The following is a 56,753-nucleotide window of genomic DNA, read 5'->3' as shown; positions in this document are numbered from 1 at the left end:
GCCCGCCGGGCCGCCGTCTCGGGGTTCCTCGGCAGCACGCTGGAGTACTACGACTTCTTCATCTACGGGTCCGCGGCCGCGCTGGTCTTTCCGCGAATCTTCTTCCCGGGCGGAGGAGCCACGGCGACCCTGCTGTCGATCGGCACGCTCGGTGTCGCGTATATCGCGCGTCCGCTCGGCGCAGTGCTGTGGGGACATCTCGGGGATCGATACGGGCGCAAGAATTCGCTGCTGGCGTGCCTCCTGCTCATGGGTATCGCGACCGTGGTCGTCGGGTGCCTGCCCACATACGACCAGATCGGCATCGCCGCACCCGTCATCCTGGTGTTCCTGCGATTGCTGCAGGGCCTGTCGGCAGGCGGCGAATCGCCGGGATCCTCCGCGTTGACGCTCGAGCACGCACCGGACAACCGTCGCTCGTTCTACACCTCGTTCACCATGAGCGGCATCATGTTCGGCATCGTGCTCTCGAGCCTGGTGTTCATTCCCGTGGCCGCGCTGCCGGATGACGCGCTCTACTCGTGGGGCTGGCGTGTGCCCTTCCTCCTCAGCATCGTCGTGACGGGTGTAGCGGTGTGGCTGCGTCGCAAGCTCGACGAGCCGGAGGTCTTCGAAGAGTTGAAGGAACACGACGACACCGCGGGCATTCCTGTGGTCGAGATGTTCCGCTCGCACTGGCGCACCGTGATCCGCATCAGCCTCAGCGCGACGTTCGCGATGATCAACACCATCGTCAACGTCTTCGCGTTGGCGTACGCGGTGCAGGTCGCCGGGCTCGAACGCTCCACGATGCTGTGGGCCATCGCCGTCGCCAACTTCGTCGCGGTCCTCACCCAGCCGCTGTTCGGAATGCTCGCCGACCGGATCGGCCGCAAACCGGTGTTCGTGACGGGCGCCGTCGGTGCCGCGGGCATGGTGTTCGTGTTCTTCCACGCGATCGGAACGGGCAGCGCGCCGATGGTATTCGCGGCCGGCATCGTTCTGATCGGCCTGTTCTACGCGATGCCCAACGGCGTGTACCCGGCGTACTTCCCCGAGCAGTTCCCCGCTAAGGTCCGGTACACCGGAATGGCCGTAAGTCTCATGCTGGGACTGTTGGTCGCCGGCTTCACCCCAGCCATCGCGCAGTGGCTGTCGGCGGGTGACACCGCGAACTGGGCCCCAGTCGCCTGGATGTGTCTGGGCTTCGCGCTGCTGTCGTCGGTCGCCGCGCTCACCGGTCCCGAAACGTACCGCACACCCACCGAGCAGCTCGGCGAACCCGGTACGACGACGGCCGGCACGCGGCACCAGGCGCTCGTCCGCACCGACGCCTGACCGGACCTTCACCACTGCAGGAGATTTTCATGCACCCCGTATCCACCCGGCACCGGATCCACCTCGTCGGGGCAGGGATCGCCACGTCCCTGTCGCCGGCGCTGCACGAACACGAGGCCGCCGCCCTCGGCCTGACCGACTACCGCTACGACCTGCTCGACGTCGCGGCGGAGGGCATTCCCGTCGACCGTTCCGGCGAAGCGCTGCGGCAGGCCGTCGCAGCGGGTTGCACCGGACTCAACGTCACCCATCCGTGCAAGCAGGTGGTCGTCGACTCCCTCGACGAATTGTCCGGCAACGCGCAACTTCTCGGTGCCGTCAATACCGTCGTCGTCCGTGACGGGCGGCTGATCGGTCACAACACCGACCACAGCGGATTCCTCGCAGCGCTGCGCAGGGGGCTGCCCGATGCCACGCTCGGCCGCGTCGTCCTCGCCGGTGCGGGCGGTGCCGGTTCGGCCGTCGCCTACGCGCTCGCCGCCGCCGGAGTGACGGACCTGCGGGTCGCCGACCTCGACCCGGCCCGTGCGGCGGACGTCTGCGCCCGCCTCGCGGCGGGCTTCCCGCAGACGCGGGTCACGGCCATTTCCCTCGACGCGATCGAAGCGAACCTGGAACACTGCGACGGCGTCGTCAACGCCTCCCCGATCGGCATGGTCGGACATCCTGGAACGCCGTTCGACACCGACGCGCTCCATCCCGGACTGTGGGTCGCCGACATCGTCTACCGCCCGCTTCGGACCGAACTCGTCGCGGCAGCAACAGCTCTCGGCTGTGATGTGCTCGACGGCGGTCAGATGCTCGTCGCTCAGGCGGCCGACACGTTCGCCCTCCTCACCGGCATCACGCCCGACCCAGACCGCATGCGACGTCACCTCGGCGAACTGCTCGCCGATCAGTGCGCCCCGACCGTTCTCGAGGAGTCCCGATGACCGCGCGTCCGTTCGCCGCACCACTCGACCTGGGCAACGTGCGACTGCGCAACCGCTTCGTGTCGGCGCCGATGGAGCGCAACTACTGCGAGGTCGACGGCACGATGACCGACGAGTACATCGCGTACCTCGAGCGTCGTGCGGCGGGCGGCGCAGCTCTCGTCTTCACCGAGGCCAGCTACGTGCGGGCCGACGGCAAGGGGCGTATCCGGCAGATGGGTGTGGACGTCGACGAACGCATCCCGGGCATCGCGAAGATGGCCGAGGCGATCCATGCGCAGGGCGCGCTCGTCGGCGTCGAACTCAATCACGGCGGCCGCACCGCGCAGGGTTCCGTCAGCGGATTCGTCCCCGTCGCACCGTCACCGATCCCGTGCGCGGTGGTCGGCGGTGAAATGCCCGAGCAACTCGACGGCGACGACATCTTGCACATCATCGAATGCTTCGGTGAGGCCGCCGCGCGCTGTCAACAGGCCGGGGTCGATGTGATTTCGCTGCACGGCGGTCACGGCTACCTCATCCACCAGTTTCTCTCGCCGGCGTACAACCACCGCGACGACGAGTGGGCCGATCCGGCGCTGTTCGTCAACAAGGTGATCGACGCCGTGCGGACGATGGCGCCGGGTATCGCTCTCGGATTGCGATTTTCGGCGTTCGAGGCCGTCGACGGCGGTCTCGACGCGGAGACGACTCGCGCCCGGATCGACGCGATCGACACCGACCGGCTCGATTTCCTCGACGTCTCCGCCGGTAACTACGAATCCGGGCAGTGGATCATCCAACCCGGCGAGTGGCCGCGCGGACTCCTCGCCGCGTTTTCCGAGCAGTACACGCGGGACTTCGACCTCCCCGTCGGAGTCGCAGGCCGGATCAGCTCACCCGAGGTCGCGGCGCAGATCATCGAATCCGGGCAGGCCGACTTCGTGAGCATGGCCCGCACCCTGCACGCCGACCCGGACTTCCCAAACCGCGCCCTGGACGGCGGCCGGTACCGGCCCTGCATCGCCTGCAACTACTGCATCGACAGCCTCGCCGCCGGACCCGTTCCGTGCTCGGTCAATCCGTGGGTGGGCCGCGAACTCGAGCAGCCGTCGGAACCGGCGGCCGCGGCGGTGCGTGTCGCCGTCGTCGGCGGCGGGCCGTCGGGGATGGCGGCCGCCCGCGACCTCGCGCTCGCCGGGCACCGTGTAGACCTGTACGACGAACGGGGCAGTCTCGGTGGCGATTTCGCGTTGGCTGCGCGACTGCACGAGTACCCCGAGTACTCACGGATCGTCGACTGGTACCTCGCCGAGATCGCCGACCTCGACATCACCTGCCACCTCGGCACCCGGGTCGACGCCGCCGCATTGGCCGGCCTGGACTTCGACGCCGTCGTGCTCGCGACGGGCGGCCGCGGACCGGACGTCGACCTCCCCGGGGCCGACACCCGGAGGGTCCGCGACGTCCGCGAGTTCCTGGAATCCGGAGACCCCGCACCCGCGGCGATCACGATCTTCGGCGCCGACCGGGAAGCGGCCGCGGTCGCCGACGACCTGCTCCAGCACGGCACCGAGGTGGTCATGATCGGCCCGCAGGAGACGATCGCCCACGACGTCGGCAGGCGCGGAAAGATCGTGCTGCTGCCGCGGCTCGCGGAGAGTGCGAACCTCACCACCCACCTGTCGTCGATCGTGACGCGGATCGAGAAAGACCGGGTGGTGATCTCGACCGCCGGAGACGAGCGGGTGGTGGACGCTCCCGGCGAACTGCTGATCTCGCACGGCGTCGAGCCGCGCACCGACCTGCTCGCCGCAGTGCGGGCGCTGGCACCGCGACTCGGCGTCCACACGGTCGGTGACGCGAGTGGCGACGGCGGCTCCATCCACGCCGCTCTCGTCACCGCAGCCGACGTCGCCGCGAAGATCACCGCGGCCGCGGATGCTCGCGAGGAGGTCAGCGCGTGATCGACATGCCGCCCCTCGGTCTCGGGACCTGGCCACTGACCGGTCCGGACGCCACACGGGCCGTGCTGTCCGGCATCGAGGCCGGCTACCGGCTCGTCGACACCGCCACGATCTACGACAACGAAGAGGCAGTGGGTGTGGCGCTCGCGGAGTGCGGACTGCCCCGCGAGGAGCTGTTCGTCACCACGAAACTGCGTGGAAGCGACCACGTGTCAGGCGACATCCGCGGCGCGGTCGAGCGCAGCCTGAAGAATCTGGGACTCGATCGGCTCGACCTGTTCCTCATCCACTGGCCGCTGCCACGCCACGACAGGTACGTGGCGGCGTTCGAGGCGATGCTCGCGTGCCGCGACGCCGGCCTCGTCCGCTACGTCGGCGTCTCCAATTTCCTGGAGCAGCACCTGCGTCGCGTCGTCACCGAAACCGGAGAAACGCCGGCAGTCAACCAGATCCAGATGGACCCGTCGCTCGCCCGGCTACCCGTCCGGCGCGCGAACGACGAACTCGGCGTGTCCACGCAGTCGTGGAGCCCGCTGGGCCGCGGCGAGGTGCTCGACTCACCCGTGGTCACCGACATCGCCCGGCGCCTCGACCGCACCCCCGCACAGGTGGTCCTGGCCTGGCACTTCGCGCAAGGAGTCGTGCCGGTCGCGAGATCCGCGAATCCCGCGCGCCAGGCCGAGAACCTCGCCGCCCTCGACGTGCGGCTCACCACCGACGACGTGGCCGCCCTGAACCGTCTCGACCGCGGCGAGTCCGCGGCCCGGGACGTCGAAACCGAGGAGCACTACTGATGGCCCTACGTATCGGCATCGTCGGCTGCGGCAAGATCGCCGGCAACCACGCCCGGGCCCTGCAGCAGGTGCCCGGCGTCGCGCTGATCGGCTGCTGCGACCCCGACGTCGACCGCGCCCACGAGTTCGCATCCGCGCACGGCATCGCGCGGGCCGTCGGTTCGATGGAGGAGCTGATCGCCCTCGGCCTCGATGCGTGCACAGTCTGCACCCCGCATCCGGCGCACGAGCAGGTGGTCGTCGCTGCGGCGGAGGCCGGAATCCACGTGCTGTGTGAGAAGCCGATCGCGGTCGACGTCGCCGCGGCCGACCGGATGATCGCGGCCGCCGAGCTCGCGGGCATCACGTTCGGTGTGCTGTTCCAGCGCCGGTTCTGGCCGGCCGCGCAGCGCATCAGGACGGCCATCGACGACGGCCGAATCGGTATTCCGGTGCTCGGTGAGGCGTCGGTGCTTCTCCACCGCCCGTCGTCCTACTACTCCGCCGACGAATGGCGCGGACGGTGGGACACCGACGGCGGCGGTGTCCTGATGACGCAGGCCGTCCACCAGATCGACATGCTCCAGTGGTTCATGGGTGAAGCCGTGTCGGTGAGCGGCGTCACCCGCACCCACACACACGGCGACCACATCGAGACCGAGGACAGCGCGTCCGCCGTCGTCTCGTTCGCGTCGGGCGGCACGGCTACCGTCACCGCGACCACCGGCGCCAACCACAACCTCGGCAACCGGGTCACCGTGATCGGGCAGACCGGTGCGATTGCGAGCGTCCTCGAGTTCCCAGAGGGCAGGGAGGGCGTCAACGAGATCTGGACGGCCCCCGGCGAAGTGGAGTTCCGCACCCCGTTCACCCCCGACGTCCGCGCCAATCTCGCCGTCACCGACGTCAACGCCGGACTCGCCGACTTCCACACACTCCAGGTGCAGGACTTCGCGGACGCCGTCCTGACCGGTCGCGACCCTGCCGTCACCGGACGTGACGCGCGCGCCTCGCTGGCGATCATCGCGGCGATCTACGAGTCTTCGCGCACCGGCCGGGTCGTCGACCTCACGCCCGCAACGACATTCGCAACGACATCCGCTCAGGAGACGCTATGACCCCCGAACACACCATCGCCACCTATGACGTCGTCGTCATCGGCTCCGGAGCGGGCGGTCTGTCCGCCGCCGTGGCCGCAGCCGACGGGGGAGCCTCCGTCCTCGTCGTCGAGAAGGCGGACACGTGCGGCGGCGCGACGGCGTGGTCCGGCGGCTGGATGTGGACGCCGCGGAACCTGTTCGCACACGCGGACGGCGTGAACGAGGACCGCTCGCTGCCGCGCACCTATCTCGAGCACCGACTCGGTGAGAACTTCGACGCCGCCAAGGTCGACGCCCTGCTCGACGGCGCACCCGAGATGGTGGAGTTCTTCGAGAAGAAGACGGCGCTACAGTTCGTTCCGGGCGCGAAGATCGCCGACATCCACGGCGACACACCGGGTGCGGGCACGGGGCACCGCTCCGTCGGTCCGAAGCCGGCGAGCCTCCGGAAACTCGGCCCCGACGTCGCGGCGCTCCTGCGTCGGCAGCTCTACGAGACGTCGTTCCTCGGCATGGGCATCATGGCCGGTCCGGACCTCCAGGCCTTCCTGCACTCGACCCGCTCGGCGAAGGCGTTCGCGCACTGCGCCCGCAGGGTGTCCACGCACCTGCTCGACCTCGCCACCACACGCCGCGGCCAGCAACTCGTCAACGGCACCGCGCTCGTCGGCCGGCTGCTGCGGTCGGCGCTCGACGCCGGCGTCGAGATCCGCGTGAGCACGGCGGCCACCGCGCTGACCACCGACTCGGCGGGCACCGTCACCGGTGTCCGGCTGGAGGGCCCGGACGGGGCCTACTCCGTGTCCGCCCGCCGCGGAGTCGTTCTCGCGACAGGTGGCTTCAGTCGCGACATCGACCGGCGCCGCGAACTTTTTCCCCGCACACCCACGGGCCGTGAACACTGGACCCTCACCCCGTCCACGACCACCGGCGACGGCATCACCCTCGGCGAATCGGTCGGCGGCCGCCTCGACCGCTCGGTCGCGTCCCCGGTGGCGTACTGCCCAGTGTCGATCATCCGGTACCGCAACGGCAAAGAGGGTGTGTTCCCGCACATCCTCGACCGCGGAAAGCCCGGCGTCATCGGCGTTCTCGCAGACGGCCGCCGCTTCGTCAACGAGGCCCTCGGCTACCACGACTACACCCTCGCGATGGTCGAACAGGTCCCCGACGGCGACGAGGTCTGCTCCTGGTTGATCGCCGACCAGCGGTACCTGCGGTACTTCCCGCTCGGCATGGCCAAGCCGCTGCCGATCCCGACGTGGCCGTACCTGAAATCCGGCTACCTCACCCGCGGCCGCACGGTGCGCGAACTAGCCGAGAAGATCGGCGTCGACCCCGACGGCCTGGAGAAGACGGTCGCAGCGTTCAACGAGGGCGCCCGCGACGGCGTCGACCCCGAGTTCGGCCGCGGCACCACACCCTTCACCGTCGGCTCCGGCGATCCCGACAACCCGTGGCCCAACCCCTCCCTCGCACCGCTCGAAGAAGGCCCGTTCTACGCGGTCAAGGTGGTACCCGGCAGCTTCGGTACGTTCGCCGGTCTGGTCACCGACAGCATGTCCCGGGTACTGAACGACGACGACCAGCCGATCGACGGGCTGTTCGCCGTCGGGGTCGACCAGTCCAGCGTCATGGGGGGCCACTACCCGTCCGGCGGTATCAACCTCGGCCCAGCCATGACCTTCGGCTACCTCACCGGTCGCCACCTCGCCTCGCCGACAGGAGATCTGCGATGACCGCCCCACTCGGACTCGCCGCACTCACCGTGCTCGACACCGCGCCGCTGCAGCAGGTGGACCTCGCCGAGAAGCACGGCTTCGACACCATCGGGATCCGGCTGCTGCCCGCCGCGCCCGGCACCACCGCCTACCCGCTGCACGAGGACGACGCCGCCCTCGATGCACTGATCCGTCGCCTCGACGATTCGCCGATCGAGGTGTTCGATCTCGAAATCATCCGGCTGCGAGCAGATTTCGACCCGAAGTCGTATGTTCCGCTGCTCGAGGCGGGCGCACGCCTCGGCGCGAAGGCCGTGCTCGTCGGCGGCGACGACCGCGACCGCGCCCGGCTCACCGACTCCTACGCCCGGCTGGCGGAACTGTGCGCGCAGTACGGCATCGTCGCGAGCCTCGAGTTCATGCCGTGGACGGCTGTGCCCGACGCGACCACCGCGGTCGAGATCGTGTCGCAGGCCGACGGGCCGGCGCGTAGCGTACTGATCGACGCTCTGCATACCGCCCGTTCGACGACGACCCTCGACGACCTGGCGGCGATCCCACGAGAGTGGCTGCATTACGCGCAGATGTGCGACGGTTCGGTGCCTGCACCCAACAACGACGCCGAACTCGTCCGCCACGCGCGTGAGGAACGGCTCGTGCCTGGCACCGGGGGCATCAACCTCACCGACATCTGGTCGACACTGCCCCCCGACCTCCCCGTGAGCGTCGAACTGCCCAACGAACCCCTCCGCCGGGCGGTCGGCACCGACGCGTGGCTCGACCGACTCGTCACCCAGACACGAAGAGTGCTCGACACGAATCGCACCACTTCAACCCACTGACCACGATCGCTGCGACACGACGGCGGCCCTGCATCTCGCGGACTGGGGGTCGTCGACGACGTGCTGTGGGATTGCGTGGGGCCAGGCCGAGGATCAGGTGGATCTCATCGGCCGGAGGGAACTTTACGGTGCGACCGTGCCCTCGGGCATGTCATTACCTCAGGTCAATCGCACCTGCACCTAACGGGCGTGCACCGTAGGGCCTAGCCCGAAGTGGAGGGGCAGGCACAGCGCGATGGAGGGCAGAAAAGTGGGCGCCTCCGGTCCCCACACAGGGAAGTGCATATAGGGGAACGCACCGAGTAGCTGGCAATGTAGCTCCACCCGATGAGCGTTCACAGTCCCGGGATCACACGTAGACACGGCACCGATCACGAAGTACTGCAGTGCGCATCCACTCGGAACAGGTGGTGGTGCTGCATTTGCGGGCGTCGCGGTCAGGGACAAGGCGGCGGCCACCGTGGACGCGATGAGGGTCAGGCGCAGAAGCCGAGACATGGAATCCTCCGGTAGTGGGGGTCCCGACCCACGCACCATCCTCGCAGTCGAGCCCCCTCGCCGTGGCCTGTTCGGCGCCTACGCTTGCAGGAACGCGGCCTGAACTCGCAACAGATGACCTTCCGGGCTCAGCTCTTCATACCGCTCCATCACTTCCGACCAGCGGCCTGCCGCAAACAGTTCTGCACATTGAGGGTCTTCGTCCATGCCGGCTTCCATCGCCAGGACGGCACCCGCTCGAAGTGCGGCAGCCTGTGTTCGGTAGGCCCACACGTCGAGGCGACCGGACCCGCTGTATCCGCGGTGAGCCAGGGTCCACACCGCCGGATCTCGGGTCGTTTCCACTGTCCCGTCCGGTCGGTAGAGCGTCGAGGAGACCACCTGCTTGATGAAGTCGGCTGCGCGCACCATCATTCGAGACTAAATCGGCCAGGCCGCCATCGTCGGATGACACGGCAATGACTCGCCGATCACGTCTCATCGCTCATCCGCCAACACCTGAAATCGATGCACCCGAACTAACGCGTTCGTGTATCAGCTCAATCGTGAGCACTTGGCCTTCCCTCATATCATCGGTCTCGCCGGTTTGTCAGGGGAATTCCTGCGCAGGTTGGAGGCGCGGTTCGCCAGCTGGAAGATTCCCCCGGTGTATGCCGCCGTGTTCGGCTCCGCTGCACGCGGAACGATGTCGATCGACAGCGACATCGACATCTTCCTTGTCCGGCCGGATGCCGTCGCAGACGAGGAGTGGGATGAACAGGTGGCTGAGCTGATGGACGAGGTGACCAGATGGACCGGCAACGATGCGCGAGATTTGCAGTTCATGCAGAGTGAGATCGCCGGCCGCGGCACGGACGCACCAGTCCTGCGAGAGGTGGCGAAAGAGGGGCTGACGGTGGCCGGTTCGCGGGCTGGTTTCACCCGGTTGCTGCGTCAAGGTAATCGGTAGTGGGGCGGACACGGCCGTGACGCTGTGGGTGCACGCGGACATCGCAGCGAGAGTTTCAGGATGATGCGACAGTGCGAGTCCGCGTGCAGACGTGCCAGACACCGGACGATGTGAGTGTGGGCCGGCCCGATTCTACTGGTGGACCAGAAAATCGGGGCGCAATGTACGGAACCTCTCGAATTCGCCCTTCCCCGGCGACGGAGCGAGGACGATGGGCGCAGAGCGCAATTTTGACACTCCGGCCGCACCAGCGCTGGCACCAGGGTCCGCGTCAGGTGCGACCGGGGCGGATGTACAAGCGGCCAGGGGGTAGATGGATGTGACTGCGTCACGGGAGAGCAAAGAAGCCGACCTCGTCCTAGCAGGTGGCGGCGTCAAAGGAATCGGGTTGGTCGGCGCCGCGTCTGCGCTCATCGATGCCGGATACACGATTCATCGCGTGTCCGGTACGTCGGCGGGCGCGGTCGTGGGTGCCATCCTTGCGGCCGTCACCGCCAGCGGGGAACCTGTGACCGGCGAGCAGTTGAAGAGACTCACCCATCTCAACTATCGAGAGTTTCTCGATCCCGGTCTCCTCGAGAACATCCCGATTCTCGGGCAATCGTGGGCGCTGCTGCGGGGCACCGGACTCTACCGGGGCGATCGTGTCCACCAGTGGATCAAGGACACGCTCGAGAGGCTCGGAGTCTCTACCTTTCACGACCTCGAGATTGACGGCACCCTGCCAATGAAACAGCGGTACAGGCTGGTGGTCACCGTGACCGACGTGACGACGGGGCAACTGGTCCGCCTGCCCTGGGACTTTGAACGGGTCTACGGCCTCGACCCCAACGCTCAATCCGTCGCCGACGCGGTACGGGCGTCCATGGCGATCCCGTTCTTCTTCCGTCCAGTCTCGTTGACCAGTGCCGCCGGAATGACCTCGACGCTGGTAGACGGCGGAGTGCTCTCGAACTTCCCGATCGATTCACTGGATCGGACCGATGGACAGTTGCCCCGACGGCCCACCTTCGGGGTCACCGTTCTGCCCAATCTGCCGGCCGGGAACGATGACGTCATCCCCCATCTCAGACTCCTGCGCCTTCTCGGGCCACCGCACCTGTTCGAAAGCGTTCTCACCACCATGCTCGTCGGTCGCGATCAGGCGTACCTGAACCAGCCGTGGGTGAGTGTCCGGGCAATTCGGGTGAACTCCACCGATGTCGGGGCCCTCGACTTCGACATTCACCAGGAAGACGTCGAGGCTCTCCACCGAAACGGATACGAAGCGGCACAAGCGTTCCTATCCACCTGGAATTGGAATTCCTACGTTCAGAGGTTCCGGCAGATGCCGCCCGGGTAGCTCCCGTAAACTGCGCTCCGCCCGGGAACCGGCCCCGGTCACGGTCCGCAGCGAATTCCGCGGCGGCGTCATCCGGCGTCGGTTTTCTCCACCAACCGGTCTATGCCGTCGAGCATGCGGTCGAGGCCGAAGCGGAAGTCGTCCTCGAGCCAATCGGCGTCGTCGCTCCCGTCCGGATCGAATGCCCCGGCGGCGATCGCGGACAGTAGCGCGGGGAATCGCTCCCGGTCGAGCAGGAGTGGGAGCATCTGCGAATAGTCGACCGGTGTGGTGGACGCCGCCGACCGCTCCAGGTCGTTGACGAACCGGGCGCGCCCTATCACGAACAGTGAAACATTGAGTACCACTTGCACCTTCGTGTCTTCGGGCAACGTTGTGTCCGCGAGGGTGCGCAGTCCCGCCTCGAGCCACGACAGGTTGTTCGGCCCGGTCGGCGGCGCCGAAATGGACAGTTCAGCCCACCAAGCATGGACGCGTGCGCTCCGGTACTCGGCTCGGGCCCAGGCTTCGAGCCGGTCCCTACACGGACCGGACACCGGCAGGTCGGTGGGCGGGGCGCCGATCGCGCGGTCCGCCATCAGCTCGATCAGGTCATCCTTGCTGTCGACATACCGGTAGAGCGACATGGTGGTGAACCCCAGTTGCTTGGCAACGCGGCTCATCGACAGCCCCGCGAGACCTTCGACGTCGGCCACCTCGATCGCGGCGTCGAGCACCCGGTCGAGCGTGAGCCCCTTGCGGGGACCGCGCGACCCGGCCTCCTCCAATCCCCATGCCAGCCTCATTGCCTTGGGCAGGTCGGCGGGCGTGCGGCTTGTCGGGCCTTCGAGGGGCTGTGTCATCGGTATTCCACTTCGTCGGGGTCTTGCGCTCATCTTAAAACTGCGTACGCTGCACACCATGAATATACGTCGTACACAGTTTGGGTCGGCGGTCGCTGACCGCCACTGCGATCCCGCGATCACCGTCACCGGATTGCGAAAATCGTTCCGGGACGTCGCCGTCCTCGACGGCGTCGACCTCCTCGTTCCACGCGGCAGCGTGTTCGCACTTCTCGGGGTCAACGGCGCAGGCAAGACCACGATGGTCCGCATCCTGTCGACCCTCACACCAGCCGATGCGGGCACCGTGACCATCGCCGGACGAGACCTGCACGACGACGCCCAGGGCATCCGACGCTCGATCAGTCTCACCGGCCAGTACGCGGCCGTCGACGACCTGCTCACCGCCGAGGAGAACTTGCGGCTGATGGCCCGCCTCGGTCATCTCGGTCGAGCCGAGGGCAGACAGCGGGCGCGCGAGCTGCTCGAACAATTCGACCTGGTCGACGCGGGCAGGCGGCGCGCAGGCACGTACTCGGGTGGCATGGCACGCCGCCTCGACCTCGCGATGAGCTTGGTTGCCCGGCCGGAGGTGATTTTTCTCGACGAACCCACCACCGGACTCGACCCACGGAGCCGGCAGACGATGTGGGATGTCGTCCGGCGCCTCGCCAACGACGGTGTGACGATCTTTCTCACTACCCAATACCTCGAAGAGGCAGACCAACTCGCCGACCGCGTCGCCGTGCTCGACGAGGGCAGGATCGTTGCGGAAGGTACTCCCGACGAACTGAAACGACTCGTTCCCGGGGGCCACCTCGAGCTGATGCTCACCCAGCCGTCCCAGCTCGAGACAGTCGCCGCCTCCTTCGACGAGGTCGTGGTCGACGCGGACCGCTGCACGATTGCGATCCCGACGGACGGGAGCATCGGTCAGATCAAAGCCCTCCTCGACCGGGTCGACGACCAGAGCGTGACTGTCGGGACCCTGTCGCTCCACTCCGCCAGCCTCGACGACGTGTTCTTCGCGCTCACCGACAAGACCCCCGCCGCACCGATCCGAAACGAGGCAACAGCCCGATGACCGTCGACACCCGCCCCCACCCCGTCGCCGATGTCGCCGCGATGACCGCCCACACCACGACACGCATCCTGCGCAGCCCCGAGACCGTGATCATGGGCGTCGTCCTTCCGGTACTGCTTCTGCTGCTTTTCGTCTACGTTTTCGGCGGGGCGATGGACACCGGCACCGGCTACCTGAACTACGTCGTTCCGGGGATCATCCTGCTGTGCGCGGGATTCGGCTCCTCGCAGACGGCGGCCGGCGTGGCGAGCGACATGGTGCACGGCATCGTCGACAGGTTCCGGTCGATGCCGATCACCCGATCCGCGTTCCTGTTCGGTCACGTCCTCTCCAGCGTCGCACGTAACCTCGTGACGTCATGGGTCGTTATCGCCGTCGCGCTGGTGATGGGTTTCCGACCGTCCGCCGGGCCCCTGGAGTGGTTGGCCGCGTTCGGGATCATTGCGTTGTTCATCCTCGCCATCTCCTGGCTCGCCGCCGCACTGGGACTACTCGCCGGCAGTGAGGAAGCAGCCGGGGGATTCACCTTCTTCCTCTTGTTCCTCCCCTACGTGAGCAGTGCGTTCGTCCCAACCGACACCATGCCGGCCTGGTTGCACTCGTTCGCCGAGAACCAGCCGGTCACCCCGGTGATCGAAACCGTTCGGGGTCTGCTCACCGGCGGACCGGTCGCCGACACTGCCTGGCTCGCAGTGTTGTGGTGTGCCGGAATCACACTCGGCGGCTACCTATTGGCGATCACAGCATTCGCACGCAGAACAGCACACTGATCCGATCACCCCGGCAAGAACGTCAGCGTCAACGGGACCGAGCTGCGGAATTCGGACGAGGGACCGAATGCCTCGGGCGCTGACATTCTGTCACCTCGGGGCGATCTGAATCCTCGCCAACGCCTCGCGTACTTTGTCCCACACCCGAGCGAAGTGAGGTTCGACCGATGTGCACCGGACTGTCCGCGTTCCCCCTCACCCCCGTGAACGAGACAGAAATCGACGAGTCCGCGTTCTCCCGAATGTGAACTGTCCGTACCGCTGTGCGTCTACGACAATCCCGGTACCACCCACTTCACTTTCACCGATGAACTGCACGGCCGGATCGCCGAACTTCCGAAGATCGGATCGATCAAGATTCCCGGTGTCCCCCTCGACCCCGCCGAGGCAGCCCGTCGAGTGAACTCCCTCCGTTCTCACATCCCGTCGACGGTCACCATCGGCGTCAGCGGAGACGCCTTCGCCGCGATCGGCCTCAACGCCGGCTGCGACGTGTGGTACAGCGCGCTTGCCGGCGTGCTTCCCAAGCCATGCCTGGCCCTGACCCGCGCATCTCGGAACGACGACCGGAAGACCGCTACCGCGCTGTCCAATCGACTCGAACCCATCTGGGAATTGTTCCGTATCTATGGAAGCCTGCGCGTCGTATCCGCCATCGCCGAACACCTCGGCCTCGTCGAATCACCCGATCTGCCGCAGCCGGTGCAGGGTCTCGCCGAAGCCGCGCGTTCACGAATCAGTGACGCGCTGCGGCAGGTTGACGATCTGCTGTGATCTGCAGGGACGCACCAGCCCGTCCGTGCTGTTACCCAGGCCTGCCTTTGGCTGTAGAACGTGTCAGCGGCAACGGCAGGTGCAACCAGAAAGCCTTCTACCGCTGGCAAAGCGGAGCGCATCCACTCACCCACAACCACGCGGACGCCGTCGTCGACCTGGCAATGCGCGCCCTCGCACCCTGACGAAAAAATCCAACCACGGCAAGGCCATCGATGAACGCTGACTGGCTAGCTAAGGAGGTCGGCTAAGCCGCCGCGGCACAGCTCAATTCAGCACTTATGGCCACGTCCGGATGGCAATCAGCCTCGATCACGCAGCAGCGCAACCGCATCGTCCATGCCGTAACGCGCCACCAACTGATCGAGGACCTCGTCCACGGTCATCGGTGGTCGCGCCAGGCGGGTCGCAAGCATCTCGACCGCCCGCGCCGCCGCAGTCGGTAACACCGACACCGTATCGGCCGCAAACTCCGCCGGCGAGACCACCTGGATGTGTCCCGGAATTTGGGCTCGTGGAAAGTCTTTCCGATTCAGGGTGACGATCAGCCCGGCTCCGCCGACGACGGCGGCCGCAACGACGTGCTCATCGTCAGGATCCGGCAGCGAGAACGTACCCTCGAGCGGCTCCCAGCCAGTCACGAGGGCGTCGTCGAAGTGCTCGCGCATCGTCCCCACGAGCCGCGCACCAGTCGCTTGCGCCGCCGCCGCACTGTGCCCACGTCGTTCGAGCTTGGCGGCCTCATGGAATTCGAGCTTGTCGAGAATTACCTCCGACCACAACGGCCGGTACAAGCCCTCAACGGCCATGGGCAGCAGAAAGTCCCGCTTCAGGCTCGGCCACGAACACAGGTATCGAGAACTGCTGCGAACACCCCGGCAGCCCTATCGACCACCCATCGCAGCTGACCCGCCCCCACTGCGGGTGCGCCGACGCTCCGCAACCGCCTTTCGCGCGATCTTCAACTGCTCAGCCACCATCGCCGGATCGTCCTCGTCGTCGATCTCGACAGCGGTCTGGGCGAGCGCCTCGTACTGGCGGGACCGGCGCTGCTGCTGATACTCGAGCACATCGCGCAACAACAGCCGATGCCAGGTGCCGACCTTCTCCGCCGGCAAATCCCCCACATCGATCAGCCGGCGCACTGTCGGCCGGCTGACCCCCAGCAGATCCGCGGCCTGCTGCGTCGTCAACATCGTCGCCCGCGGCGCCGCTCATGCGCATCGAGGAACCCCACCACCTCCGCCAACTCAGCGCCCTCTGCCGCCTGCGGCAGGTACGTGTGCTGATCCAACGCCTGCGCACCCATCCTGAACCCCTTCCATTCGAAATGATCGTAATGATTTTCGAATCTTCGAATAGGTCCGCGACCGTGCCCTGCACCCGGGACCAGTGATCTCCGCGCTCGACGGCCCGGGCAGCCACTCCGCCTGCCGAGCCGAAACTGACATTGTGCGATCTCCGCGGAACCCCTCCTAGGGGTATTTTCTTTCCCCCTGCCGGGTCACCGACCACCCCCTCCGGGGAGTTATCGAACGCCGACTTCCGGCGAAAACTAGTAGCCGTCCGAGAACACCAAAACCCCGAACTTCAGGAGCCGCAGAATGTCCTCGATCACAACACGCACCGCAGCCGCGGCCGCAGCCGGCGTCGCCCTCGCCTTCGGTGCCGTGCTGGCCCAGAGTGCCACCGCCGCAGCAGTACCCACCGATGCCGCCGGACCGAACTTCCCGCAGACCTTCCAGGTGCGCGACCGCATCGGATGCGCCAACGCGTGGCCCATGGTCGCCTGCGATGCCCCCGACGAGGACGTCCCCGAGCAGGTCGAACTCTATGAGCCGGGCACCTCGCTCACCCAGCCGGGAGGCGTCGACCTCTTCGGCAACTCCAGCGCCACGTACCACGCCGCGAACTACCCCCTCGAACCCGACGACGGCGTGATCTCCCATTCCCTCGACCCCGACATGCCCTGGATCTGACCGCCGCCGGGCTCCGGCGCCGAGTTCCCCTCGCCGCCGGAGCACACCGGTGACGCGACACCGAAAGTTCGCGGCGGATTCGCCATCGAAATTCGGCCTGGTCCACGAGCGGGGATCTCGTGGTGGATCTGCTCCCGGAGAAATGGGGATATCGAACAACTCTCGGTGATAGCGCGAGGCTCCCTGAACCTCCGCAGCCGTAGGGTTCTTCCCCTCGGCAGGGAAGGGACCAACATTTTCTGTCGGAGGAGGCACCAATGCCGTTGAGTCGAATGCGCGCGAGTTCGCTGCAGAGATCGCGAACCATGAACTGGTCAGATGCACCATTTCGGTGTGACCGTGCTGGACATTATCGGGAGATCGACCACACCACAGTTGAACCGTTGTCACCACTACACACCGAGGCGATTCGGAGGAAGGCGATGTCGGTGGTAGCCCAGGTTCTGGGGCACGCCGACCCAAACTTCGACGAGTACGAGCTTCCCGAGGCCTGCGGAGTCGATACCAAGACTCGATCCGGTCGCCGCGATTGCAGCATTCGCGCTGAGGTGTAGACGAGTTCTTCGCTCGCGACGTCGCCGTGCTTCTCCGGGGTGGGAGGACACCTGCCGCGTACTCGCCGATCATTCCTTCGACAGCTGCGGGGAATCGGCGAGGATGCGTTTGACCGTCGCTGCTGCGGTGGTGAGCTGTTGGAGATCGATGCCGGTGTCCACGTCGTGGCTGTGAAAATGCGCGACCAGTTCCTCGGTGGCGAGGTTGCCGTGGGCTCCCGGTGCGAACGGGCACCCACCGTAGCCGCCGACGGCGCTGTCGAAGTGTTCGATGCCCAGATGGCGCGCTGCGTGCAGGGCGGTGGTCAGTGCTTGGCCGTCAGCGTTGTGCAGATGCAGTCCGATGGTGACGTCGGGCAGTGCTTCGCGCACGGAGCCGACCGCGGTGAGCACGTGCTCGGTGGTGGCGGTGCCCAGGGTGTCGGCCAAACCCAGAGCGCGTATGCCCATGGTTGCGAATTGTTCGGCGACTTCGACCAGCCGCGGGGGTGAGATGAGTCCCTCGAACGGGCAGACGAATGCGGTGGATATTCCGCCGAGGAATCGTTGCTCCGGGTAGCCGGCCACCGCTTGGGAGAGATCCTCGAGGGCCTGCGCGGCAGATTTGCCGGCGTTCGCTTGGCTGTGTGCGGAACTGGCCGAAGCCGCGATGTGCACAACGTCCACGCCGGCCGCCACCGCCCGGTGAACCCCGGTGGCGTTCAGAGCCAGGGCGCTGACCTGTGTGGTGGCGCGGTAGGGCTGCAATCGGGCGATGAGGGCGTCGGCGTCGGCCATCTGCGGGACGCGGGTGGGCGAGACGAAGGACACGGCTTCGATCTGCCGGATACCGGCGGTCACGAGCGCGTCGGCGATGACGAGTTTGTCGGCGGTGGCGACGAGGACGTTCTCGTCCTGCAGACCGTCGCGCAGGACGACGTCGGTGATGGTGACGGGCATGGGTGCACCTTCCTGAAGGGCCGGGGGTCAGAGCGAGGTGGGAAGGACGATCAGGGCCCACGCCACCAGCGGGGCGAGGAGTACCACCAGACCGCAGTAGGCCAGGACGTTGCGTTGGAACCGTTGGCGGTCTTCGACTTCGGCCTCGGCCACCACGATGGATCCGTTCGTGGCGAAGGGACTGACGTCGACGACGGTGGAGGCGAAGGCCAGCGCGATGATGAACCCCAGCACGCCGAGTTCCCCGGCGGCGAGCATGGGTGCGGCCAGCGGCAGCGCGATGCCCAGGGTGCCGATCGAGGAGCCGACCGCGGAGATGATCGCCACGGCGTACAGCAGGATCAGCGCGGCGGCGAGGGGGGAACCGAGGCGGGTGGCGGCGTCGCCGAGGAAGTCGAGGGTGCCATTTTGTTTGAGCACCGTCATGTAGGTGAGCATGCCGCAGACCAGGACGACGGCCGGCCACGCCACCTTGTCTTCGATCCGGGGCATCTTCTTCGGGGCCATCAGCAGCAGCACCGTGCTGATGCAGATCGAGCTGACGCCGACGTCGACGTTGAAGGTCACCGAACCTACTGCGAGGAGGAGGATTCCGATGAGGGTGGCGACCCGTTCCCGGTTGAACGGGGTGTAGCCGATGACGTCGACGTCGGGCAGGACGGCGGTCGCGGCGCCGGCGCCGGTGCGGGTACCGGTGCTGAGGGTGGTACCGGGGCGGGTCGGTGCGCCTGCGCTGCCGCCGGCGCCGGTGATCTCGTCACGGTCTTCGGGCAGCTCGTGGAGCAGGTCGCGGCCGTAGATGGCGAACAGGACGGCGAAGAACAGGGCGTTCAGTGCGAAGGGAACGATGAACAGCAGCAGCGGGTTCGCTTCGTACCCGGCGGATTTGATCAATCCGTTGACGAAGGCGCCGTAGATCGTGATGGGCGAGAACGCGCAGCCCAGAGCGCCGTGGTTGATGGCCATGCCCATCAGCAGGGGGTTGATCTTCTTTTTCCCGGCCAGCCGCATCGCGATGGGCGCGAGCATGCCCGCCGCCATCGGTGACCCCAGCGCCATCAGCGCGCCGGAGAGCAGGAACATCATCCACACCAGCGCCCACCGCCGTCCGTGGACCAGGCGTAGGGCCGATTCGACGATGATGTTGATGGTGCCGTTGGCCTTGGCGATGGCGAACAGCAAGGTGATGCCGGCGACGATCAGGAAGATGTCACCGGGAAAGGCGTCGACGATGTCGTCGATCGGGATCCCCGACACCCATCCGCCGACGAGGAAGGCGCCGGCGAAGGCGAGGATGCCCATGTTGATCGGCACCTTGGTGGCGATGGTGAAGATCAGTATGAGGGCGAGGATGGAGATGGCGTAGACCATGGGACCGGATTCTTCCGTGCGGGGGCAGACGGGAAAAGGTGTGGTTGCACCAGGGAGCAGAGGGGGCGGATGCCCGCGGGTCAGATCACGCCTGCTTTGCGCAGGGCGTTCAGGCGGTCGGGGGTCAGGCCCAGCATCCGGCCCAGTACCGGTTCGGTGTCGGCACCGAGATCGGGCCCCAACCATCCAACTTCCGTGGCCTGGCCGTCGAACTGAGGTACCACGCCGGGGAAGCGCACCTCTTCGGGTGTGCCGTCTTCGACGTCGACCTTGAACGGCTGGATCATCCCGCGGGCCAGGTAGTGCTCGTCGGAGACGATGCGGGCGGCGTCATAGACCTCGCTGACCGGGATACCGGCGTCGGACAGTGCAGAGACCACCTCTGTGGTGGTTCTGGTCGTCGTCCATGCCACGATCGCTTCGTCGAGATCTTCTTCCCGAAGGTAGCGTTTGGTGCCGTCGACCAAGTCGGGATCACTCGCCAGGTCCGGGCGGCCGACGGCGTTCATCAGCCTGGCGAACACCGCGCTGGCATTCCCGGCGATCAGAACCGAGCCGTCGGCACATGGGTAGGAACCGCTGGGCACCACACCGGGGAGATTGCCGGCGGTGCGTTCACGGACCATTTCGTAGGCGTCGTAGTCGGCGGTCAGCGACTCCATCGCCATGAACACCGACTCGTAGAGTGCGACATCGGCGACCTTGGGCCGGGTGTGGTCGCCGCCGCGGGCTTTGGCCAGGAGCATCATCAACGCGCTGACCGCACCGTAGAGACCGGCGAGAGTGTCACCAAGCGGCGCAGCCGGACGCACCGGCTCACGATCGGGATAGCCGGTCACATACCGCAATCCGCCGAACGCTTCGGCCACACCACCGAATCCGGCGCGCTGTGCGTAGGGACCGTTCTGTCCGTAGCCGGAGATCCGGACCAGCACAAGGTCAGGGTTGGCTGCCTGCAACTGTTCGGGCCCGATGTTCCAGCGTTCGAGCGTGCCGGGGCGAAAGTTCTCGATCACGACATCGACCTTGGCGGCCAGGTCCAGCACCAGCTGCTGTCCCTCGGTGCTCTTGAGATCGAGTGTGACCGAGCGTTTGTTGCGGGCGATGGTGCGATACATCATCGAGGTGCTGCCCCTGCTGCGACGCCACCCGCGCAGCTCGTCCCCACCGTCGGGCCGTTCGATCTTGATGACCTCGGCACCGAAATCGGCCAGCAGCCGAGTCGCGAAGGGTGCTGCGATGAAGTTGCCCAGCTCCAGGACGGTGATGCCATCGAGCGGACCTTTGGTGGCGGTGTTCATGATGCTCCGATCCTTGTCGGCGGTGCGATGGTGACCCATTATGTGGGCCACTATGACCCGAATGATGGGGCAAACATAGTGCGGCAGATCACAGAACGCAACGGTGCATACCGACCAGCACACGGCGAAAGGGCAAGAAACGAGGAATACGTCGACGCGCGAGTGGCGCGGGGCTAGGCGTCGTGGAGAGACTTTTCGATGCGATGAGCAGCCTCGATGGCCGCGGGGCCGAGATGCTCGCCGGGGTTGTCACCGAGCCGGTGCACCGGTCCCGACACGCACACCGACGCGACGATCTCGCCGTGCACTCGTACCGGTGCACTGACCGAGCCCAGGCCAGGGACCCGCTCGGAGAGCGTCTGCCACCAGCCGCGGCGGCGCGCGGCGGGGTCGTTGTCGAAATCGCCGGCCAGCACATGGCCGCTCGACCCCTCCGCCAGGGCAAATGTGGTGCCGACCGGCATGGTGGCCCGCAGTTCGTTCGACGATTCGACACTGGCGGCGCACAAGCGCAGGTCACCGCGCTTGACCCACAATTGCGAGGACTCACCGGTGCTCTCGCTCAGCTCCCGCAGGACGGGAAGTGCGATATCGGTCATCCCGGCGGCGGTGAAGCGATACCCGAGCCAGTACCGCCCCTCGGTATCTCGGCGCAGATAGCCATAGTGCGCGAGTTCGGCCACGAGGCGTTGGGTGGTCGACTTCGACAGGCCGATTGTGCGTGCAAGCTCGCTGGTGATCATCGGACGCAACTCGACGGCGTCGATGATGGCGAATGCTCGCGACAAGACGCCGACCGTCTTGCGCTGCTCGTCCACCATTGCCCGACTCTCCCGAGGAAACCGCGACCGCGCACGCGAACCGCATCGTGTGTACTGCCTGTGTGGAACGATCCTAGCGTCGAGCACCGCCCAAACGGCGGTCGGTCGAACAGCAACAGGCATTGGCGTTGGTCATGGCGCGTGTGATGCGCGGTTACTGATTGCATCGGCGATGACACCGGGCTCGGGCACGACTTCGCGTGCTGCGCCCAGGTCGGTGAGGATGGCTATTTTTACCTTCTCGAGCGAGATTGCCGGGTTGAAGTCTGCCAGTGCCGCCGCGGTACTCGGATCGAATTCCAGGTCGAGTGCTGCGTTGACATCGGTCAGCACGGCCCGTGTGGGTTCGGGGTCGGTGACGACAAGCTCTGCGCCGAAGAGCCATGCGCCCGAGATGATCCGCTGTGCCGTGCCGGCGAGTTTCACCCGGGCAGCGCCGTTGATGGTCCAGTCGCCGGGACAGTATTCGCCGGGTACTGCGCCGATCCGAGCGTCTATGCCAAGGTCCCGGAGCACTGAGACGAGCCGGGTGGTGAGTTCACGGAAGCGTGCCCGTGCGCCGGTCATTCCCTGTGTGTCCGGAGCGAATATTTCCAGGACGAGCGACTGCTCGTGGTATGCGGCGGCGCGTCCCCCTGCGCTGCGCACCACGGGGGTGAACCCGTGTCGTCGCGCTGCTTCGACGGCGTCGGGGAATTGTGTGCGTAGGGCGTCCAGGCGCCCGAACGACAGGGTGGGCGCCGGGTTGTAGAGGCGGACCAGCGCGTCGCTGTCCGGTGTGGTCGCGGTGCGTCGTAGGAGCGCTGCTGCGTACGCCGCATCCAGGACCGGGTCGTCGGGAAAGTGTGTGGTGGTGAAGTGTTCGACGAGCATGTGGCTGCCTGTTCCGCCATCTTCGGCTGACATCGTGGGAGAGAAAGAGTCTGCGTGAAGGTCCACGATGCCAGTGGCTGGCCCACCCATGGCTATCGCGTCGTTTGTCACCTACTCGCCTGTGATCCTGCGATCTGCTCGAGTAATGGCCGCGTCCGATAAGGAATTGCTTCATGCATCGCGATCGAGACGTTCGTTCATCCGATCACCGGAACGGCCAGAATTTGGGTGCTCGTCCATCTCGGCTACGAGTGCGGTTTCGAGAGGGTTCGCGGTGAGCTGGTCGAGCAGTCCGTTGGGCCGACCAGCTCGACACCTTCGGCTTTTGCCAGGGCCACAGTTGTTGGGCCAGCTTCTGGTGATCAATCTTCGTCTGATGCCTTGCCTTCTCGCCAAGCTAACTCGGCGTGTCGGCCAGATCTAGTTCAACCGCCATTCCGATAGTCCCGCGACACCGCCCTATCGGCCATGCACTCTGCCTGGTTCGGCAAGCTCACGGTTCGCCGGGTCATACCCGGGTCACCGGCACCTATCACTGCTGCGCGCCACTGGTCCGGCAAAGCCCGAAAACTGCTACTGCAACTTCGCGTTCGCGTGAGTTGTGCGGCGTGTCTTGTAATTCGCTGCGTTCGCCCGGATGTGGTCGACCTCCTCATCGGTGAGGGGACGTCGGACCTTGGCCGGTACTCCAGCGACCAATGATCGGGGTGGCACGACGGTTCGTTCGAGCACCAGGGCGCCGGCTGCCACAAGGCTGTCCTCACCTATCTCGGCGTCATTCATGATGACGGCACCCATTCCGACGAGGACATTGTCACTGATCGTGCATCCGTGGATGGTGGCGTTGTGGCCGATGGAGACACCGTCACCGATGGTGGCGGGACTGCCTGGGTCGGCGTGGATCGCACACCCGTCCTGCACGTTGGTTCCCGATCCGATGGTGACGATTTCGTCGTCGGCCCGGATCACGGCGTTGTACCAGATTCCGGATTCGGCTCCGATGGTGACGGCACCGACCACGACGGCGGTCGGTGCTATCCAGGCATCCGGTGCGATGGCGGGTGTCCGGGCGTCATCGAGGTTGAGAATCATGATGTCCTTGTGAAGTGTTGGGGCGGTGCGACACCGGGGTGTGTCGATGTCGCATCGACGTGGGCGGGCGGGTCTGGTGTTCTCAATCGTTGAAGTGCAGTACGGCGCCAGGGTTGAGAACTCCACTGGGATCGAAGGCGTGCTTGACTGCTCGATGGACCTCGATGTTCACGGGATCGAGTTCCCTGCGCAGCCACCCGGCCTTCAGACGACCGACACCATGTTCACCGGTAATGGTTCCTCCCAGCTCGAGGGCCTTCTGGGTAATCGCGTTGAACGCTTCCAGCGCGGCATCCCGGCTGACGGCATCAGTCTTGTCGTAGATGACGGTGGGGTGAAGGTTGCCGTCCCCGGCGTGGCCGAATACTCCGATCGTCAGTCCGGTCTGCTGCGCGATCTGCTCGATCGCCGCGATGAGATCGGTGATGCGTGAGCACGGCACGCAGACGTCGTCGAGTAACCAGTCACCGAGCCGTTCGAGGGCGGGTAGAGCTTGACGCCGCGCCTCGAGCAGCATTTCCGCTTCGGTGGGGTCGGAACTGACCACGATCTCGCCGGCGCCGTGACTCGTGCAGTGCTGTTCGATGTCAGCGAGCACGTTGGGCGCGTCGACTCCGTCATGCTGAATGAGCAGCAGCGCGGCCGTATCGTCGCCGATACCCATTTTGGTCATGTCATCGACTGCCTTGACGGTGGTGCGGTCGAGAATTTCCAGCATGGAGGGTGTGATTCCGGCACCGGAGATCGCCTTGACCGCTTTGCCTGCACCGTCGAGGGTGGAAAACGATGCGACAAGGGTCTGAGGCTGGCGCGGAGCCGGGAGTAGTCGCAGCGTGATCTCGGTGATGATCGCGAGGGTTCCCTCGGATCCGACGAGAAGGCTGGTGAGGTCGTAGCCGGCGGTACCTTTCACCGTTCGCCGCCCGGTTCGCACGATGCGACCGTCGGCGAGCACGCATTCGAGCGCAAGGACGAAATCGCCGGTAACGCCGTATTTGACGCAGCACATGCCGCCGGCGTTGGTGGCGACATTGCCGCCGATCGTGCAGAACTCCACACTCCCGGGGTCGGGCGGGTAATACAGGCCGGCCTTGCTCACGTAGTTGCGGAGTTCGGCGGTGATGACGCCCGGTTCGACCACGACGATGCGGTTGTCGGTGTCGAGTTCGCGGATGGCGGTCATGCGGTGCAGGCTCAGCACGATCGCGTCGGCCGGTGTGTTGGCTCCGCCGCTGAGGCCGCTGCCGGCGCCTCGGGGCACTATTGCGACGCCGTGGGCGTGGGCGACGCGAACACAGGCCGCGACTTCCTCGGTGGTCCGAGGCATTGCCACCGCGACGGGCAGTGCGCGATCGGTGAACTGCGATTGATCGGCGGCGTAGGTAGCGACGACGTCGGGATCGGTGGTGATGATCTGTGCAGGGAGGCTGTCGATGAGCCGGTCGAGCGCAGTGGAGTCGGTAATCACTGGGTGGTGGCTTCCGCTGGTTCGGACAGGGCGAGTTCGAAGGTCATGGCGATGGGATTGTGTCCCCGGACGAGTGCGCCGCTGTAGACGTTTCCGTCGACCGCCGCAGCTGCACAGGTCAGTTCGGCTCGGATGGATCCGGTTTCATCGCGGCGAATTCCACCGTCGAGGTACATGACTTCCACGGCGGGCCCGGGAGCGCTGACGAGCTGATCGCCCTGGACCAGGGTGGCACCGACGAAGGAACCGATCTTGCCGCGGATCACCGCGGTCTCGAACCCGTGCTCTTCAGCAAGATTCTCGATCGCCTCGATGATGTCGATGTTGGGGTGGACACGGGCGACGACGGAACGCAAGCCACCGGATGCGGTGCCCGCCGGTTTCGTGGGGGCCGCGGGCCGTGGCTGGAACACCGAAAAGTTGATCTCGGTGTCGGGTAGAACGGTCATCGCCACGTCACGGCTGGCATACAGGTCGGCGGTCACCCCGGCACCGACAATAACCGACTCCGGGATGAGGTGTCCGGCGCGCATGATCCCGTCGGCGTCGACGAACTGGGCGTGGCAGTGGGTGAAGACCTCACCGTCCCGCAACCCGATCGTCAGTCCGCCGCGCATGAACGTGGCCGGGCTACGGCCCGTGATCGGGTCGCTGAACGTCGCGACGCTGGTGCCGGCCTGGCAGACCGCCGGGATGTAGTAGTCGAACGAGGTGAACGTCCCGCCCCGCAGTTCGCCGAACGCGCTGCTGTACCCCTGCTCGAATACGGCCTGCCGCAACGCTTCCAGCAGTGGGGTTCCGGCGGGCAGTTCGACGCTGATCGGATGGAGGGTGGTCGGATACGCGTCGATCCGTTGGGGCAGCGGCGTCCCGGGTTGGGTCAGGTAGCGAACCTCGGGCAGCACTCGGTCTGTGAACGTTGTCATGGTCAGGCCTCGCTCGGCCAGGAGTTGCGCTTGCGGAATTCCTCCTCGAGCAGGGCCGTGGTGACCTTGCCGTAACCCGAGGTCGGAAGCACGGTGGCGAACTCGATCCGCTTCGGAATCTTGTAGCGCACCATGTTCTCTCGGCACCAGCTCAGCAGCTCGTCGGCGGTCAGCGACGAGTCCGGGCGCCTGACGCACAACGCGTAGCCGACCTCTCCCCACGTGTCGTCCGGTGCACCGACGACACCGGCTGCGACGACATCGGGATGCTTGAGCAGTTTCTCTTCGACCTCGCGTGGATCGATGTTCGAACCACCGGAGATGAACATGTCCGAGGCGCGGCCGGTGATGTAGAGCAGCCCGGTCGGATCGAGATAGCCGAGGTCCCCGGTCCGGAACCAGCCGTTGCGGAAGGCCTTGTCGTTCGCCTCCGGGTTGTTGAGGTAACCAGCGAACACCGCTGGCCCGCAGGCGCAGATCTCGCCGCGTTGACCGGGCTCGAGTTCGCGGCCGTCGTCGTCCTGGATGCTGATCGTCATGCCGGTACGCACGTAACCGGCAGTGGGGATTCCGTCGGGTTCGGCTGTGGTGCCGTGCAACTCCGGTGGCAGGACGGTGATATTGCCGGTGACCTCGCACAGTCCGTAGTACTGCACGAGTACTTTGCCGAGAGTGTCGAGGGCGATGCGCTGATCCCGCGACGACATCGGTGCGCCGGCGTAGACCACGTAGCGCAGGCTGCTGCGATCGGGATCATGATCGGCCGGGGCGGTCTGAACCAGCTTGTTCAAGATGGTGGGCACGGTGAACATCGTCGACACCGAGTGCCGGTCGATGAGATCCCAGGCCTCGGCGGGGTTGAGGGTGTCGCTGGTGGTGAGCACGACCGCGGCGCCGCGAGCGACATGAGTCAGGGCATGGACACCGGCGCCGTGCGAGAGCGGCGCCAGCACGAGCGTGGCGTCGCGGTCGGTCAGGTTGGGCATCAAATCGCAGATGTGGTTGGTGACGACGAATGCCATCTGATCGTGCTCGAGTACGGCCGCCTTCGGACGGCCGCTGGTGCCGGAGGTGAAGAAGAACCACGCCGGCGAGTTCACGTAGACGGGTTCGTCGATGGTGACATTGCCTCGGCCCGTGTGCTTCTCGATCATCTGTGACACGTGCGCGCTGGCGAACTCGCCGGTTTCACCCTCATCGCCGATCGACCAGATTTCGTAGTCCGACAGCGCGCGGGCGTGGTCGTCGCTCGACGCGTGGATGATCACCAGATCCGGGGCGACGAGCTGGGCCAACGGGACGACGTCGTCGGGAAGCAGTTTGTAGTTGGTGGGCACGATGATCGCGCCCACTCGCCAGGTGGCGTAGAGGACGGTGAGCGAGTCCATGCAGTTGGCGCTGTGCAGCAAGACCTTGGAGCCGGGGCCGACTCCGTGCTCTCGCATCGCCGCGGCCAACGCGTTGACGCGTGCGTTGAGCTGTGACCACGTCCAGGTGTGCTCGCCCCGAATGATCGCGGGTCGATCGGGAAGCCGGGTGGCGGTCTGGGTGAGGAACGTCGCCACGTTGGTGGTGCGCTGCCGGTGGGCCGTCGATGGTGCGGTCTCTGTGGTCATGGCGGTTACCACCTCTCGAGAATGGATGCGTAGTTGGTGACCGCTGTGCCACCCATGTTGAAGATGCCGCCGAGGTCCGCGGTCGGCAGCTGGAAGGTGCCTGCTTCACCGGTGAGCTGCATGGCAGCGATGGCGTGCATGGACACACCGGTGGCTCCGATCGGGTGTCCCTTGGCCTTGAGGCCTCCGGACCTGTTGATCGGCAACTTCCCGTCGGGCAGGGCGAGGCCCGCGTCGACCACCTCGTGCCCGTGGCCGCGCTCGGCCAGCCCGAAGACCTCGTATTGGATGAGTTCGGCGATGGTGAAGCAGTCGTGGGTTTCGATGAAGTCCAGATCAGTGGTGGCTGTCGCGGCCTGTTCGAGTGCCTGATTCCAGGCTCGGCGGGCACCGGCGAACTCGATCGGATCGCGCCGCGACAACGGGAGGAAGTCGTTCGCGTGCGCGCGGGCACGGAACGACACCCGCCGTGGTGCGGTCCTCGCGCGGTCGGCGCTGGTAATCACCAGTGCGACGGCACCATCGGAAATCAGCGAGCAGTCGGTGCGGCGAAGGGGAGCCGCCACGTAAGGGTTCTTGTCCGAGACTTCGTTGCAGAATTCGAAGCTGAGGTCTTTGTGCAGCTGAGCGTAGGGGTTGGTCATGCCGTTGTGGTGGTTCTTCGCGGCGATGGCTGCCATGGCAGCACTGGGATCGCCATAGCGGTCGGCGTAAGCGCCCGCGATGCCGGCGAAGACACCGGCGAACCCGCCGGAGACATCCGACTCCTCGGGACGGTAGCAGCCCGACAACAGGATTTCCCCTGCGCGTGGGGTGTCGACGCCGGTCATCTTCTCGGCGCCGATCACCACAGCCACGTCGCCGCGGCCCGAATCGATGAAGTCGCATGCCGCGTAGACCGCGGCGCTGCCGGTCCCACACGCGTTCTCCACCCGCATCGCGGGGGTGAACTGGAATTCCGGGTTGGTGAGCGAGACCAGCGAGGCCTGGAAGTCCTGATCGGAGAAACCGTTGTTGTAGACGCCGACGAACAGGCCGTCGACCTCGTCTGCGGGGACCTGTGCATGCGCGAGCGCTTGCGGGACCACCGCGCCGATCAGGCTGGTGACGTCGGGGTCTTCGAGTTTGCCGAACTTCGAGTGCCCCCATCCGACGATGGATGTTCGACTGGTCATGCGTTTCCTCCAACGAAAAGTGTGAAAATGGCTGACTTGTAAAGAAATTCAGATCTTGGCGTGCAGCCCCGGCGTTTCGCTGCGGCGCAGAGTCGGTGCCAGACGGGCGGCTTCCTCCTTGAGGAGGATCGCCAGCCGCGCCTGCCGGTCAGGACCCAGACGTGAGCTGATGGCCGCGATACTCAGGGCCATCGCGGGTTCGCCACTGGCGTCGGGGACGGCGATGCCGATGGCCCACGACTCGGGAACCACGGTGCCTTCGTTGACCGCGACACCACCACGCCGGCGGACGAGTTCGGCCTGCTCGAGAATCCAGTCCGGGGTCAGGTTCGGGTAGTTCTCCGCGAGCTCTGCCGCATTGGCTGCGGTGACGGCGGAGGCCTCCTGCGGCGACATCGCAGCAAGCAGTGCCATGCCATGCGCACCGACGCCTAGCGGATACCGGTCCCCTGCCTGCAGCACGTGGCTGCGGATCGGCCAGGTCCCTTCTTCGCGGTGCAGGCATACCGAGTGCGTTCCGCGGCGCACCGAGATGAACGCGGCATCCTCGGAAACCTGCGCGAGCCGCACCACCGACGCCAACGCCTGCTGCTGCAGGCCGTGCCGGCGCTCGGCGGCGCTGCCGATGATGTATGCCTCCGACCCGAGCCGGTACCGGCGGTCCTCGGACTGCTCGAGATAGCAACTGCTCACCAACTCGGCGAGCAGTCGATGCACCGTGGGCTTACTCAACCCGCTCTCGGACGCCAACTCGGCCAGCGAGAGCCCGCCCATCCGTTCGTGCCCTGCGACCATCGATAACAAGTTGAGTGCTCGGCGCACACTTTGCGTTCCTGTCGCCGACTGCCGGTCGGCTGCGGCCGAATTCGGGGCATCGTTCCGCATTATGGAATCCTTCGAGTAAGCCTGTGGAATGTCTTCGCGTGCCGAAAGCGCATCTCAGCACATATTGCACGATATGAGTGACGGCGATCTCAGTCAACTATTCCGTAATGTGGACCGATTTGCTGGGATTTTGTGGACCTGGTTGACGCCTCGGGTCACGCGGGCTCACAGTTACTCCAACATCGTGACCGAGGTCACGAGCCCGCAGCGTTTGTGGTTACCACCCCCCGCTCGAGCACTGTTCTCGCTTCGATCACAGACAGGACCCACAACCAATGGCGAAGACGATGGTGAATGAACGGCCACCCCGGATCGACTTTCGGCAGGCCCGCTGGTCACGGGTGGGTGTGCCGTTGTTCGTGACCTACTTCATCTGCTTCATGGATCGCACCAACATCAGTGTCGCGTCCCCTCACCTGGCGGAAGAACTTCAGCTCAGTGCCGCTGCGATGGGTGTCGTGTTCTCGGCTTTCTTCTGGGGATACGTCCTCAGCGGCATGCCTGCCGGGGCCTGGGCGAACAGGGGCCACGCCAAGACCATCATCGTGGTCTGCATGGTGATCATCGGCCTGTCAGCCGGCCTGACCGGAGTCGTGCACAACTATCCGGTGCTCCTGGCTGCCCGCATCGTGCTGGGACTGGCCGAGGGCGCAATCTTCCCCGCATTCGCGGTGATGTTCATCAGCTGGTTTCCCTCTCGTGAACGCGGACTCGCGGTTGCCTTGACCATGTACACGGTGCCGCTGTCGGCCGCGGTGATGGCACCGCTGTCGGGCTGGCTGATCGACCTCGCGGGTTGGCGTGCGATGTTCATCATCCAAGCCATCCCGGCGATCCTCGTCGCCATCTGGCTGCACGTCGCAGTCACCGAGCGCCCCGAGGACAATCCTCACCTGCGCGCGGAGGAACGCGACTACATCATCGCCACCCGCACGGTGGAAACCACCGACGAATCGACCTTGCTGCAGGTATTCGCCCGCCCGACCGTGTGGCTGTTGGCGCTGGTGTACTTCTTCTGGGCAATGGGTATCTATGCGCTCACATTGTGGTTGCCCACGGTCATCGGTGACCTCACCGGCGAAGGATCGCTAATGGTCGGATTGCTCACCGCCATCCCCTTCCTTTGCGGAACCGTCGCAATGTATTTCGTCACCAAGACCGCTGTCGCCACCGGCCGCTCGCTGGGCTACTTCATCGCCCCGTGTATCGGACTCAGTGGAACAGGGATGCTCGCCCAGCACTTCATCGATCTGGGAGTGGCGTTCAGTTTTGCGATGCTCGTGCTGTCTGCCGGCTCGATCTACGCGGCCCTGGCCTTGTGGTGGACATGGGTGATGCAAATCGTGCCCCGTAATCAGGCTGGAGCCTCGGTGGGATTCGTGAACCTGTGCGGCAACTTCGGCGGGCTCGTAGGACCCCTGATCATCGGCCTGGTCGCCACCGAAGGCAACACCGCATCCGGATTCTGGATCGTCGGTGTCGGCATTCTCGTCGCCGCTGCGGTCGTCATGGTGGTCGATGCGCGCCGCACCCGCTCCCAGGCACTCGAGCAGTCGCTCTAACCCTTCCCCAGACCGCCGACCTCACACAGAACAGAGATAGGCAATGACCAACCGCATCGCGCTAGTCACCGGAGCCGCCGCCGGCATCGGCGCGGCAATCGCCGAACACCTTGCCGCTCAGAGCAATCACGTGATCCTGGGCGATCTCAACTACGAGGCCGCCAACCAGCTCGCGAAGACACTGACAGACCGCGGCACCGTCGCCGAAGCCCTCCGTCTCGACGTCGGCGACAGCGAATCGATCGCCCAGGGATTCGCCTGGCTTACCGACACCTACGGGCGCTGTGACATCCTGGTCAACAATGCCGGCATCGCCCGCACCTACCCGTTCGTCGACTACCCCGACGATCACTGGCTGGCCACCTTGAACATCAACGTTACCGGAGCATTCCGGTGCGGCCAGCACGCTGCCCGGCTGATGCTCGACCACGAGTGGGGACGCATCATCAACATTGCGTCCACCAGCGGGATCCGGGCCGGTACCGGACGCACCGCCTACGGAGTCTCGAAGGCCGCGCTCATCGCTCTGACCAAGCAGATGGCCGTCGAACTCGCCCCCCGCGGCATCACCGCCAACGCCGTGGCCCCCGGCCCGATCGAAACGCCACTCTCGCGTGAAGTGCACACCGAAGCGATGCGCGAGGCGTACAACAACCACGTCCCCGCACACCGCTACGGCACCCCCGACGAGGTGGCCGCGGCCGTCGGCTTCCTCGCCTCGGAGGCAGCGGCCTACATCAACGGCCACGTCGTTCCTGTCGACGGCGGTTTCCTCGCCGCCGGAATGCTCAGCGACTGAGCGGTTTCGGATCGTCGAAGTGTCCGGCTGACCACCCCTGATACCCCACCATTTCCAACAAGGGATCGGTCCCATCGGACCGCTCCACACCACAGTGAGAGAAAGCAGCACAGTGTCCATCGTGGAAACCAGCAAGATGACAGTCGAGATGTTCTACGACGACGATGCCGATCTGTCGATCATCCAGGGCCGTAAGGTCGCTGTGATCGGATACGGAAGCCAGGGCCACGCGCACTCGCTGAGCCTGCGCGATTCGGGCGTCGATGTCCGCATCGGTCTGAAGGAAGGCTCGAAGTCGCGCGCCAAGGCTGAGGAGCAGGGCCTGACGGTCGGCACGCCGGCAGAGGTGTCCGAGTGGGCCGACGTGATCATGGTGCTCGCACCCGACACCGCTCAGGCGTCGATCTTCACGAACGACATCGAGCCCAACCTGAAGGACGGCGACGCGCTGTTCTTCGGACACGGCCTCAACATTCACTTCGACCTGATCAAGGCCCCGGAGTTCGTCACGGTCGGCATGGTCGCCCCGAAGGGACCCGGCCACCTGGTTCGCCGTCAGTTCGTCGACGGCAAGGGTGTTCCCGCGCTCATCGCGATCGACCAGGACCCCAAGGGTGAGGGCCAGGCGCTCGCGCTGTCCTACGCCAAGGCCATCGGCGGCACCCGCGCCGGCGTCCTCGAGACCACGTTCAAGGAAGAGACCGAGACCGACCTCTTCGGCGAGCAGGCAGTGCTGTGCGGTGGCACCGAGGAACTGGTCAAGACCGGTTTCGAGGTCATGGTCGAGGCCGGCTACGCGCCCGAGATGGCGTACTTCGAGGTGCTGCACGAGCTCAAGCTCATCGTCGACCTCATGTACGAGGGCGGCATCGCCCGCACGACTACTCGGTGTCCGACACCGCGGAGTTCGGCGGCTACGTGTCGGGTCCGCGCGTCATCGACGCCGGCACCAAGGAGCGCATGAAGGCGATCCTCGCCGACATCCAGTCCGGTGAGTTCACCCGCCGCCTCGTCGCGAATGTCGAGAACGGCAACACCGAGCTCGAGGGCCTGCGCAAGGCCAACGCCGAGCACCCGATCGAGGTCACCGGCAAGAAGCTGCGCGATTTGATGAGCTGGGTCGACCGGCCGATCACCGAGACCGTCTGACGGCTCCAGATGGAGAAACAATGGATACCCGCGTAGCGGTCATCACGGGTGCGCGCTCCGGAATCGGTGCTGCGTGCGCAGAAGTTCTCGCAGGCAAAGGGCACCACATCATTGTCGCCGACCGCGATATGACGGGCGCGGAACAAGTCGCATCTGCGTTAGTCGCTTTCGCCGTTGGGTTTCTCACTTCAGAACACGCCGGCTATATCACCGGGCATACCCCGCCAGTCGACGGCGGATTCGTCGCTGCAGGACTGCTGAACATATAGCTACACCGTGACTGAGGTTCGTACTCCACGACATCGGAGCAGAGTGCATTCGCCCGTTCGTCTCAATCCCTCCGAAGGAGGACAGGTGTCAGGACAGGGATTGTCGTTCGTTACGTCCGACGATGTTGAATTGATCTACGACGATGAAGGTGTCGGCCGCACCTTCCTCTTCCTACATGGTTACGGCTGTCGACGAGGACACTGGGAGTATCAGCGTCAGGCACTGTTGGATGCCGACCATCGAGTGATAGCACTCGACCTGAGGGGTCACGGCGACTCCCAGAAACCGCCGCACGGACAAACGATCGCACGTATGGGTCAGGACGTCCGCGAATTGATTTCGGCGCTGGATCTCGATCAGGTGACTCTGGTGGGGCATTCCATGGGAGTGTCGGTATCGCTCGCGATGTTCATGATCTCCGGCTCTGATCGGATCGAGCGCTTTGTCTACATTGATCAGTCGCCGAAGATCATCAATGACGAACACTGGCACTGGGGCGTCAAAGGCGTGAACTGGAGTAATGCCGATGACTGTGTGAATTTCCGTATCAAATGGAGTAATGAAGACCAAGAACCCCCACTGCCTCCCGGCTCAGCCATGGCGGAAGAACCTTGGGCGACCTTCGATCATGCTGCGGTGTCTAAACTTTTCCTCAACCACTTCGTCTCTGATTGGCGTGACGTTCTACCGCGAATTCCTGTTCCCACCTGGGTTGTGACCTCTCGCTTCACGAATTATTACCATTCGGATGGGATGGAGTGGGTCGCGAAGCAGATTCCCATCAGCCGCTTCACGATTTTCGAGCAGAGCGGACACCAGCCACATGTCAGCGAGGCAGTCGAGTTCAATCGACAACTGCTCGAATTCTGCGCACTTCCCACATCGGTGACCACCGAACACTGAGCCTATTCACAGGACGAAGGCCATGAACAAAGCTCTGCGAGCCAGACTTGCCGCAAGCGAAACCGCCTACGGGATGTGGGTCACCTCGGAAGCCGCCGCCGTAACCGAAGTTGCTGCAGTCCTGGGCTTGGACTGGATCTGCATCGACATGGAACATGGCTACCTGAATTACAAAGACATTCAGGGCCATCTCGCCGCAGCACGCGGTAGCCAACTGTCAGTCTTCGTGCGACCCCCCACCCAAGCCCTCGAACCGATCAAACGGGCACTCGATGTAGGCGCCCACGGGTTGATCGTTCCGCTCATCAACAACGCCGGCGAGGTCGAAGCCGTCCGACAGCACATTTACTACCCCCCTATCGGGCGACGGGGCATCGGCGGTGAGCGCAGCGTCACCTGGGGCCTCGAGTTGGAAAACTATGTGAAGTCTGCCAACGACGAACTTATGTTCTTGCCGATGATCGAGACCCAAGAAGCTTATGACAATCTTGACTCGATCTTGTCGGTCGCCCAGATCGAAGCTATTTTTCTAGGTCCCGGAGATATGTCTGCGAGCCGCGGGGCTATCGGCGAATGGGAAGGGCCCGGCGTCGCGGAGATCAATCTCGACATCCTAGAGCGGGCCGAAGCACGCGGCATTCACGCTGGCCTCGTCGCACGCAGCACCGAGGAAGCAATTACTCGACGCGATCAAGGATTCCGTATGGTTTCGTTAGGGTCCGACATTGGTCTCATGATTCGGCAAATCCGATCAATGGCAACAGAACTCGGCCGCGAGCCACGACTGCACAGCTGGTTCTAATTTTCCGTCCCTACGCGTAATCGCTCCATTCCACAGGAGAAATACAGTGTCACAACACGTCTCACCCGAAGCACCCGGCAGCAGCTCGGCGCGACACGAGGAAGCGAGTCGCTCGTCCGCCGCTGCCGGTGAACTCGACGGCATCGTCGTCGCCGTATTCGGTGCCGGGTCCCGCGCCGACAGCCTGAGTAACGGTCAAGCGGCGGCGCTGACTTTCGCCCGAGCCGGTGCGGCGGTCGCCTGCATCGATGTCGACGGTCACGCCGCCGACGTCGTCACCCAGCAAATCATCGACGAAGGCGGGACGGCACTCAGCGTCCAGGCGGACGTCACCTCAGAGGACGACGTGGTCCGCGCCTACTCGGCGATGGCCGCCGAATGGGAGCCGCCGCTGGCGGTGCACAACAATGTCGGTGTCACCATTCCAGGCGAAATCGTCGACCTCGATCGGGCCGGCTGGGACAAGGGAATGGCACTCAATGCCACCAGCTGCTACCTCACCATCCGCCACGCCCTGCCCCACATGCTCGCCCGCGGGAAGGGCTCCATCGTCAACGTGTCATCGTTGGCCAGCATTCGTGACACGGGATACGTGTACCCGGTGTACAACGCCAGCAAGGCAGCGGTGAATCAGCTGACGATCTCGCTCGCGCTGACTTACGCGAAACGCGGCATCCGAGCGAATGCCATCCTTCCCGGACTCATCGACACTCCGATCGGACGCCAGGCCAGGGGACCCGAGGTCGACCTCGACAAGGAACTCGCCGCCCGCCATGCCGCCAGCCCGACCGGACAGATGGGCACTCCGTGGGACGTCGCCAACGCCGCGTTGTTCCTCATGAGCGACCGCGCCGCCTACGTCAACGGAGTTCTCCTGCCGATCGACGGTGGGCTCAGCGCCCGCTGCATCTGACTTCGGCGTCGGATCAATCACCGGACGCATCAGCAACACCGCCGGCAAGATCTGGACACGTTGTGGGCGATAGTGTCGGCACCACACCTTGAATTCATCCGCGTAACCGTCACATGGGTCGTCGTAAGCGGTCCCGGCAAGGAAAGCATGTCTACGAACACAACTATCGACGATGGCGCGCTGTGGATCGCGCACCGAGCGGTGCAAGACCGTCGTGAGCTTTCGGAGGTCGACGCGTGATCGCCTACGTGTTGCTCGCCGGAGCCATCGTCTGCGAGATCGTCGCAACGCTGTCACTGAAAGTGTCCGAAGGCTTCAGCAAGCTCCCGCCCTCCCTCCTGGTTGTGATCGGCTACGTGTCCAGCTTCACTTTGCTCGGCCTGGCCCTCAACCGCGGGCTCCCGGTCAGCGTCGGATACGCAATCTGGGCCGCTGCAGGAACAACGATCGTGGCAATCCTCGGTGTGGTCTTCTTCCGAGAATCACTCTCCGGTGTGGCCATAGCGGGATTAGCGCTCATCGTCGTTGGCGTGGGACTACTGAATCTCGGTAGCACCGGGCACGGCACTTCATCGATCCCAGCTCCGGATGACGAAGTAAGCACCCAATCACGGTGAGGTGAAATTCTGGCCGACCGGCGCACGTGCTGCTGGCGTCCTGGGCCGATACTCAAATTACACCGGGCGACGTCTTCGACCTACTGAGACATCTGCTTTCCATTCCAGTCGGTGAGCGTCCATCCGTGCGCAAAGACAATGGGGTTTGCATCACCGCTCAGTAGATCTGTTCGACGGCCTTGTCGAAACGCTGGTCGAATTCGTTGCCGTCGACCGAGCCGGGCATACGTGAGTCACGGTTCCCTGTAGCCAATCGTACAAAGGGACGTCATAGACGGCCACGGCCTCCACCTCCGGCCTGCCTTCTCAGTCACCGGCTTCGATTTCGTGGAGCCCCGGGAACACCTCGACCGGCTCGCTCACTGCTTCCGCCATCGGCTGGGCGGTTTGCTGTGTTCTCACCATTGTCGAGGCGTACACCCCGTCGAAGTCTTGACCCCCAAGGGCATCGGCGGCGACCTGAGCTTGCTTCCCTCCCTGTTCGGTGAGTTCTGGCCCCGGCGTGGAGGTAAGGGCTGCAAGCGCTGCGACGGCAACTGCGGTTTTCGTGAGACTCGAAACTCTGTGAACCATTGGTAGCTTCTTTCCTAGGGCGTGTTGATCAAGAGTTCTGGGCTCGTGGTCGGCGAGTTCTCGATGGCGTGACGCGTCAGGAGATCTCAGACGAGGTGTGGGCTGTTCTGGTGCCGTTGATGCCGATGCCGTTGATGCCGGTGCCGGTGGGGCGTTCGCGACAGTGGACGGATCATCGTCTCGCGGTCTAGGGCATGTCCTGGAAGTACCGCACGGGTGCGCCCTGGCGGGATGTGCCGGAGCGGTTCGGGAAGTGGAATTCGATCTATGAGCGCTTCGCGCGCTGGGCCGAGGACGGCACCTGGGAGAAGCTTTCTCGCCGAGGTGCAGAAGCAGTCCGACGCGGCCGGGAAGCTCGACTGGGCGGTGTCGATCGACTCGACCATCGCGCGCGTGCATCAGCACGGGGCGACCCTCGGCCGCGACACAGGGAGGCTCTGTCGAATCACAAGAAACTGCGAGAAGAGCCGCTTGATCACGGGATCTGCCGGCCGCGTCAGCGTCCCGATCGTGTGATCGCGGACAAGGGCTACCCGTCGAAGAAGAACCGGGCTCGGCTGCGGGAGCGGAAGATCGCCGCGACGATCCCCGAACGCGATGACCAGATCGGGCACGGCCGGAAGAAGCCGGGCAGACCGATCGAGTTCGGCGACGAGCATAAGGAGCGCTACAGGGGCCGCAACGTCGTCGAGCGGTGCTTTAACAAGCTCGAGCAATGGCGAGGTATTGCGATGCGCTCAGACAAACCCGCCCGCGCCTACCGTGCCGCGATCACCCTCGCCGCCACGCTGATTTGCATCAAGACCGACTTGATTCACACGGCCTAGCGGACCACCTCGAGCGGCCCCTCCTCGGGCGTCGGCGGCTCGAACCGCTCGAAGTACTCCGTCGCCGTCTGCTCAGTGAGCGGCCAATCGTCCGCCCGCCTGCCGTGTCGGTCACCGACCCGACTCAGGATGGTCTCGAGACCCGTCGCGATGTAAACAGTCTCCGGCAGAATGCCCTGCGGTGCGAGCAGTGCGCGAAACTCGTCGCGTTGTCGCCGGAACCAGAATCCGAAGTCGAGCACGACATCGTTCCCCACCGCAACATGGCGCAGCAAGCGCGCCTTCAGGTCTGCTGCCACCTCGGCGACCACTTCGGCGGAGGGCATCGTCGTGATTCCGCGATCCCAGAATTCCACCTCGAATGACAAACGCGTCCAGCCCTCGCGCTCCAGGCCCTTGGCGTAGGTGGTCTTGCCGGCACCACCTGGCCCGCACATCATCACGACCCGGGGTCGTCGTGTCTTGTTCACTGCCACCGGACCGAGGTTACGCTCCGCCACTGACGTTGAGACTTGCAACGCTACGCTCATCGATAATCTGGATCAGATCAGACTTGATCCACACGCCCTCGGTGGCGGACGGGAAATTTCACTTTCCAACACAACTATGTGCACTGAATGTTTTTGAGCAGCAATAAAGGCGCCGACGCGAGCGTCGGCGGAGATCACGTTTTACGGAGAAGAGACAGCCCGCAGTGTTGGTCCGGCGACGAACTAACGCCTCGGCGCCGGACCAGCTGCGGCATGGCGACCGTCAGTGCTGCGCGATGAAATCGAGTAGTTGGAAGTTGAATGCCTGGTACTCGTTCAGGGTGTGGGTTGTGCCCGCTCTTGGGGGCCCAGTGCCGGTGGTGGTGGTCAGTACGTGCCGGTGGTGGATTGGTGGTCGCGCCAGATCCAGCGGATCGTCCGAGGAAACACCGAACCACCGTGGCGCAAGGTATGGCCGCCCTCGCCGAAGACGAACTGATGGTCGTAATAGCGGTATTCCAGTGCCGCTGCCAAGTCCTGGTTGGCGATCGCGAGGTCCCCGAAGACCACACGCGCGTCGCGTCGCCCGCTCTGGAGCCACATGCGGATCGGTTTGCGCAGGTTGCGTCGCACCTGCGGTGCATGGTTGTGGCCGCCGCGGATGTCGACGAAAGAACCGCAGTGTGTGATGACGTTCCCGAAGAAGTCCGGTCGGTGCCATGCGGCGGTGAAGGACGCGTTGCCGCCCGAGCTGAAGCCGACGATGATGTGGTCGCGCGGCTCCCTCGACACGTTCAGCTCACCGACGGCGTCCGGAAGCAGCTCTTCGATGAGGAACCGTGCCCAGACATCGTCGATCGAGTCGAACTCGATGCTGCGGTTGTCCGCCCCACCGAAGATCGGGTACCCAGGTCCCGTCTTTCCCGCCTCGACGAATACGGCAACGGTCACGGGGATTTCGCCCTTGGCGATGAGGTTGTCCAGCACGACGTTGGCGCGGAAGTCTTCCGCGAGGTATTCCAAACCGTCGTGGAAGACGATCACCGACGCCGGCTCGGAGCCGTCGTACTGTGCCGGTACGTATATGCGGTAGTCCCGCTCGACGCCTGGGTACGCGACCGAGCTCGTGTGCTGACGGACCGTGATCGAACCCGTTGGCACGCCCTCACGCGGACGCGAGTTCGAGCCGAGGGAGTACTCGGGCCAGGTATCGTCTGCGTCCGCGTATGCCCCGCGGTCCTCGGTCGTGATGTGCTTGTCGGCGAACCATTCCTCCCATGCCTCGGGGGACATTCCAGCGTTTCCTGCGTTGCTACGGTCGTCGGTCATGAAACCTCTTATCTTGACGCAATCGTGTTCGGTTCGATTTACCCACAGCGACCGGGCGTGCCCTCACCTGGCCGTGAGAGCACGCCCGGAGCACGCGATCTCCTGCCACGGACACCACGGAGATCAGGGAAGTTCCGGTGGGAAGCTGTCGCCTTCTACTGCCGCCCGATTCGCTGATAAACCTGCGGTCGCCACCGCCGCAACGCGAGTGCCAACACGAAACCAAAGGCGAAGAATCCGTAGACGAAGGCGAGAAGAATGTTGGACATCGTCTGCGATCCACCGGTGAGGATGTGGAAATTGAGAATGGACAGCACCATGACCGTACCGAAGCCCACGGCAGCAGCCAGCGGAAGGACGATCGATTTGATCACGTGACCTTTGTGATTGCCTGTTCGCTTCAGGTAGGCCGGGACAGCGACAGCCGTAAGGAACTGCACCGTAATCCCTGTAAGTGCAGCAACACCCAGCAACGCGGCATAGAAGGCCATCTCATCAATGCCAAGGACGACTACGGCAGCGTTCAGGGCAAGCGCGGCCGCACTCATCACCATCGATGCCACGTAGGGTGATCCGTGGCGCGGGTGCACAGCACTCAGGGAGCGGGGGAAGACTCCGTCAGCACTCAGGTTGAACAAATAGCGGGCGCCAACGTTGTGTGCGCAGACGATCACCGCGAGGGCGCTGGTAATGACCAATATCGAGGCAGCATCGAAAAGGAAGTGGCTTCCGAAGGTAATCAAGGTCGAATCCATGGCGCCGGTGGGGTCGGCCGCGACCAGCGACGCCGCGTCGTCAACCCCGAGTGCGTTGATGAACAGCCACGTCGTCGTCACGTAAATGACGACGGCGCAGGCGATGAGACCGTAAGTTGCCCGAGGGATCGTCTTTTCAGGGTTGCGCACTTCATCGCGGAACAAGACGGTCACCTCATAGCCACCGAACATGCCGCTGGCCAAGAGCAGTCCGATGGGCAGCGATCCGTCGAACCAGTGGCTCGGATCGAAGGGTGCCGCACTCAGTCCTTCGGCACCCCCACGCGCGAAGATCACCGCGTTGTAGATGAAGACGACGATCAGTTCTCCGCACAGAACTACCGCGGTGACCTTCGCCGAGAAGTCGACGCGGAGATAACCGAGAACTGCGACGATCACCCACAGCACGAACGCCCAGACATACCCGGGCAGGTCCGGGCCGTGAAAGGTATTCGTGACGAGCGTGCCAAATATTTCGCCACCGAAGGTCAGGTAACCCGCGCATACGCAGAAGTATGCGAGCAGCATGGCCAATCCGGATCCGAGACCGATCTTCTTCCCAAGGCCGGCCGTTACGAAGGCGTAGAACGCGCCGGGGCGCTGAAGGACGTCCGACATCCGCAAGAATCCCGTCGCGAAGGCCGCCACGATCAGGCCACCGATGACGAAGAGGATCGGAGTGCCGATCCCGTTTCCAAAGGCAATCATGAACGGGATGACGCCAATTACCACGACGAGCGGAGCATTGAACGCCATCACACTGAAGAACAGCCCCAATGCGCCCATATTGCCCTGGAGGGTGCCCACTTTGCCCGTGAGCTCGGGATCCTTCTCTTCGAGTGTGGCATTCACCGTAGCCACACTCGCACCGTTGTCACTCATGTACTGCCCTTCTGGAAATTTGCCTTGGACACACGAAGGTGTGCTCGAGACGTCTGAATTGCCGAAACTGTTCAGCCACGACAGGTGTGCGGTGTAGTTGCGGACCCTGTCGATGTAGATCTCTGCAGTACTCAGCCGAATGAGTCGTTGCCCGCGAGCGGAGCTAGGCCTTCGGACGCGGATGCCGGAGTCATGGCGATCCCGTTCTTCATCCGACGCGAGTGCGTGGGATGTGTTCTGGCGGGACCTGACACAGCTCCTCCTTTGGGAGTGGACCACTACGTGATCTGAGTCACGATTCGATGCGACTGTGCTCCTTGCTGAACTGAGCCGTCAAGCGAGTGTGCAAATCCCCAGGAAATCGGTCCACATTACGGAATCCCGATGGAGGCGACCAGTTCGGCCCTATGCAGGAAGTCTCTCGACGAGCCATTCCTCCAGAGACACCTGCATCGGCACGGATTTCACAATATGGAACGGTACCGTGGGAAGGTGTCGGCTCACGCCCGTTGTCGGTCACCGAGCCCCATGGCATTCCGGCGCGATATGCGATCAGCCATAGTGCGTACGGCAGTACGCACGTCTACGACGGAAGGAGCTCCCATGGAGGCGACGAAGTTGCAGAAACGTGCAGCCGCGCGGGCGGATGAGCTACCCGGGGCGAGTCTGGACCATCCGTTCGGCGATGGATGGGATGTGTTCAAAGTTCGCGGGAAGATATTCATGCTCCTGACGCACGTGACAGGTAAGCCGATGGTGATCGTGAAAACGGACCCAGCGGAGGGGAAGGCGCTGCAAGCCATGCTCGAGCACATCACGCCGGGCTACCACATGAACAAGCAGCACTGGATCACGCTGACACCGGGTGGGGACATCGATGCGAAGCTGGTCGACGATCTGGTGACGGAGTCGTATCTACTGGTCGTGGAAAAGCTGCCGAAGGTGCAGCGGCCGGTCGACCCGGCTCGATTCAGGCATCGCCGGTCATGACGATCTCAGGGCTTCGGGTACAGCAGGCCGCTCGGCGTATAGCGGAGGATCTTCCCAGGGTCAGCCACGGGCATCTTTTCACCGAGGGACTGGATCGTCACAATTCGGCCTGAGTCGCAACAAAATGAAGACCCCGTCGTTGTTCGACGTGGATAAGCGGGTTTCCCGCGTCACGAATCAGCTCCCATTCGTCGGTGTCACTCACCGGCTCGACGCACACGCACGTACTGATCAGTGAATCCTCCGGCACAGGGACCACCTGCAGGAGATCATGACATCGGACGTTGCACTTTGCGAGCTCTCCATACCCGTCGCCAGGCACGTCACCTTGCAAGGTCGAGGAACTTACAGTTTCCGCTACATCACGTGATGCGTCCGAGGATCACGGTGTGTACATGGTGGGCCTTGTCGACGCCGCGGAAGTCGGCTTCGTATGTTGTCCCAGCGACGGCGAGGGCGATGCTGCTGGAGGAGAAGAATTGGCCGGCCCACGACTTGTTGCTGAGGAATGCGATCGACCGGATGTGCTTGTAGGGGATGGACGTGATCGCGGTGCGCTTGCCGACGAAGCTCTTGTCCTGGATCACGACGCGCAGGTTCGTCATCCCGAGGAAGCCGGTACCCGCGCCGATGCAGTCGTAGACGGCGATGATGTGCTCACCGGGAAGGATTCCCTGTTCGACCTGCTTCAGCTGCTCCGACTTGTCGAAGATCGGTTCAGTCATGGCGACTCCTTCGATGTCGGTGCGGAAGTCCATTCTCGCAGAGAGAGGCCCTGCACTCAGCCGGGTGAGATCGGCTCGAATGGCCGGATCTCGTCCTGCCCGGGTCGAACGACTCCGGCGGAGGACTCGGGCACCTCGTTCCACGCGCCTTCGAGGTCGCGGAGGGGTTCGGAAACCACGAAACGAGTCTCCCCACCCAGTTCGTGCAAGACCTCGACTTCGGGGTGCAGTGCGCGCAGCTTCGCGAGTTCGGTGGAGAAGAACAGCGACCTCGACTGCCGTTCACTCGAGTACCGGAAGACCCACAGCGATTCACCCTCGGTGGTGGCGACGGTCATCTGCACCGGATGGTCGACACCGTGTGCTCGGCCGACGTCTTCGACGAAGCCGACCGCGCGGGCAACCGCACCGAAAGGATCGTCGGCGAGGCCGAATGTGAGGGCGAGGAAAAACAACGTTTCGGAATCTGTCGAACCCTCGATGTCGAGGAACAGGGCCGGGTCGACGGCCATCACCAGGTCGCGTCTGATCTCGTGGAAACCGCGCAGGGCGCCGTTGTGTACCCACAACCACCGCCCGTGCCGGAAGGGATGACAATTGCTGCGCTGCACCGGCGTCCCCGTCGAGGCACGCACGTGAGCAAGCAACATCCGCGTTCGCACTTGGCCGGCGATCTCCCGCAGGTTGCTGTCGTTCCAGGCCGGTTCGATGCTCTTGTACACCGCCGGCTCACTGCCTTCGCCGTACCAACCGACACCGAATCCGTCACCATTGGTGGTCGTCGCCCCGAGACGTGAGTGCAGACTCTGATCGATCAGCGAGTGTTTAGGGCGGAACAACAGGTCCTCCGCGAGGATCGGTTCACCCGAGTAGGCCATCCACCGGCACATACCTCAATACAAGCACTCGCCACCGGCCGCGGGGCCGGAACCGGGAAATCCTCTTCGACAGCTGGTTCGTGCTGTGGGGTGCGCCTCGGCCTCGGCACCGTCAACGGACGCCCCTTCGCCACCCCGCGCCCGGAAGACATGGGCTAACCGCGCTCACCCGTTCGCTGCTCCCGCCAACGGCTGGGGCTGACCCCGAAGTGCCCGCGGAACCATCGTGAGAAGTTGCTCGGCGCCGAGAAAGACAGCACGTCCGCGATCTCGGTGAGACTCAGCCGAGGGTTCGCCACCATCCGTTCGGCGAGCTCGGCGCGGGTGCTGTCGAGGACCGTCGAGAACGACTCCCCGCTCTCCGCGAGCCTGCGGTGCACAGTCCTCCGATCCACACCCAGACTGCGGGCCACCTGCTCGACGGAACAGCGGCCGGTGGGGAGCAGCAGTTCGATCAGCTCGCGGACCCGGCTCACGATCGTCACGTCGTCGACCGGTTCCCAGGAGTCCAGCAACTGCTGTGTGTAGGGGCGGAGGAGCGGGTCGGACATCTTGTTCGGCGCGTCCAGGTCGGCCGCCTCGATGACGATGCCGGCGAACTCGTTCTCGAACGTGACGACCGGACCGAACAATCGCCGATGCGTTGCCGTGTCCGCCGGCGCCGGGTGCGGAAAACACACCGTGAGTGGTCTCCAACCGCCGCCGAGGAAGTCGCGCAGCAACCGGTGCAGCACTCCGACCGCGAGTTCGATCGACTGCCGAGTCTCGAGTGCCTCCCCGAGATCGAGTTCGATGCGGAGGGTCACCAGGCCGTTCACCTCGGACATCCGCGTCCGCAACGCCTCGTTGTACGTGTGTGCATACCGGGTGAGCACGCGCAGGGCACTGCGGACGTCGGGTTCCTCTCGGACGACGAGACTGAGCGGGCCGAGGTTGGAGAACTGTCTGCGTTCGGCAAGGCGCACCCCGAAGTCTTCGCGCCCGGACTTCTCTACCGACTGCTCGAGGAGGCGCGCGATCGCCGCGGCCGGGACCCACCGGTCCTGTAGTGCCAGGCCGGACGGATCGAGGCCCGCGGATCTCATCAACGGAGCCGGGTCGATCCCGAACGACCGACACAGCTCCAGGTAGCCGTTCAGCGACGCGTAGCGCGCAAGGGGTTTCATGTCACTCCGATGTCCTGTCCCAGAATGATAGGCCGACTGTCCCGTCAGGATAAGCGCAGGGGCCCATGTGGCCGTACTGTTAGGTGCATCACAGAAGCGGTGCGGAGAGGTTATCCGCCACACCGGATCATCCCCGCCAACCGGCCGCGAGCGTCCGGCCGCGGCACCGCGCCGATCAGCACATCGAAGAGGAGAAACACTGTGGCACAGGCAGTTCGGTTCTACGAGCACGGCGCTCCGGAAGTCATGAAGTGGGAGAACGTCGAGGTCGGAGAGCCCGGCCCCCACGGAGTCCGGATCCGGCACGAGGCCGTCGGACTGAACTTCGCCGACACCTACTTCCGCACCGGCCTCTACCCGGCCGAACTGCCCGCAGGCATGGGCGTGGAGGCGGCCGGTGTCGTCGAAGAGGTCGGCTCCGGCGTGACCCACGTGCAGGTCGGCGACCGCGTCACCTACACAGGCAGCCCGCTCGGCGCCTACAGCACCGAACGCGTGATGCCGGCCGCACCGCTGATCCCGCTGCCGCAGGCGATCCGCTTCGACACCGCGGCCGCGATGACCATGCGGGGTCTGACCACGGCATACCTGCTGCGCCGCATCTACCCGCTGAAGGCGGGCGACACCGTGCTGCTGCACGCGGCGGCCGGGGGCGTCGGCCTGATCTTCACTCAGTGGGCGAAGTTGCTGGGCATCAACGTGATCGGCACCGTGTCGACCGACGAGAAGGCCGCGATCGCCCGCGCCCACGGATGTGAGCACGTGATCGTCTACACCCGGGAGAACGTCGCCGAGCGAGTTCGCGAGATCACCGGCGGCGCCGGCGTCCCGGCGGTGTACGACAGCATCGGCGAGTCCACCTTTCAGACCTCGCTCGACTGCCTCGCCCGGCGCGGACTGCTGGTGTGCTTCGGAACGGCCTCCGGACCGATTCCCCCGATCAACGCGATGCAGTTGGCAGTCAAGGGTTCACTGTTCGTGACCCGCCCCGCTCTCGCCGACTACATCGCCGACCCGGCCGAGCGCGCCGAACTCGCCGGTGAATTGTTCGGACACGTCGAGGCCGGCCGGATCCGGATCGAGATCAACCAGAGTTACGGACTCGAGGACGCCGTCCAAGCGCACCGCGATCTCGAATCCGGCCGCAGCATCGGCTCGTCCGTATTCCGACTCTGACTGCGGGCCAACACATTCACTCCGACGGAGACACCACCATGACCGACACCGCGCAACTGACCTACTTGCCCGAACCGCACACGATCCTCTCCCCTTCCGGGTCGTTCCGGATCGCACCGCTCACCTGCTCGATCGGCGCCGAACTGTTCGACGTGAACCTCGGTGACGCCGCCCGCGACGACGCCCTGTTCGCCGAACTGCGGGAACTGCTGCTCGAGTACAAGGTCCTGTTCCTCCGCGACCAGGACATGACCCGCGCCGAGCACGTGGCGCTGGCCGAGCGGTTCGGCCCGCTCGAGGACCACCCCGCCGTGGGGAGCGACCCCGACCACCCCGGGCTGGTGCGCATCTACAAGGACCTCGACAGCCCGGCCGACCACTACGAGAACGCCTTTCACTGCGACGCCACCTGGCGGGAGAACCCGCCCATGGGCTGCGTGCTCCGCTGCGTGGAGACGCCCCCGATCGGCGGAGACACCATCTGGGTGAACATGGCCCTGGCCTACGACAAGCTGCCCGACGCGGTGAAGAAGCAGATCGACGGACTGCGCGCCCGGCACAGCATCGAGGCGTCGTTCGGTGCCGCACAGCCGCTGGAACAGCGGCAGGCGCTGCACCAGAGGTTCCCCGACGCCGAGCACCCCGTGGTGCGCACGCACCCCGAGACGGGCGAAAAGATCCTGTTCGTCAATGCTTTCGCGACCCACTTCGTCAACTACCACACCCCGGAGCACATCCGGTACGGCATCGACTATGCGCCCGGCAGCAGTAACCTGCTCAATTACCTGATCAGCCAGGCGTCGATTCCCGAGTACCAGGTGCGGTGGCGCTGGACCAAGAACAGCGTCGCGATCTGGGACAACCGGTCCACCCAGCACTACGCGGTCCAGGACTACTGGCCCGCCGTCCGCAAGATGGAACGCGCCGGGATCATCGGCGACCGGCCCTTCTGAAACTTTCTCTCCCCCTGTTGATCCGAACCACCTCGAACGGAGAACACCCATGCACTTCCACGACGACGCCCTCTTCCCCGAGACCCAGGAGAAGCTGGTCATCACCGCCGCCCCGTACGGCCCCGAGTGGGAGCCGGACGACTTCCGCGAAGACCTGCCTCTGACGATGGACGAGCACGTCCAGCAGGCGGTCGACTGCTACGAGGCCGGCGCCACCGTCCTGCACATCCACGTCCGCGAACTCGACGGCAAGGGCTCCAAGCGGTTGTCGAAGTTCAACGAACTGCTCGGCCGCCTCCGGGAGGCCGTGCCGGACATGATCCTGCAGGTGGGCGGTTCGATCTCGTTCGCACCCGAAGGTGAAGGCGCCGACGCGAAGTGGCTCAGCGACGATGCTCGGCACATGCTCGCAGAACTCGACCCGAAGCCCGACCAGGTGACCATCGCCATCAACACGAACCAGATGAACATCATGGAGTTGATGACCGCCGACGACATCGCCGGCACCTCGTTCCTGCGTCCGGAGATCGCCGACGCGTACCGCGAGATGGTCGTCCCCGCCGGACCGTCGTGGGTGGAGGAGCACCTGAAGCGTCTGCAGGCCGCAGGAATTCAGCCGCACTTCCAACTCGCCAACGTAGCCCAGCTCGAAACCGTCGAACGCCTCATTCGCCGCGGCGTATACACAGGCCCGCTGATGCTCACCTGGGTCGGCATCGGCGGCGGATTCGACGGACCCAACCCGTACAACATGATGGAGTTCATCCGCCGAACCCCGGACGGCGCCGTGCTCACCCTCGAAACCCTCATGCGCAGCGTGCTCCCGATGAACACCATGGCGATCGCCATGGGCCTGCACGCCCGCTGCGGCAACGAGGACACCATCTGGGGTCGCAAGGGCGAGAAGATCACCTCCGTCCAGCAAATCGAGCAACTCGTCCGCATCGCCGGCGAACTCGGCCGCGAGGTCGCCACCGGCAAGGAGGCCCGCGAGATCTACAAGCTCGACGAGCGGTATGCCGACGCCGAGGAGACCCTCGCGAAGATCGGATTCGCGCCCAACCGCCGGCCGGGACAGCTGGGCTTCACCCAGCACGCCTGAGTTTCGAGGCCGGGCAATATCGCATCGTGACCGGGGAGAGAGTCGAGCAGATCGCCGCTCGCTCTCTCCCCCACCCTTTATCACTCCTTACGGCCATAGGAGGCCTCATGGGACTACCAGCCACCACCGCCCCGAACACCACCCCGGACACGACCGCCGAGAAGACCGCACCAGCCTCCCGGTCCCGGTTGTATCCCTGGATCGTCTTCGCACTCACCTTCGGTTTGCTGCTGTCGGACTACATGTCCCGCCAGGTCCTCAGTGCGGTTTTTCCGCTGCTCAAAACCGAATGGACGCTGACCGATTCACAGTTGGCGTCGCTCAGCAGCATCGTCGCACTGATGGTCGGACTGCTGACGCTCCCGCTGTCGCTGCTGGCCGACCGGTGGGGCCGGGTGAAGAGCCTGGTCCTGATGGCCGTGCTCTGGAGCATCGCCACACTGCTCTGTGCGGTGGCAAGCAGCTACGAGCAGATGCTGGGAGCCCGATTCCTCGTCGGCGTGGGTGAGGCCGCCTACGGTAGCGTCGGCATCGCCGTCGTCCTCAGCGTGTTCGCCTCGCGAGTGCACTCCACGCTCAGCGGCGCCTTCATGGGCGGCGGATCGTTCGGGTCCGTGATCGGCGTCGCCCTCGGTGGCGTGATCGCCGTCAACCTCGGCTGGCGCTGGTCGTTCGCCGCCATGGCCGTCTTCGGACTCATGCTCGTCGCCCTCTTCCGGGCTCTCGTCTCCGAACGAAAACTGGCTCTTCATGCGGCCGACGACGACCCGGCCGACACACCCGGTCCCACCGGATTCCGGGCACCGATCTCGAGCCTGTTCACCACCCCCGCCGTCGTGTTCGCCTACATCGGTGGTGGTCTACAGATGTTCACCGCAGGGGTCCTGCTGGCTTGGCTGCCGAGCTTCTTCAACCGCTCCTACGGCCTCGCACTCGACAAGGCCGGTGCAATGGCGTCGATCTTCGTCCTCCTCGTCGGCAGCGGCATGGTGGTGTGCGGCATTATTACCGACCGCGTCAGCCGCAACGATCCCGCGCGAAAATGGACTACCGCGGTGGCCTTCGGCGTAATCTCCCTCGTCTTCCTCGGCACCGGCTTCCAGATGCCCTCCGGCACGCTCCAATTGGTTCTGATCGGCATCGGCGCCTTCTTCTCCGCCGGCTCATCCGGTCCCATCGCCGCCATGGTCGCGAACCTCACCCACTCGTCGGTGCGCGCCTCCGCCTTCGGCACCCTGACCCTGGCCAACAACCTCCTCGGACTGGCGCTGGGCCCGTTCGTCGTCGGGGTGCTGGCCGACCGCTTCGGGCTTGTCACCGCGTTGCAGATCGCTCCGCTGATCTACATCGTCGCGATCGTCGCCCTGATCCTCGGCAAGCGCGCCTACCCGGCCGGACGCCGCAAGCTCGCCGCCCTCACCGCTACCGCATAGAAAACCGGAGCCACTCGTGACTACCTCCACCTCACCGACCGTGGTGATCGTGCCCGGACTGCGCGACCACGTCGCCGACCACTGGCAGACGTTGCTCGCCGAGAGACTCGACACCGTGCGAACGGTGCCGCCGCTCGAACGCGACAAGTTCAGCCTGGCTGCCCGGATCGCGGCACTCGACGACGTCCTCACCGACATCGACGGCCCGGTAGTCCTGGTCGCGCACAGTGCGGGAGTGGCGATCACCGTCCACTGGGCCCAGCGGTCCACCCGCCCGGTCCAGGGCGCCCTGCTCGCCACTCCACCGGACCTCGAGGAACCACTGCCCGCGGGGTATCCGACCCTCGAGGATCTCGAGCAGGGTGGCTGGGAGCCCGTCCCCCGGCGCCGACTGCCGTTCCCCAGCGTCGTCGCCGCCAGCACCAACGATCCGATGGCTCGCTTCCGTCGGGTCGCCGGAATGGCCGAGTCGTGGGGCAGCCGGCTCGTCGACCTCGGAGCCGTCGGTCACCTCAATCCCGCCGCCGGCTACGGGTACTGGCCGTACGCCGAGGAGTTGCTCCGGGAGTTGATCGACTCGACGGCCTCCGCCGCGCTGTCTTAGCGCATCGCCCACCTTCCCACTCCGAGAAAGTGTCCCGTGCTGAACCTCTCCGTACTTCTCGAAGACTCCGCCCGCCGATTCCCCGACCGTGATGCCCTGATACTCGGCGACGAGCGGATGTCCTACGCCGATCTCGACGCCCGATCCGACCAGGTCGCGAACCTGCTGGTGTCGGCGGGCATCGAACCCGGCGACAAGGTTGCGCTCTCCTGCCCCAACATCCCGCAGTTCCCCGTCGTCTACTACGGCATCCTCAAAGCCGGTGCGGTGGTCGTGCCACTCAACGTGTTGCTCAAGGAACGCGAGATTGCCTATCACCTCGCCGATTCCGACGCCACGGCATATTTTTGCTACGACGGCACTCCCGACCTGCCGATGGGCGAGTACGGGCGCTCGGCGTTCGCGCAGAGTCCACACTGCCGCAGCATGTTCCGCATCACCACCGACCCGAACGCGCCCGTGACGATCGACGGCATCGGCACACTGACCGACGCCAGGGCGCCACACAACACCGCCTTCGAGGCCGTCGTCCGCGAACCCGGCGACACCGCCGTCATCCTGTACACCAGCGGGACCACCGGAAAACCGAAGGGCGCCGAACTCACCCACGCCAACATGGTGCTCAATGCGCTGACCGCCAACCGCCTGTTCGACAGCACACCTACCACTCACGACCGCTACCTGGTGACGTTGCCGCTGTTCCACTCGTTCGGCCAGACCGTCACCATGAACGCCGGCATCTCGGTAGGGGCGACCCTCGTGCTGCTGCCCCGGTTCGAGGCCGCCGCGGCACTCGACGTCATCGAACGCGAGAACATCACCGTCTTCGCCGGAGTGCCCACCATGTACTGGGGTCTGCTCGGCGCCCTCGACGAACACCCCGCTGACATCGGCCGCATCGCCGCCAATATGCGTCTCGCGATCTCCGGCGGCGCCGCGCTGCCGGTGGAGATACTCACCCGGTTCGCCGACCGCTTCGGGGTGCAGATCCTCGAGGGGTACGGACTGTCCGAGACGTCACCCCTCGCGACGTTCAGCGACCCCGGCCGTGAGCCACGGCCCGGGTCGATCGGCGTCCCTGTGTGGGGAATCGAGGCCCGGATCGTCGACCAGGAGTGGAACACCGTCACCGGAGCCGGTGCCATCGGCGAGATTGCGTTGCGTGGCCACAACGTCATGAAGGGGTACTACAACCGACCGGACGCCACCGCGGAAGTGCTGCGCGACGGCTGGTTCCGGACCGGCGACCTCGCCCGCGTCGACGACGACGGCTACTACTACATCGTCGACCGGGCCAAGGACCTGATCGTGCGCGGCGGATTCAACGTGTACCCCCGCGAGATCGAGGAGGTCCTCCTCGGCCACGACGCCGTCTCCCTCGCCGCCGTCGTCGGTGTTCCCGACGACAGCCACGGCGAGGAGATCAAAGCGTACGTCATCCTCGAACCCGGCGCACAGATCACCGCAGAGGACGTGATCGCCTGGGCCAAGCAGCAGATGGCGAGTTACAAGTACCCCCGCACCGTCGAATTCGTCGCCGCCCTGCCGATGACCGCCACCGGCAAAATCCTCAAACGCGAACTCGGCCGGGCGGGAGCCGGGATGTGATCCCGAACGCGCCGACAGACTGTCAGCCGTCGGCACCCATCTCGGCGAGCTCAGTTCGCAGGCGCTCGTTGTCCGCCGAAGTCCAGCCGTCGGGCGGCAGGATCGCACTCCACGCATCGGCGATATCGACGACGTAGGAATGTCCGTGTCCGTCCGGAACACCTGTGGACACCGCCATGTCCGCCGCAACCTGGAAGAACGTCACGAACGGGAACCACTGCGTGCTATCGAGGACGTCGTAACCGCGCTCCTCCTTCAGCCAGTCCGGCTCGCGCACTAACAACTCCGGCGACCACCAGACGATCGGATCCGACGGGTGCTGCAGATAGACCATCCGCGGCTGCCCCCACGGGGCATCGGGGCGTGGCAGATCCTCCGCCGCCCGCGCCCCGAAGCGCACCATCTCGCCCTGCTCGTAGACCGGAAGCCATTCGGGCGAGCCCGGATCGCGGTTCGTGGTCACATCGGTCCAGATCTCGTTCGCATTCGGTGGTCCCGTGAACAGCACACCGTCGGTGCGGGCCTCGACGTCGTCGACGTTGCCGAAAGCGCTTTCGCCACCGAAGGAGCCGAGGCTTTCACCCATCACGACCAGCTTGGGACGTGATTCGACTGGCAACTTCTTCCATTTGTCGTATACGGCGTCGAACAATGCCTCCCCGGCCTGGTGGGCGCGTTCCTTGTCGACGAGGAAGGACAGCCAACTCGGCAGATACGAGTACTGCAACCCGACCGTCGCGGTGTCGCCGTTGTACATGTACTCCAGCGAGGAGACGAGACTTTCGTTGATCCACCCGGTGCCGGTGGTGGTCGCCACGCCCACCACCGCACGATCGAACCCGCCGGCGCGCTCCAGCTCGTCTGCCGCCACCTGGGCATTCTCGCGGATCGAATCGCCCCCACTGGCGAGCCCCGCGTAAGTTCGAATCGGCTCCACCGCGGCTCGACCGCCGTTGAACGCGGACAAGTCTTCGACGGACGGGCCACGCGAAATGAACGAGCGACCCTGCCGTCCCAGCGAATCCCACGTCACCAGCGACTCCGGCCCGCCCGAACGCAGCGGTGACGTGGGTGGCTCGTCACCGGCCTTGGTCTCCTGGTTGACGGCGGCGAACGAGGTGTTCAGGCCCGACATGATCGCCCGAACCGCAGCCCCGTTGACCAGTGCGAAAACCAACGCCACGACTACTACTCCGATCACGGTCGCCGAGATACGCCGGGGCACCACACGGCTGATCTTGCGTTCGACCCACCGCACGGCCCGCAGCAGCACCCGGGCCGTGGCAACCAACCCGACGTACACCAGCAACGCCACGATCCCCATGACGAGGTAGCCCCACCACGGGAAAGGTGCGGCGCTCATGATTTCCCGGAGTTCGGCCTGCCAGTTACCGAACCACACCAGCATCACTGCGGTTCCGAGGAGACCGATGACCGCCGCCGTCCGGCGAACCATTTTCTTCACATGGTCCGACGCCTCGCGCTGCACAAGGTAGCGCACGAACTTGGAGCCGAGAAACCCGACGGCGTAGCCGATTGCAGCCGACACACCGGTAACCAGTCCCTGGAAGAACGGCCCGCGAGGCAGAAGCGTCGGTGTCAACGACAGCCACACGAACAGTACAGCGATTACCAGGCCGCCGAACGCGTACTGGTCGGGAAGCCAGCGTCGATGCCCAGGCGGCCGCGCGGCACCGGTGTCGCGTCCGGGTGCACTGTCGATCACATCGGTCGTCATGGCTCGTTGCGTCCTCTCCATGACGGGCGGACTCTCGGAGTGCCTCGTCCGCTATTTACCATTCTCCGTCATGCGAGGGTCGCGACCTATCAATTCCACCGAGAAATAGTCATCACGGACGTGCCCGTGATGCTGGCACTACCGACCGAATTTACGCCAGTGTCTTCGCCTTGATCGCCTGGAACTCGGCGTCGGTGATCGTCCCGGAGTCGAGCAGCGCCTTGGCATCCGCGATCTGCTGGGCAGGAGACTGTCCGGCTATGTCCCGGATATAGGAGTCCTGCGTCTGCCTGACCTGCTGGGCAGCGGCCATCGATCGCTTCGCCATGCCGTCATTCCTGACGATCAGGTAGATCAGCGCCGACAGGAAGGGAACTATGAAAAGGAAAAGAACCCAGATCGCCTTTACCCATCCCGAGGTTTCATGGTCTCGGAACAAATCGGTGATGATCGAAAACAGCACTGTCAGATACGCCATGAAGGCGAAACAGACGAAGATGAACCAGAAAAATTCCCAAAAACCTTCCATGCTCGGAGCTCCGTCCACTCGAAGTTACGGTCAGGAGGCCAGGATTTTGGCCTTCTCAGCGTTGAACTCCTCCTCGGTGAGAACTCCCTGATCGCGGAGTTCACCGAGTTGCTTCAGGGCGGCAATGCGATCCATGCCACCGGAGGGCGGTGCGGGCTGACTCGACGCAGGGAGCGGAGCCGCTTCCTGTTGTGGTGCAGGCTGGTTCGCCGCCCACCGCTGTCCCTGCCGTCGCGATACCCGGTTGGAGACTGCGGTCGCGGTGCCCGCCACGACGGCGGTCCGCGCCATCCCGCGCAAAAGTCCTGGCATGATATTTCCTCAACTCTTTCAGTATTCGGTGCGTCAGCGTGCGGTGTCGTCGAGCGCGTCGAGCGCTGCCAGAATGCCTTGGACGGGGATGCGCCCGGACGCGACGAGCTGGGCGCCCTCGCGCCGCAGTGCCGAGGCGAACGGTGCGGCCCAGCGGTTCTCGTACACCAGGATCGCCCCGGAACAACCTGGCTGAAGTACGGCGGCCGCCTCCTCGAGGTCCGTTGGGTCGACCAGGCCCGTCGCCGCCTCGGCGAACAGCGTCACGTCCACGCCGCCCTCGAATCCGAGATCCTCGATCTCGATACCGGATATCGAGCCGTCGGTTTCCTTCCGGACGAAGACGAGATCGTACACCCGGATGATGTTTCGCTCGACCAGGTCGATCAGGTGAGGAAGCGCCGATCCGTCGGGTTGTCGATCACTGGGGAACTCCACGACGAGATAGTCGATGGGCCCGAGTTCGTCGATATCGGTGTCATTCACTGCGAGACCTCTCTTCTGAAGACGGCAGCGACAGCCGCGCGGAGCGTCATCTCAGTATCACCCTGCCGGGGACGGCGGCGCTAGAGAATGACGCCGCCTGTGAGTGCCTGCTGCCCGCCCTCGCAGGAGAGATCCCGCCATCCGACGAGCACCTTGTGCACGGCCTCAGCGCCGTGCAGCGGGTCGGGCGGTGCAGGCAGGTCTGCTGGATAGATGAGAAACGGGGTGCTTTGCGGTCCACCCATGCCGCCGTGCGAGCCGACCTGCTCCTCGAACGCCGCGACCTCATCGGTGTCGGGCCAGTACGCGCCGCCGACCATGATGTCGGCAACGTTGTCGAAGTTGTCGGTACGTCGCACCTTCGCCAGCGCGTCAGGGCCCATCACCGCGAGCGGGTTCTGGCCCGTGACCTCCCCTGTTGTCACGTCGACGTGACCTCGAGGCCCGAGAACGACGGACCCGCCGGGGGCAGCAACCAGCAGGAAACCGATTCCTGGATGTTCCCGCAGACCGGTGAGCAGGCCGGGGTGGGCGGCCTCGATGGCGTCGACGTCGGCCCGTCCGGGCAGGTCCGGGAAGTAGATCAAACCGAGGTTGCCCGAGCCGAGCACGATCGGCTCGCCGGCGGGAGCGTGCGCCTCCTCGCCGGCCGTCGGTGCGTGCACGCTTGCCGCGGCATAGCCGCGGCCCTCGGCCCCGGGTTGTGCGGAGACGTCCGGTTCGCGCTCGTACCAGTGACGCTTGACCGCGGTCGGTTCGCGCTGTGCACAAAGCCTAATGACCAACTGCCCCAGTGTTTCCCCGTATCTTTGCAGAAAGGTCGCGCCCTGGCTCTGCCCGTGATCGGACAGCACGACGACTCGGTAGGGCCGATCGGCTTGTTCCACCACGGCGAGCAGCATCTCGACGATGTCGTCGAGTTTGGACAGCACCGCGAGGGTCTCGGGCCGGGAGATGCCGGAGTGGTGCGATACCTCGTCGTAGCCGATCAGGTCGACGTAGACGACGCTGCGTCCCTTGATCAGATCGCCGACCACTGCGGCGACGGAAACGTCGGTGGCAAGCACGGTCGCGAACGCCCGCACGAACGGATAAACGCCGCCCCGCGGCACCCGCGGTTGGATGTCCTTGCGCTTTTGCCGTAGTGCCTGGCGTATTTCCCGCTGCACCTCGCCGAACATTCGTAGCGACGTGCGCAGCGCACTCGCCGGGTCGGCGAAATAGTCGCTGTAGCCGGCACCGCCGCCGAGGCGCGCACCGCGCATGCGGCTGACGACGAGCACGTTGTCGTTCGCGCCACCAGTGAACAGGTTTCCGCGGCTCGCACCGTCGT

Annotated in this window: 57 protein-coding genes and 2 pseudogenes (2 of these 59 cut by a window edge); 30 read left to right on the top strand and 29 right to left on the bottom strand. The window is 65.0% G+C overall.

Translation table 11 applies throughout. The features are described 5' to 3' along the window. The 7 genes in view from L1080_RS00815 to L1080_RS00785 are tightly spaced (at most 29 nt apart) and all read left to right on the top strand, a layout consistent with a single transcriptional unit that may run on beyond the window. Positions 1-1,317 carry the 3' portion of an MFS transporter gene (locus L1080_RS00815; RefSeq protein WP_250772202.1) on the top strand. It extends 48 nt beyond the left edge of the window, so the window shows 1,317 of its 1,365 coding nt (coding positions 49-1,365); its start codon lies off the left edge, out of view; the stop codon is at positions 1,315-1,317. A gap of 29 nt (positions 1,318-1,346) precedes the next feature. Further along, complete coding sequence (locus L1080_RS00810) at positions 1,347-2,249, top strand: shikimate dehydrogenase (RefSeq protein WP_250772204.1); 903 nt, start codon at positions 1,347-1,349, stop codon at positions 2,247-2,249. Next, positions 2,246-4,195: an oxidoreductase gene (locus L1080_RS00805; protein ID WP_250772206.1), complete on the top strand. Its 1,950-nt coding sequence runs from the start codon at positions 2,246-2,248 to the stop codon at positions 4,193-4,195. The genes L1080_RS00810 and L1080_RS00805 overlap by 4 nt, the downstream gene beginning before the upstream one ends. Then, on the top strand, positions 4,192-4,989 hold the full coding sequence (locus L1080_RS00800) for an aldo/keto reductase (protein ID WP_250772208.1): 798 nt from the start codon (positions 4,192-4,194) through the stop codon (positions 4,987-4,989). The genes L1080_RS00805 and L1080_RS00800 overlap by 4 nt, the downstream gene beginning before the upstream one ends. Beyond that, positions 4,989-6,086, top strand: coding sequence for a Gfo/Idh/MocA family protein (locus tag L1080_RS00795; RefSeq protein WP_250772210.1), 1,098 nt, complete (start codon positions 4,989-4,991; stop codon positions 6,084-6,086). Before L1080_RS00800 ends, L1080_RS00795 begins: the two co-directional genes overlap by 1 nt. Next, a complete protein-coding gene (locus tag L1080_RS00790) occupies positions 6,083-7,807 on the top strand; it encodes an FAD-dependent oxidoreductase (protein WP_250772212.1) in 1,725 nt (574 codons plus the stop codon). The genes L1080_RS00795 and L1080_RS00790 overlap by 4 nt, the downstream gene beginning before the upstream one ends. After that, positions 7,804-8,631 (top strand): sugar phosphate isomerase/epimerase family protein, encoded by an 828-nt coding sequence (locus L1080_RS00785; protein WP_250772214.1) that lies wholly within the window; start codon positions 7,804-7,806, stop codon positions 8,629-8,631. The genes L1080_RS00790 and L1080_RS00785 overlap by 4 nt, the downstream gene beginning before the upstream one ends. 180 nt (positions 8,632-8,811) lie before the next feature. Here the strand turns inward: L1080_RS00785 and L1080_RS00780 are convergent, their stop codons facing one another. Together L1080_RS00780 and L1080_RS00775 are read right to left on the bottom strand one after the other, a co-directional pair. Then, positions 8,812-9,129, bottom strand: coding sequence for a hypothetical protein (locus tag L1080_RS00780; RefSeq protein ID WP_250772216.1), 318 nt, complete (start codon positions 9,127-9,129; stop codon positions 8,812-8,814). A 78-nt stretch (positions 9,130-9,207) separates the two neighbouring features. Next, the gene (locus L1080_RS00775; RefSeq protein ID WP_250772219.1) at positions 9,208-9,540 is read right to left on the bottom strand and encodes a hypothetical protein; all 333 of its coding nucleotides are present in this window, start codon (positions 9,538-9,540) and stop codon (positions 9,208-9,210) included. Between the two features lie 142 nt (positions 9,541-9,682). On the opposite strand from L1080_RS00775, the gene L1080_RS00770 reads away from it, so the two are divergent. Then, on the top strand, positions 9,683-10,078 hold the full coding sequence (locus tag L1080_RS00770; protein WP_250772221.1) for a nucleotidyltransferase domain-containing protein: 396 nt from the start codon (positions 9,683-9,685) through the stop codon (positions 10,076-10,078). A gap of 313 nt (positions 10,079-10,391) precedes the next feature. Next, positions 10,392-11,420 (top strand): patatin-like phospholipase family protein, encoded by a 1,029-nt coding sequence (locus L1080_RS00765; protein ID WP_250772223.1) that lies wholly within the window; start codon positions 10,392-10,394, stop codon positions 11,418-11,420. Between the two features lie 68 nt (positions 11,421-11,488). Here L1080_RS00765 and L1080_RS00760 read toward each other — a convergent pair whose 3' ends face one another. After that, the gene (locus tag L1080_RS00760; RefSeq protein WP_159924508.1) at positions 11,489-12,262 is read right to left on the bottom strand and encodes a TetR/AcrR family transcriptional regulator; all 774 of its coding nucleotides are present in this window, start codon (positions 12,260-12,262) and stop codon (positions 11,489-11,491) included. Positions 12,263-12,320: 58 nt separating this feature from the next. Between L1080_RS00760 and L1080_RS00755 the strand changes: the two genes are divergently transcribed. From L1080_RS00755 to L1080_RS00740, 4 genes are all read left to right on the top strand, one after another. Further along, complete coding sequence (locus L1080_RS00755; protein WP_250772226.1) at positions 12,321-13,325, top strand: ATP-binding cassette domain-containing protein; 1,005 nt, start codon at positions 12,321-12,323, stop codon at positions 13,323-13,325. After that, entirely contained in the window at positions 13,322-14,095 is a 774-nt protein-coding gene (locus tag L1080_RS00750; protein ID WP_374434133.1) for an ABC transporter permease, read from the top strand. Before L1080_RS00755 ends, L1080_RS00750 begins: the two co-directional genes overlap by 4 nt. A gap of 249 nt (positions 14,096-14,344) precedes the next feature. Then, positions 14,345-14,869, top strand: a complete 525-nt coding sequence (locus L1080_RS00745; protein ID WP_459032180.1) for a dihydrodipicolinate synthase family protein — start codon at positions 14,345-14,347, stop codon at positions 14,867-14,869. 47 nt (positions 14,870-14,916) lie between these two features. Beyond that, positions 14,917-15,054 (top strand): hypothetical protein, encoded by a 138-nt coding sequence (locus L1080_RS00740; RefSeq protein ID WP_250772229.1) that lies wholly within the window; start codon positions 14,917-14,919, stop codon positions 15,052-15,054. Between the two features lie 117 nt (positions 15,055-15,171). On the opposite strand, the gene L1080_RS00735 is transcribed toward L1080_RS00740, so the two are convergent. Together L1080_RS00735 and L1080_RS00730 are read right to left on the bottom strand one after the other, a co-directional pair. After that, positions 15,172-15,678 carry a PIN domain-containing protein gene (locus L1080_RS00735; RefSeq protein WP_250772231.1) on the bottom strand — a complete coding sequence of 169 codons (507 nt, stop codon included), beginning with the start codon at positions 15,676-15,678 and terminating at the stop codon, positions 15,172-15,174. Between the two features lie 75 nt (positions 15,679-15,753). Then, a complete protein-coding gene (locus L1080_RS00730; protein WP_250772233.1) occupies positions 15,754-16,065 on the bottom strand; it encodes a helix-turn-helix domain-containing protein in 312 nt (103 codons plus the stop codon). Between the two features lie 408 nt (positions 16,066-16,473). Here L1080_RS00730 and L1080_RS00725 point away from each other — a divergent pair, with 408 nt between their 5' ends. Continuing rightward, positions 16,474-16,848 carry a hypothetical protein gene (locus L1080_RS00725; protein ID WP_250772236.1) on the top strand — a complete coding sequence of 125 codons (375 nt, stop codon included), beginning with the start codon at positions 16,474-16,476 and terminating at the stop codon, positions 16,846-16,848. A gap of 623 nt (positions 16,849-17,471) precedes the next feature. Here the strand turns inward: L1080_RS00725 and L1080_RS00720 are convergent. From L1080_RS00720 to L1080_RS00665, 12 genes and pseudogenes are all read right to left on the bottom strand, one after another. Further along, positions 17,472-18,341: a hydroxymethylglutaryl-CoA lyase gene (locus L1080_RS00720; protein WP_250772238.1), complete on the bottom strand. Its 870-nt coding sequence runs from the start codon at positions 18,339-18,341 to the stop codon at positions 17,472-17,474. Between the two features lie 27 nt (positions 18,342-18,368). After that, entirely contained in the window at positions 18,369-19,712 is a 1,344-nt protein-coding gene (locus L1080_RS00715) for an SLC13 family permease (protein WP_250772241.1), read from the bottom strand. 80 nt (positions 19,713-19,792) lie between these two features. Continuing rightward, the gene (locus L1080_RS00710) at positions 19,793-21,013 is read right to left on the bottom strand and encodes a CaiB/BaiF CoA transferase family protein (protein ID WP_250772243.1); all 1,221 of its coding nucleotides are present in this window, start codon (positions 21,011-21,013) and stop codon (positions 19,793-19,795) included. Positions 21,014-21,186: 173 nt separating this feature from the next. Further along, on the bottom strand, positions 21,187-21,834 hold the full coding sequence (locus L1080_RS00705; RefSeq protein WP_250772245.1) for an IclR family transcriptional regulator: 648 nt from the start codon (positions 21,832-21,834) through the stop codon (positions 21,187-21,189). 132 nt (positions 21,835-21,966) lie between these two features. Next, positions 21,967-22,740 carry a lipoate--protein ligase family protein gene (locus L1080_RS00700; RefSeq protein ID WP_250772247.1) on the bottom strand — a complete coding sequence of 258 codons (774 nt, stop codon included), beginning with the start codon at positions 22,738-22,740 and terminating at the stop codon, positions 21,967-21,969. Positions 22,741-22,911: 171 nt separating this feature from the next. Beyond that, positions 22,912-23,074: pseudogene (locus L1080_RS00695) on the bottom strand (IS256 family transposase); the annotation flags it as partial. 206 nt (positions 23,075-23,280) lie between these two features. Then, positions 23,281-23,799: a gamma carbonic anhydrase family protein gene (locus L1080_RS00690; RefSeq protein ID WP_250772249.1), complete on the bottom strand. Its 519-nt coding sequence runs from the start codon at positions 23,797-23,799 to the stop codon at positions 23,281-23,283. An 82-nt stretch (positions 23,800-23,881) separates the two neighbouring features. Continuing rightward, complete coding sequence (locus tag L1080_RS00685; RefSeq protein ID WP_250772251.1) at positions 23,882-25,267, bottom strand: FAD-binding oxidoreductase; 1,386 nt, start codon at positions 25,265-25,267, stop codon at positions 23,882-23,884. Then, entirely contained in the window at positions 25,264-26,193 is a 930-nt protein-coding gene (locus L1080_RS00680) for a PCC domain-containing protein (RefSeq protein ID WP_250772253.1), read from the bottom strand. The genes L1080_RS00685 and L1080_RS00680 overlap by 4 nt, the downstream gene beginning before the upstream one ends. 2 nt (positions 26,194-26,195) lie before the next feature. Beyond that, a complete protein-coding gene (locus L1080_RS00675; RefSeq protein WP_250772256.1) occupies positions 26,196-27,809 on the bottom strand; it encodes an AMP-binding protein in 1,614 nt (537 codons plus the stop codon). Positions 27,810-27,814: 5 nt separating this feature from the next. Continuing rightward, positions 27,815-28,984 carry an acetyl-CoA acetyltransferase gene (locus tag L1080_RS00670; RefSeq protein ID WP_250772259.1) on the bottom strand — a complete coding sequence of 390 codons (1,170 nt, stop codon included), beginning with the start codon at positions 28,982-28,984 and terminating at the stop codon, positions 27,815-27,817. Between the two features lie 48 nt (positions 28,985-29,032). Then, a complete protein-coding gene (locus L1080_RS00665; RefSeq protein WP_250772261.1) occupies positions 29,033-29,869 on the bottom strand; it encodes an IclR family transcriptional regulator in 837 nt (278 codons plus the stop codon). 275 nt (positions 29,870-30,144) lie between these two features. Between L1080_RS00665 and L1080_RS00660 the strand changes: the two genes are divergently transcribed. From L1080_RS00660 to L1080_RS00625, 8 genes and pseudogenes are all read left to right on the top strand, one after another. After that, positions 30,145-31,431, top strand: a complete 1,287-nt coding sequence (locus tag L1080_RS00660) for an MFS transporter (RefSeq protein WP_250772264.1) — start codon at positions 30,145-30,147, stop codon at positions 31,429-31,431. A gap of 43 nt (positions 31,432-31,474) precedes the next feature. After that, positions 31,475-32,230 (top strand): SDR family NAD(P)-dependent oxidoreductase, encoded by a 756-nt coding sequence (locus L1080_RS00655; RefSeq protein WP_250772266.1) that lies wholly within the window; start codon positions 31,475-31,477, stop codon positions 32,228-32,230. Between the two features lie 136 nt (positions 32,231-32,366). Continuing rightward, positions 32,367-33,379, top strand: a pseudogene (ilvC, locus tag L1080_RS00650) (ketol-acid reductoisomerase). A 20-nt stretch (positions 33,380-33,399) separates the two neighbouring features. Beyond that, positions 33,400-33,648: an SDR family NAD(P)-dependent oxidoreductase gene (locus tag L1080_RS00645; RefSeq protein ID WP_250772268.1), complete on the top strand. Its 249-nt coding sequence runs from the start codon at positions 33,400-33,402 to the stop codon at positions 33,646-33,648. An 85-nt stretch (positions 33,649-33,733) separates the two neighbouring features. Beyond that, positions 33,734-34,552 carry an alpha/beta fold hydrolase gene (locus L1080_RS00640; protein ID WP_250772270.1) on the top strand — a complete coding sequence of 273 codons (819 nt, stop codon included), beginning with the start codon at positions 33,734-33,736 and terminating at the stop codon, positions 34,550-34,552. 22 nt (positions 34,553-34,574) lie between these two features. Continuing rightward, a complete protein-coding gene (locus L1080_RS00635; RefSeq protein ID WP_250772272.1) occupies positions 34,575-35,354 on the top strand; it encodes an HpcH/HpaI aldolase family protein in 780 nt (259 codons plus the stop codon). Between the two features lie 46 nt (positions 35,355-35,400). Beyond that, positions 35,401-36,267, top strand: a complete 867-nt coding sequence (locus L1080_RS00630) for an SDR family NAD(P)-dependent oxidoreductase (RefSeq protein ID WP_250772274.1) — start codon at positions 35,401-35,403, stop codon at positions 36,265-36,267. 236 nt (positions 36,268-36,503) lie between these two features. Further along, positions 36,504-36,884, top strand: coding sequence for a DMT family transporter (locus L1080_RS00625; RefSeq protein ID WP_308202156.1), 381 nt, complete (start codon positions 36,504-36,506; stop codon positions 36,882-36,884). A 306-nt stretch (positions 36,885-37,190) separates the two neighbouring features. On the opposite strand, the gene L1080_RS00620 is transcribed toward L1080_RS00625, so the two are convergent. Beyond that, a complete protein-coding gene (locus L1080_RS00620) occupies positions 37,191-37,457 on the bottom strand; it encodes a histidine phosphatase family protein (protein ID WP_250772276.1) in 267 nt (88 codons plus the stop codon). Positions 37,458-37,651: 194 nt separating this feature from the next. On the opposite strand from L1080_RS00620, the gene L1080_RS00615 reads away from it, so the two are divergent. Beyond that, positions 37,652-38,284, top strand: a complete 633-nt coding sequence (locus L1080_RS00615) for a transposase (RefSeq protein WP_374434148.1) — start codon at positions 37,652-37,654, stop codon at positions 38,282-38,284. Here L1080_RS00615 and L1080_RS00610 read toward each other — a convergent pair. The 3 genes from L1080_RS00610 to L1080_RS00600 form a co-directional block, all read right to left on the bottom strand. Then, positions 38,281-38,760, bottom strand: a complete 480-nt coding sequence (locus L1080_RS00610; RefSeq protein WP_250772278.1) for an AAA family ATPase — start codon at positions 38,758-38,760, stop codon at positions 38,281-38,283. The genes L1080_RS00615 and L1080_RS00610 overlap by 4 nt on opposite strands. Before the next feature lie 381 nt (positions 38,761-39,141). Further along, positions 39,142-40,083 (bottom strand): alpha/beta hydrolase, encoded by a 942-nt coding sequence (locus tag L1080_RS00605; RefSeq protein ID WP_250772280.1) that lies wholly within the window; start codon positions 40,081-40,083, stop codon positions 39,142-39,144. 155 nt (positions 40,084-40,238) lie between these two features. Further along, positions 40,239-41,720, bottom strand: a complete 1,482-nt coding sequence (locus L1080_RS00600) for an APC family permease (RefSeq protein ID WP_250772283.1) — start codon at positions 41,718-41,720, stop codon at positions 40,239-40,241. Positions 41,721-42,323: 603 nt separating this feature from the next. Between L1080_RS00600 and L1080_RS00595 the strand changes: the two genes are divergently transcribed. Continuing rightward, positions 42,324-42,710, top strand: a complete 387-nt coding sequence (locus tag L1080_RS00595; protein WP_250772285.1) for an MmcQ/YjbR family DNA-binding protein — start codon at positions 42,324-42,326, stop codon at positions 42,708-42,710. 362 nt (positions 42,711-43,072) lie between these two features. Here L1080_RS00595 and L1080_RS00590 read toward each other — a convergent pair whose 3' ends face one another. The 3 genes from L1080_RS00590 to L1080_RS00580 form a co-directional block, all read right to left on the bottom strand. Next, the gene (locus tag L1080_RS00590) at positions 43,073-43,435 is read right to left on the bottom strand and encodes a PH domain-containing protein (RefSeq protein ID WP_250772287.1); all 363 of its coding nucleotides are present in this window, start codon (positions 43,433-43,435) and stop codon (positions 43,073-43,075) included. A gap of 56 nt (positions 43,436-43,491) precedes the next feature. Continuing rightward, positions 43,492-44,313: a class II glutamine amidotransferase gene (locus tag L1080_RS00585; RefSeq protein ID WP_159924492.1), complete on the bottom strand. Its 822-nt coding sequence runs from the start codon at positions 44,311-44,313 to the stop codon at positions 43,492-43,494. A gap of 155 nt (positions 44,314-44,468) precedes the next feature. After that, on the bottom strand, positions 44,469-45,479 hold the full coding sequence (locus tag L1080_RS00580) for an AraC family transcriptional regulator (protein ID WP_250772289.1): 1,011 nt from the start codon (positions 45,477-45,479) through the stop codon (positions 44,469-44,471). A 201-nt stretch (positions 45,480-45,680) separates the two neighbouring features. Here L1080_RS00580 and L1080_RS00575 point away from each other — a divergent pair, with 201 nt between their 5' ends. From L1080_RS00575 to L1080_RS00550, 6 genes are all read left to right on the top strand, one after another. Continuing rightward, positions 45,681-46,655 (top strand): quinone oxidoreductase family protein, encoded by a 975-nt coding sequence (locus L1080_RS00575; RefSeq protein ID WP_159924488.1) that lies wholly within the window; start codon positions 45,681-45,683, stop codon positions 46,653-46,655. 38 nt (positions 46,656-46,693) lie between these two features. Next, positions 46,694-47,608: a TauD/TfdA dioxygenase family protein gene (locus L1080_RS00570; protein ID WP_159924485.1), complete on the top strand. Its 915-nt coding sequence runs from the start codon at positions 46,694-46,696 to the stop codon at positions 47,606-47,608. Between the two features lie 49 nt (positions 47,609-47,657). Continuing rightward, positions 47,658-48,710 carry a beta-keto acid cleavage family enzyme gene (locus tag L1080_RS00565; protein WP_250772291.1) on the top strand — a complete coding sequence of 351 codons (1,053 nt, stop codon included), beginning with the start codon at positions 47,658-47,660 and terminating at the stop codon, positions 48,708-48,710. A gap of 107 nt (positions 48,711-48,817) precedes the next feature. Beyond that, a complete protein-coding gene (locus L1080_RS00560; protein ID WP_250772293.1) occupies positions 48,818-50,143 on the top strand; it encodes an MFS transporter in 1,326 nt (441 codons plus the stop codon). Between the two features lie 16 nt (positions 50,144-50,159). After that, positions 50,160-50,747 carry an RBBP9/YdeN family alpha/beta hydrolase gene (locus L1080_RS00555; protein WP_250772295.1) on the top strand — a complete coding sequence of 196 codons (588 nt, stop codon included), beginning with the start codon at positions 50,160-50,162 and terminating at the stop codon, positions 50,745-50,747. A 36-nt stretch (positions 50,748-50,783) separates the two neighbouring features. Further along, entirely contained in the window at positions 50,784-52,355 is a 1,572-nt protein-coding gene (locus L1080_RS00550; RefSeq protein ID WP_250772297.1) for a long-chain-fatty-acid--CoA ligase, read from the top strand. A 22-nt stretch (positions 52,356-52,377) separates the two neighbouring features. Here the strand turns inward: L1080_RS00550 and L1080_RS00545 are convergent, their stop codons facing one another. From L1080_RS00545 to L1080_RS00525, 5 genes are all read right to left on the bottom strand, one after another. Then, on the bottom strand, positions 52,378-54,093 hold the full coding sequence (locus L1080_RS00545; protein WP_250772299.1) for an alpha/beta hydrolase: 1,716 nt from the start codon (positions 54,091-54,093) through the stop codon (positions 52,378-52,380). Between the two features lie 151 nt (positions 54,094-54,244). Further along, complete coding sequence (locus L1080_RS00540) at positions 54,245-54,622, bottom strand: SHOCT domain-containing protein (protein WP_250772301.1); 378 nt, start codon at positions 54,620-54,622, stop codon at positions 54,245-54,247. A gap of 30 nt (positions 54,623-54,652) precedes the next feature. Continuing rightward, entirely contained in the window at positions 54,653-54,934 is a 282-nt protein-coding gene (locus L1080_RS00535) for an SHOCT domain-containing protein (RefSeq protein WP_250772303.1), read from the bottom strand. Positions 54,935-54,967: 33 nt separating this feature from the next. After that, complete coding sequence (locus tag L1080_RS00530; RefSeq protein WP_213576463.1) at positions 54,968-55,420, bottom strand: DUF6325 family protein; 453 nt, start codon at positions 55,418-55,420, stop codon at positions 54,968-54,970. A gap of 80 nt (positions 55,421-55,500) precedes the next feature. Continuing rightward, a protein-coding gene (locus tag L1080_RS00525) for a phage holin family protein (protein WP_250772305.1) crosses the window boundary here: on the bottom strand, positions 55,501-56,753 show its 3' portion. 781 nt of this gene lie beyond the right edge of the window; 1,253 of the gene's 2,034 nt are visible here — the last part of the coding sequence; its start codon lies off the right edge, out of view; it ends in the stop codon at positions 55,501-55,503.

The organism is Rhodococcus sp. MSC1_016 (genome assembly GCF_023667485.2).
Classification (GTDB): Bacteria; Actinomycetota; Actinomycetes; order Mycobacteriales; family Mycobacteriaceae; genus Rhodococcus_F; species Rhodococcus_F oxybenzonivorans.
This window is presented reverse-complemented; position numbering and strand designations above follow the sequence as displayed.

Bases quoted from the DNA above. Each gene is read 5' to 3' on its own strand.
- L1080_RS00810 (WP_250772204.1), top strand. From the start codon at position 1,347: ATGCACCCCGTATCCACCCGGCACCGGATCCACCTCGTCGGGGCAGGG.
- L1080_RS00805 (WP_250772206.1), top strand. From the start codon at position 2,246: ATGACCGCGCGTCCGTTCGCCGCACCACTCGACCTGGGCAACGTGCGA.
- L1080_RS00795 (WP_250772210.1), top strand. From the start codon at position 4,989: ATGGCCCTACGTATCGGCATCGTCGGCTGCGGCAAGATCGCCGGCAAC.
- L1080_RS00790 (WP_250772212.1), top strand. From the start codon at position 6,083: ATGACCCCCGAACACACCATCGCCACCTATGACGTCGTCGTCATCGGC.
- L1080_RS00785 (WP_250772214.1), top strand. From the start codon at position 7,804: ATGACCGCCCCACTCGGACTCGCCGCACTCACCGTGCTCGACACCGCG.
- L1080_RS00780 (WP_250772216.1), bottom strand. From the start codon at position 9,129: ATGTCTCGGCTTCTGCGCCTGACCCTCATCGCGTCCACGGTGGCCGCC.
- L1080_RS00775 (WP_250772219.1), bottom strand. From the start codon at position 9,540: ATGGTGCGCGCAGCCGACTTCATCAAGCAGGTGGTCTCCTCGACGCTC.
- L1080_RS00765 (WP_250772223.1), top strand. From the start codon at position 10,392: ATGGATGTGACTGCGTCACGGGAGAGCAAAGAAGCCGACCTCGTCCTA.
- L1080_RS00760 (WP_159924508.1), bottom strand. From the start codon at position 12,262: ATGACACAGCCCCTCGAAGGCCCGACAAGCCGCACGCCCGCCGACCTG.
- L1080_RS00755 (WP_250772226.1), top strand. From the start codon at position 12,321: ATGAATATACGTCGTACACAGTTTGGGTCGGCGGTCGCTGACCGCCAC.
- L1080_RS00750 (WP_374434133.1), top strand. From the start codon at position 13,322: ATGACCGTCGACACCCGCCCCCACCCCGTCGCCGATGTCGCCGCGATG.
- L1080_RS00735 (WP_250772231.1), bottom strand. From the start codon at position 15,678: ATGGCCGTTGAGGGCTTGTACCGGCCGTTGTGGTCGGAGGTAATTCTC.
- L1080_RS00730 (WP_250772233.1), bottom strand. From the start codon at position 16,065: ATGTTGACGACGCAGCAGGCCGCGGATCTGCTGGGGGTCAGCCGGCCG.
- L1080_RS00725 (WP_250772236.1), top strand. From the start codon at position 16,474: ATGTCCTCGATCACAACACGCACCGCAGCCGCGGCCGCAGCCGGCGTC.
- L1080_RS00720 (WP_250772238.1), bottom strand. From the start codon at position 18,341: ATGCCCGTCACCATCACCGACGTCGTCCTGCGCGACGGTCTGCAGGAC.
- L1080_RS00715 (WP_250772241.1), bottom strand. From the start codon at position 19,712: ATGGTCTACGCCATCTCCATCCTCGCCCTCATACTGATCTTCACCATC.
- L1080_RS00710 (WP_250772243.1), bottom strand. From the start codon at position 21,013: ATGAACACCGCCACCAAAGGTCCGCTCGATGGCATCACCGTCCTGGAG.
- L1080_RS00705 (WP_250772245.1), bottom strand. From the start codon at position 21,834: ATGGTGGACGAGCAGCGCAAGACGGTCGGCGTCTTGTCGCGAGCATTC.
- L1080_RS00700 (WP_250772247.1), bottom strand. From the start codon at position 22,740: ATGTCAGCCGAAGATGGCGGAACAGGCAGCCACATGCTCGTCGAACAC.
- L1080_RS00690 (WP_250772249.1), bottom strand. From the start codon at position 23,799: ATGATTCTCAACCTCGATGACGCCCGGACACCCGCCATCGCACCGGAT.
- L1080_RS00680 (WP_250772253.1), bottom strand. From the start codon at position 26,193: ATGACAACGTTCACAGACCGAGTGCTGCCCGAGGTTCGCTACCTGACC.
- L1080_RS00675 (WP_250772256.1), bottom strand. From the start codon at position 27,809: ATGACCACAGAGACCGCACCATCGACGGCCCACCGGCAGCGCACCACC.
- L1080_RS00670 (WP_250772259.1), bottom strand. From the start codon at position 28,984: ATGACCAGTCGAACATCCATCGTCGGATGGGGGCACTCGAAGTTCGGC.
- L1080_RS00665 (WP_250772261.1), bottom strand. From the start codon at position 29,869: ATGCGGAACGATGCCCCGAATTCGGCCGCAGCCGACCGGCAGTCGGCG.
- L1080_RS00660 (WP_250772264.1), top strand. From the start codon at position 30,145: ATGGCGAAGACGATGGTGAATGAACGGCCACCCCGGATCGACTTTCGG.
- L1080_RS00655 (WP_250772266.1), top strand. From the start codon at position 31,475: ATGACCAACCGCATCGCGCTAGTCACCGGAGCCGCCGCCGGCATCGGC.
- L1080_RS00645 (WP_250772268.1), top strand. From the start codon at position 33,400: ATGGATACCCGCGTAGCGGTCATCACGGGTGCGCGCTCCGGAATCGGT.
- L1080_RS00635 (WP_250772272.1), top strand. From the start codon at position 34,575: ATGAACAAAGCTCTGCGAGCCAGACTTGCCGCAAGCGAAACCGCCTAC.
- L1080_RS00620 (WP_250772276.1), bottom strand. From the start codon at position 37,457: ATGGTTCACAGAGTTTCGAGTCTCACGAAAACCGCAGTTGCCGTCGCA.
- L1080_RS00615 (WP_374434148.1), top strand. From the start codon at position 37,652: ATGTCCTGGAAGTACCGCACGGGTGCGCCCTGGCGGGATGTGCCGGAG.
- L1080_RS00605 (WP_250772280.1), bottom strand. From the start codon at position 40,083: ATGACCGACGACCGTAGCAACGCAGGAAACGCTGGAATGTCCCCCGAG.
- L1080_RS00600 (WP_250772283.1), bottom strand. From the start codon at position 41,720: ATGAGTGACAACGGTGCGAGTGTGGCTACGGTGAATGCCACACTCGAA.
- L1080_RS00595 (WP_250772285.1), top strand. From the start codon at position 42,324: ATGGAGGCGACGAAGTTGCAGAAACGTGCAGCCGCGCGGGCGGATGAG.
- L1080_RS00590 (WP_250772287.1), bottom strand. From the start codon at position 43,435: ATGACTGAACCGATCTTCGACAAGTCGGAGCAGCTGAAGCAGGTCGAA.
- L1080_RS00585 (WP_159924492.1), bottom strand. From the start codon at position 44,313: ATGGCCTACTCGGGTGAACCGATCCTCGCGGAGGACCTGTTGTTCCGC.
- L1080_RS00580 (WP_250772289.1), bottom strand. From the start codon at position 45,479: ATGAAACCCCTTGCGCGCTACGCGTCGCTGAACGGCTACCTGGAGCTG.
- L1080_RS00570 (WP_159924485.1), top strand. From the start codon at position 46,694: ATGACCGACACCGCGCAACTGACCTACTTGCCCGAACCGCACACGATC.
- L1080_RS00565 (WP_250772291.1), top strand. From the start codon at position 47,658: ATGCACTTCCACGACGACGCCCTCTTCCCCGAGACCCAGGAGAAGCTG.
- L1080_RS00560 (WP_250772293.1), top strand. From the start codon at position 48,818: ATGGGACTACCAGCCACCACCGCCCCGAACACCACCCCGGACACGACC.
- L1080_RS00545 (WP_250772299.1), bottom strand. From the start codon at position 54,093: ATGACGACCGATGTGATCGACAGTGCACCCGGACGCGACACCGGTGCC.
- L1080_RS00540 (WP_250772301.1), bottom strand. From the start codon at position 54,622: ATGGAAGGTTTTTGGGAATTTTTCTGGTTCATCTTCGTCTGTTTCGCC.
- L1080_RS00535 (WP_250772303.1), bottom strand. From the start codon at position 54,934: ATGCCAGGACTTTTGCGCGGGATGGCGCGGACCGCCGTCGTGGCGGGC.